The organism is Providencia rettgeri, from assembly GCF_023205015.1.
Taxonomy (GTDB): domain Bacteria; phylum Pseudomonadota; class Gammaproteobacteria; order Enterobacterales; family Enterobacteriaceae; genus Providencia; species Providencia rettgeri_E.
In genome coordinates, this window is the sequence record NZ_CP096258.1 from 4,210,020 (window position 1) to 4,266,743 (window position 56,724).

At 43.1% G+C, this 56,724-nt stretch carries 64 protein-coding genes, 3 tRNA genes and 3 rRNA genes (2 of these 70 running past the window's edge); 11 read left to right on the forward strand and 59 right to left on the reverse strand.

The window, feature by feature from the left end; translation table 11 throughout:
* The 6 genes from wecC to trxA form a co-directional block, all read right to left on the reverse strand.
* On the reverse strand, positions 1 to 703 hold the 5' portion of the coding sequence (gene wecC / locus M0M83_RS19275) for a UDP-N-acetyl-D-mannosamine dehydrogenase (protein WP_248467212.1). The gene continues 560 nt to the left of window position 1, outside the view; only the first 703 of its 1,263 coding nucleotides appear in the window; it begins with the start codon at positions 701 to 703; the stop codon falls past the left edge of the window.
* Positions 700 to 1,830: a non-hydrolyzing UDP-N-acetylglucosamine 2-epimerase gene (wecB, locus tag M0M83_RS19280; protein ID WP_125894351.1), complete on the reverse strand. Its 1,131-nt coding sequence runs from the start codon at positions 1,828 to 1,830 to the stop codon at positions 700 to 702. Before wecB ends, wecC begins: the two co-directional genes overlap by 4 nt.
* Before the next feature lie 98 nt (positions 1,831 to 1,928).
* A complete protein-coding gene (gene wzzE / locus M0M83_RS19285) occupies positions 1,929 to 2,987 on the reverse strand; it encodes an ECA polysaccharide chain length modulation protein (protein WP_213913408.1) in 1,059 nt (352 codons plus the stop codon).
* 29 nt (positions 2,988 to 3,016) lie between these two features.
* On the reverse strand, positions 3,017 to 4,102 hold the full coding sequence (gene wecA, locus M0M83_RS19290) for a UDP-N-acetylglucosamine--undecaprenyl-phosphate N-acetylglucosaminephosphotransferase (RefSeq protein ID WP_102139866.1): 1,086 nt from the start codon (positions 4,100 to 4,102) through the stop codon (positions 3,017 to 3,019).
* A gap of 631 nt (positions 4,103 to 4,733) precedes the next feature.
* Complete coding sequence (gene rho, locus M0M83_RS19295; RefSeq protein WP_004915469.1) at positions 4,734 to 5,993, reverse strand: transcription termination factor Rho; 1,260 nt, start codon at positions 5,991 to 5,993, stop codon at positions 4,734 to 4,736.
* Between the two features lie 701 nt (positions 5,994 to 6,694).
* A complete protein-coding gene (gene trxA, locus M0M83_RS19300) occupies positions 6,695 to 7,021 on the reverse strand; it encodes a thioredoxin TrxA (RefSeq protein WP_125894355.1) in 327 nt (108 codons plus the stop codon).
* Between the two features lie 117 nt (positions 7,022 to 7,138).
* On the opposite strand from trxA, the gene rhlB reads away from it, so the two are divergent.
* Positions 7,139 to 8,425 (forward strand): ATP-dependent RNA helicase RhlB, encoded by a 1,287-nt coding sequence (gene rhlB, locus M0M83_RS19305; RefSeq protein ID WP_125894357.1) that lies wholly within the window; start codon positions 7,139 to 7,141, stop codon positions 8,423 to 8,425.
* Positions 8,426 to 8,436: 11 nt separating this feature from the next.
* Positions 8,437 to 9,939 (forward strand): guanosine-5'-triphosphate,3'-diphosphate diphosphatase, encoded by a 1,503-nt coding sequence (gene gppA, locus M0M83_RS19310; protein WP_125894359.1) that lies wholly within the window; start codon positions 8,437 to 8,439, stop codon positions 9,937 to 9,939.
* 52 nt (positions 9,940 to 9,991) lie between these two features.
* On the opposite strand, the gene rep is transcribed toward gppA, so the two are convergent.
* The gene (gene rep, locus M0M83_RS19315; RefSeq protein WP_213913409.1) at positions 9,992 to 12,016 is read right to left on the reverse strand and encodes a DNA helicase Rep; all 2,025 of its coding nucleotides are present in this window, start codon (positions 12,014 to 12,016) and stop codon (positions 9,992 to 9,994) included.
* A 313-nt stretch (positions 12,017 to 12,329) separates the two neighbouring features.
* Positions 12,330 to 13,802 carry a ketol-acid reductoisomerase gene (gene ilvC / locus M0M83_RS19320; protein WP_125894363.1) on the reverse strand — a complete coding sequence of 491 codons (1,473 nt, stop codon included), beginning with the start codon at positions 13,800 to 13,802 and terminating at the stop codon, positions 12,330 to 12,332.
* 173 nt (positions 13,803 to 13,975) lie between these two features.
* Between ilvC and ilvY the strand changes: the two genes are divergently transcribed.
* On the forward strand, positions 13,976 to 14,872 hold the full coding sequence (ilvY, locus tag M0M83_RS19325) for an HTH-type transcriptional activator IlvY (protein ID WP_004906122.1): 897 nt from the start codon (positions 13,976 to 13,978) through the stop codon (positions 14,870 to 14,872).
* On the opposite strand, the gene ilvA is transcribed toward ilvY, so the two are convergent.
* The 6 genes from ilvA to ilvL all read right to left on the reverse strand — a co-directional run bounded on the left by ilvA (position 14,864) and on the right by ilvL (position 21,442).
* Entirely contained in the window at positions 14,864 to 16,438 is a 1,575-nt protein-coding gene (gene ilvA, locus M0M83_RS19330) for a threonine ammonia-lyase, biosynthetic (protein WP_248467214.1), read from the reverse strand. The two genes, ilvY and ilvA, sit on opposite strands and share 9 nt — an antisense overlap.
* 2 nt (positions 16,439 to 16,440) lie before the next feature.
* Entirely contained in the window at positions 16,441 to 18,291 is a 1,851-nt protein-coding gene (gene ilvD, locus M0M83_RS19335) for a dihydroxy-acid dehydratase (protein ID WP_213913412.1), read from the reverse strand.
* Between the two features lie 67 nt (positions 18,292 to 18,358).
* On the reverse strand, positions 18,359 to 19,285 hold the full coding sequence (locus M0M83_RS19340; protein ID WP_125894369.1) for a branched-chain amino acid transaminase: 927 nt from the start codon (positions 19,283 to 19,285) through the stop codon (positions 18,359 to 18,361).
* A gap of 11 nt (positions 19,286 to 19,296) precedes the next feature.
* Positions 19,297 to 19,566 carry an acetolactate synthase 2 small subunit gene (ilvM, locus tag M0M83_RS19345; RefSeq protein ID WP_102139856.1) on the reverse strand — a complete coding sequence of 90 codons (270 nt, stop codon included), beginning with the start codon at positions 19,564 to 19,566 and terminating at the stop codon, positions 19,297 to 19,299.
* On the reverse strand, positions 19,563 to 21,209 hold the full coding sequence (gene ilvG, locus M0M83_RS19350; RefSeq protein WP_248467215.1) for an acetolactate synthase 2 catalytic subunit: 1,647 nt from the start codon (positions 21,207 to 21,209) through the stop codon (positions 19,563 to 19,565). The genes ilvM and ilvG overlap by 4 nt, the downstream gene beginning before the upstream one ends.
* 131 nt (positions 21,210 to 21,340) lie before the next feature.
* Positions 21,341 to 21,442 carry an ilv operon leader peptide gene (gene ilvL / locus M0M83_RS19355; RefSeq protein WP_071524553.1) on the reverse strand — a complete coding sequence of 34 codons (102 nt, stop codon included), beginning with the start codon at positions 21,440 to 21,442 and terminating at the stop codon, positions 21,341 to 21,343.
* Between the two features lie 479 nt (positions 21,443 to 21,921).
* Between ilvL and M0M83_RS19360 the strand changes: the two genes are divergently transcribed.
* A complete protein-coding gene (locus M0M83_RS19360; protein ID WP_248467216.1) occupies positions 21,922 to 23,448 on the forward strand; it encodes a YifB family Mg chelatase-like AAA ATPase in 1,527 nt (508 codons plus the stop codon).
* A gap of 77 nt (positions 23,449 to 23,525) precedes the next feature.
* On the opposite strand, the gene M0M83_RS19365 is transcribed toward M0M83_RS19360, so the two are convergent.
* Complete coding sequence (locus M0M83_RS19365) at positions 23,526 to 23,864, reverse strand: DUF413 domain-containing protein (protein WP_213913415.1); 339 nt, start codon at positions 23,862 to 23,864, stop codon at positions 23,526 to 23,528.
* A 112-nt stretch (positions 23,865 to 23,976) separates the two neighbouring features.
* On the opposite strand from M0M83_RS19365, the gene hdfR reads away from it, so the two are divergent.
* The gene (hdfR, locus tag M0M83_RS19370) at positions 23,977 to 24,816 is read left to right on the forward strand and encodes an HTH-type transcriptional regulator HdfR (protein WP_125894378.1); all 840 of its coding nucleotides are present in this window, start codon (positions 23,977 to 23,979) and stop codon (positions 24,814 to 24,816) included.
* A gap of 614 nt (positions 24,817 to 25,430) precedes the next feature.
* On the opposite strand, the gene M0M83_RS19375 is transcribed toward hdfR, so the two are convergent.
* The 6 genes from M0M83_RS19375 to M0M83_RS19400 form a co-directional block, all read right to left on the reverse strand.
* Positions 25,431 to 25,506: transfer RNA gene (locus tag M0M83_RS19375), tRNA-Trp, on the reverse strand.
* 8 nt (positions 25,507 to 25,514) lie between these two features.
* A tRNA-Asp gene (locus M0M83_RS19380) sits at positions 25,515 to 25,591 on the reverse strand.
* A gap of 58 nt (positions 25,592 to 25,649) precedes the next feature.
* Positions 25,650 to 25,765, reverse strand: a 5S ribosomal RNA gene (gene rrf / locus M0M83_RS19385).
* Between the two features lie 140 nt (positions 25,766 to 25,905).
* Positions 25,906 to 28,814, reverse strand: a 23S ribosomal RNA gene (locus M0M83_RS19390).
* 337 nt (positions 28,815 to 29,151) lie between these two features.
* A tRNA-Glu gene (locus M0M83_RS19395) sits at positions 29,152 to 29,227 on the reverse strand.
* Between the two features lie 132 nt (positions 29,228 to 29,359).
* Positions 29,360 to 30,899: ribosomal RNA gene (locus M0M83_RS19400) — 16S ribosomal RNA — on the reverse strand.
* Together the 16S, 23S and 5S rRNA genes with 3 tRNA genes alongside form the textbook arrangement of a ribosomal RNA operon.
* 572 nt (positions 30,900 to 31,471) lie before the next feature.
* Between M0M83_RS19400 and M0M83_RS19405 the strand changes: the two genes are divergently transcribed.
* A complete protein-coding gene (locus tag M0M83_RS19405; protein ID WP_125895185.1) occupies positions 31,472 to 32,017 on the forward strand; it encodes a gamma carbonic anhydrase family protein in 546 nt (181 codons plus the stop codon).
* Here the strand turns inward: M0M83_RS19405 and M0M83_RS19410 are convergent.
* From M0M83_RS19410 to dprA, 5 genes are read right to left on the reverse strand one after another with little or no spacing between them, the layout of a single operon-like run.
* On the reverse strand, positions 31,993 to 32,253 hold the full coding sequence (locus M0M83_RS19410; RefSeq protein WP_213914595.1) for a DUF1488 domain-containing protein: 261 nt from the start codon (positions 32,251 to 32,253) through the stop codon (positions 31,993 to 31,995). The genes M0M83_RS19405 and M0M83_RS19410 overlap by 25 nt on opposite strands.
* The gene (aroE, locus tag M0M83_RS19415; RefSeq protein WP_248467217.1) at positions 32,250 to 33,068 is read right to left on the reverse strand and encodes a shikimate dehydrogenase; all 819 of its coding nucleotides are present in this window, start codon (positions 33,066 to 33,068) and stop codon (positions 32,250 to 32,252) included. The genes M0M83_RS19410 and aroE overlap by 4 nt, the downstream gene beginning before the upstream one ends.
* Positions 33,069 to 33,074: 6 nt before the next feature.
* A complete protein-coding gene (gene tsaC / locus M0M83_RS19420) occupies positions 33,075 to 33,644 on the reverse strand; it encodes an L-threonylcarbamoyladenylate synthase type 1 TsaC (protein WP_102140611.1) in 570 nt (189 codons plus the stop codon).
* A 12-nt stretch (positions 33,645 to 33,656) separates the two neighbouring features.
* Positions 33,657 to 34,196 (reverse strand): DNA topoisomerase family protein, encoded by a 540-nt coding sequence (locus M0M83_RS19425; RefSeq protein ID WP_125895191.1) that lies wholly within the window; start codon positions 34,194 to 34,196, stop codon positions 33,657 to 33,659.
* Positions 34,197 to 34,220: 24 nt separating this feature from the next.
* On the reverse strand, positions 34,221 to 35,297 hold the full coding sequence (gene dprA, locus M0M83_RS19430) for a DNA-processing protein DprA (protein ID WP_248467218.1): 1,077 nt from the start codon (positions 35,295 to 35,297) through the stop codon (positions 34,221 to 34,223).
* 133 nt (positions 35,298 to 35,430) lie between these two features.
* Between dprA and def the strand changes: the two genes are divergently transcribed.
* The 5 genes from def to mscL all read left to right on the forward strand — a co-directional run bounded on the left by def (position 35,431) and on the right by mscL (position 40,210).
* Complete coding sequence (gene def, locus M0M83_RS19435) at positions 35,431 to 35,952, forward strand: peptide deformylase (protein WP_125895195.1); 522 nt, start codon at positions 35,431 to 35,433, stop codon at positions 35,950 to 35,952.
* Positions 35,953 to 35,980: 28 nt separating this feature from the next.
* Positions 35,981 to 36,928, forward strand: coding sequence for a methionyl-tRNA formyltransferase (gene fmt, locus M0M83_RS19440; protein WP_213914592.1), 948 nt, complete (start codon positions 35,981 to 35,983; stop codon positions 36,926 to 36,928).
* A gap of 69 nt (positions 36,929 to 36,997) precedes the next feature.
* Positions 36,998 to 38,281, forward strand: coding sequence for a 16S rRNA (cytosine(967)-C(5))-methyltransferase RsmB (gene rsmB, locus M0M83_RS19445; protein WP_248467219.1), 1,284 nt, complete (start codon positions 36,998 to 37,000; stop codon positions 38,279 to 38,281).
* A gap of 36 nt (positions 38,282 to 38,317) precedes the next feature.
* The gene (gene trkA / locus M0M83_RS19450; protein ID WP_248467220.1) at positions 38,318 to 39,694 is read left to right on the forward strand and encodes a Trk system potassium transporter TrkA; all 1,377 of its coding nucleotides are present in this window, start codon (positions 38,318 to 38,320) and stop codon (positions 39,692 to 39,694) included.
* Positions 39,695 to 39,799: 105 nt separating this feature from the next.
* Entirely contained in the window at positions 39,800 to 40,210 is a 411-nt protein-coding gene (gene mscL, locus M0M83_RS19455; RefSeq protein WP_125895202.1) for a large-conductance mechanosensitive channel protein MscL, read from the forward strand.
* On the opposite strand, the gene M0M83_RS19460 is transcribed toward mscL, so the two are convergent.
* The 33 genes from M0M83_RS19460 to tuf form a co-directional block, all read right to left on the reverse strand.
* A complete protein-coding gene (locus M0M83_RS19460) occupies positions 40,211 to 40,411 on the reverse strand; it encodes an alternative ribosome-rescue factor A (RefSeq protein WP_185746965.1) in 201 nt (66 codons plus the stop codon).
* 33 nt (positions 40,412 to 40,444) lie between these two features.
* Positions 40,445 to 40,861: a Zn(2+)-responsive transcriptional regulator gene (zntR, locus tag M0M83_RS19465; protein ID WP_125895210.1), complete on the reverse strand. Its 417-nt coding sequence runs from the start codon at positions 40,859 to 40,861 to the stop codon at positions 40,445 to 40,447.
* A 131-nt stretch (positions 40,862 to 40,992) separates the two neighbouring features.
* Complete coding sequence (gene rplQ / locus M0M83_RS19470) at positions 40,993 to 41,379, reverse strand: 50S ribosomal protein L17 (RefSeq protein WP_004907152.1); 387 nt, start codon at positions 41,377 to 41,379, stop codon at positions 40,993 to 40,995.
* Positions 41,380 to 41,416: 37 nt separating this feature from the next.
* On the reverse strand, positions 41,417 to 42,406 hold the full coding sequence (locus M0M83_RS19475; RefSeq protein WP_004265491.1) for a DNA-directed RNA polymerase subunit alpha: 990 nt from the start codon (positions 42,404 to 42,406) through the stop codon (positions 41,417 to 41,419).
* 25 nt (positions 42,407 to 42,431) lie between these two features.
* Positions 42,432 to 43,052, reverse strand: a complete 621-nt coding sequence (gene rpsD / locus M0M83_RS19480) for a 30S ribosomal protein S4 (protein WP_004265487.1) — start codon at positions 43,050 to 43,052, stop codon at positions 42,432 to 42,434.
* Positions 43,053 to 43,089: 37 nt separating this feature from the next.
* A complete protein-coding gene (gene rpsK, locus M0M83_RS19485; protein ID WP_002919257.1) occupies positions 43,090 to 43,479 on the reverse strand; it encodes a 30S ribosomal protein S11 in 390 nt (129 codons plus the stop codon).
* Between the two features lie 16 nt (positions 43,480 to 43,495).
* Complete coding sequence (rpsM, locus tag M0M83_RS19490; protein WP_004907144.1) at positions 43,496 to 43,852, reverse strand: 30S ribosomal protein S13; 357 nt, start codon at positions 43,850 to 43,852, stop codon at positions 43,496 to 43,498.
* Between the two features lie 145 nt (positions 43,853 to 43,997).
* Positions 43,998 to 44,114, reverse strand: coding sequence for a 50S ribosomal protein L36 (rpmJ, locus tag M0M83_RS19495; protein WP_004265484.1), 117 nt, complete (start codon positions 44,112 to 44,114; stop codon positions 43,998 to 44,000).
* Between the two features lie 46 nt (positions 44,115 to 44,160).
* On the reverse strand, positions 44,161 to 45,486 hold the full coding sequence (secY, locus tag M0M83_RS19500; protein WP_004265481.1) for a preprotein translocase subunit SecY: 1,326 nt from the start codon (positions 45,484 to 45,486) through the stop codon (positions 44,161 to 44,163).
* A gap of 7 nt (positions 45,487 to 45,493) precedes the next feature.
* Positions 45,494 to 45,928: a 50S ribosomal protein L15 gene (gene rplO, locus M0M83_RS19505; RefSeq protein ID WP_004265478.1), complete on the reverse strand. Its 435-nt coding sequence runs from the start codon at positions 45,926 to 45,928 to the stop codon at positions 45,494 to 45,496.
* A 3-nt stretch (positions 45,929 to 45,931) separates the two neighbouring features.
* A complete protein-coding gene (gene rpmD / locus M0M83_RS19510) occupies positions 45,932 to 46,111 on the reverse strand; it encodes a 50S ribosomal protein L30 (RefSeq protein WP_004265475.1) in 180 nt (59 codons plus the stop codon).
* A 6-nt stretch (positions 46,112 to 46,117) separates the two neighbouring features.
* A complete protein-coding gene (gene rpsE, locus M0M83_RS19515; RefSeq protein WP_004265471.1) occupies positions 46,118 to 46,618 on the reverse strand; it encodes a 30S ribosomal protein S5 in 501 nt (166 codons plus the stop codon).
* Positions 46,619 to 46,632: 14 nt separating this feature from the next.
* Entirely contained in the window at positions 46,633 to 46,986 is a 354-nt protein-coding gene (gene rplR / locus M0M83_RS19520; protein ID WP_125895204.1) for a 50S ribosomal protein L18, read from the reverse strand.
* A 9-nt stretch (positions 46,987 to 46,995) separates the two neighbouring features.
* Entirely contained in the window at positions 46,996 to 47,529 is a 534-nt protein-coding gene (rplF, locus tag M0M83_RS19525) for a 50S ribosomal protein L6 (protein ID WP_125895206.1), read from the reverse strand.
* Positions 47,530 to 47,543: 14 nt separating this feature from the next.
* Entirely contained in the window at positions 47,544 to 47,936 is a 393-nt protein-coding gene (rpsH, locus tag M0M83_RS19530) for a 30S ribosomal protein S8 (protein WP_004907134.1), read from the reverse strand.
* Positions 47,937 to 47,965: 29 nt separating this feature from the next.
* A complete protein-coding gene (gene rpsN, locus M0M83_RS19535) occupies positions 47,966 to 48,271 on the reverse strand; it encodes a 30S ribosomal protein S14 (RefSeq protein WP_004265458.1) in 306 nt (101 codons plus the stop codon).
* A 12-nt stretch (positions 48,272 to 48,283) separates the two neighbouring features.
* Complete coding sequence (rplE, locus tag M0M83_RS19540) at positions 48,284 to 48,823, reverse strand: 50S ribosomal protein L5 (RefSeq protein ID WP_006816328.1); 540 nt, start codon at positions 48,821 to 48,823, stop codon at positions 48,284 to 48,286.
* A 15-nt stretch (positions 48,824 to 48,838) separates the two neighbouring features.
* Positions 48,839 to 49,153, reverse strand: a complete 315-nt coding sequence (gene rplX, locus M0M83_RS19545) for a 50S ribosomal protein L24 (protein WP_004265452.1) — start codon at positions 49,151 to 49,153, stop codon at positions 48,839 to 48,841.
* Positions 49,154 to 49,163: 10 nt separating this feature from the next.
* Positions 49,164 to 49,535, reverse strand: coding sequence for a 50S ribosomal protein L14 (rplN, locus tag M0M83_RS19550; protein WP_004265449.1), 372 nt, complete (start codon positions 49,533 to 49,535; stop codon positions 49,164 to 49,166).
* 176 nt (positions 49,536 to 49,711) lie between these two features.
* On the reverse strand, positions 49,712 to 49,966 hold the full coding sequence (gene rpsQ / locus M0M83_RS19555) for a 30S ribosomal protein S17 (RefSeq protein ID WP_004265446.1): 255 nt from the start codon (positions 49,964 to 49,966) through the stop codon (positions 49,712 to 49,714).
* Positions 49,966 to 50,157 carry a 50S ribosomal protein L29 gene (gene rpmC / locus M0M83_RS19560; protein WP_004265442.1) on the reverse strand — a complete coding sequence of 64 codons (192 nt, stop codon included), beginning with the start codon at positions 50,155 to 50,157 and terminating at the stop codon, positions 49,966 to 49,968. Before rpmC ends, rpsQ begins: the two co-directional genes overlap by 1 nt.
* Complete coding sequence (gene rplP / locus M0M83_RS19565; protein ID WP_004265436.1) at positions 50,157 to 50,567, reverse strand: 50S ribosomal protein L16; 411 nt, start codon at positions 50,565 to 50,567, stop codon at positions 50,157 to 50,159. Before rplP ends, rpmC begins: the two co-directional genes overlap by 1 nt.
* Before the next feature lie 12 nt (positions 50,568 to 50,579).
* Entirely contained in the window at positions 50,580 to 51,281 is a 702-nt protein-coding gene (gene rpsC / locus M0M83_RS19570) for a 30S ribosomal protein S3 (protein ID WP_004907131.1), read from the reverse strand.
* Positions 51,282 to 51,298: 17 nt separating this feature from the next.
* Positions 51,299 to 51,631, reverse strand: coding sequence for a 50S ribosomal protein L22 (gene rplV / locus M0M83_RS19575; protein WP_004265430.1), 333 nt, complete (start codon positions 51,629 to 51,631; stop codon positions 51,299 to 51,301).
* Positions 51,632 to 51,646: 15 nt separating this feature from the next.
* The gene (gene rpsS, locus M0M83_RS19580) at positions 51,647 to 51,925 is read right to left on the reverse strand and encodes a 30S ribosomal protein S19 (RefSeq protein WP_004265426.1); all 279 of its coding nucleotides are present in this window, start codon (positions 51,923 to 51,925) and stop codon (positions 51,647 to 51,649) included.
* Between the two features lie 14 nt (positions 51,926 to 51,939).
* Positions 51,940 to 52,764 carry a 50S ribosomal protein L2 gene (gene rplB / locus M0M83_RS19585; RefSeq protein WP_004265422.1) on the reverse strand — a complete coding sequence of 275 codons (825 nt, stop codon included), beginning with the start codon at positions 52,762 to 52,764 and terminating at the stop codon, positions 51,940 to 51,942.
* A 19-nt stretch (positions 52,765 to 52,783) separates the two neighbouring features.
* Positions 52,784 to 53,086 (reverse strand): 50S ribosomal protein L23, encoded by a 303-nt coding sequence (rplW, locus tag M0M83_RS19590; protein WP_004265420.1) that lies wholly within the window; start codon positions 53,084 to 53,086, stop codon positions 52,784 to 52,786.
* Entirely contained in the window at positions 53,083 to 53,688 is a 606-nt protein-coding gene (gene rplD, locus M0M83_RS19595; protein ID WP_004265418.1) for a 50S ribosomal protein L4, read from the reverse strand. The genes rplW and rplD overlap by 4 nt, the downstream gene beginning before the upstream one ends.
* A gap of 16 nt (positions 53,689 to 53,704) precedes the next feature.
* Complete coding sequence (gene rplC / locus M0M83_RS19600) at positions 53,705 to 54,334, reverse strand: 50S ribosomal protein L3 (RefSeq protein ID WP_004265414.1); 630 nt, start codon at positions 54,332 to 54,334, stop codon at positions 53,705 to 53,707.
* Positions 54,335 to 54,366: 32 nt separating this feature from the next.
* The gene (gene rpsJ, locus M0M83_RS19605; protein WP_001181005.1) at positions 54,367 to 54,678 is read right to left on the reverse strand and encodes a 30S ribosomal protein S10; all 312 of its coding nucleotides are present in this window, start codon (positions 54,676 to 54,678) and stop codon (positions 54,367 to 54,369) included.
* A 347-nt stretch (positions 54,679 to 55,025) separates the two neighbouring features.
* Complete coding sequence (gene bfr / locus M0M83_RS19610; RefSeq protein ID WP_102140604.1) at positions 55,026 to 55,499, reverse strand: bacterioferritin; 474 nt, start codon at positions 55,497 to 55,499, stop codon at positions 55,026 to 55,028.
* 152 nt (positions 55,500 to 55,651) lie between these two features.
* On the reverse strand, positions 55,652 to 55,852 hold the full coding sequence (gene bfd, locus M0M83_RS19615) for a bacterioferritin-associated ferredoxin (protein ID WP_112307800.1): 201 nt from the start codon (positions 55,850 to 55,852) through the stop codon (positions 55,652 to 55,654).
* A gap of 273 nt (positions 55,853 to 56,125) precedes the next feature.
* A protein-coding gene (tuf, locus tag M0M83_RS19620) for an elongation factor Tu (protein ID WP_217748398.1) crosses the window boundary here: on the reverse strand, positions 56,126 to 56,724 show its 3' portion. Its footprint extends 586 nt past the window's final position; 599 of the gene's 1,185 nt are visible here — the last part of the coding sequence; its start codon lies beyond the right edge, outside the window; its stop codon occupies positions 56,126 to 56,128.

Below are 56,724 nucleotides of genomic sequence, written 5' to 3' on the forward strand. Positions count from 1 at the left end.
CCGCACAAATTAATGATAATTCATTCGCAAAAGCAATATTCACATCACGGAAGCTATTTTCCGTTAGCTTACACATTTCTGCGGTTCTTGAGTTAGTAATTACACACTCACCTTCAAGGAAAATATTGTATAGCTCACTTGCGCGCAGAGAAGATTTTGGCGTCATACCACCAACAACACGGTCATTTTTAATTAATTCGACCATCACTTGGTCCGGTAACACACGCTCAGGGCAGTATGCCACATCGATATCTGCATCTTCCCCTGCTTGGTGGGGGAAAGTTAAATCAGGGCGAGCAGCTGCCATCCACTCTGCCATTTGCTCTGTTGTGCCTACTGGCGACGTCGACTCAAGGATGACTAAATCCCCTTTCTTCAACACCGGAGCAACAGACTCAGCTGCAGCACGTACATACGCGAGGTCAGGTTCGTGCTCACCTTTAAATGGGGTAGGCACAGCAATCAGATAAGCATCTGCAGGTTGCGGCTTAGTAAAGGCTTTCAGATGGCCTTCTTCAACCGCCTTTTTGACCACGATATCCAGTTCTGGCTCTACAATGTGGATTTTACCTTGGTTAATAGTCTCAACGGCATGTTGGTTAACATCGACACCAACCACTTGTTTTTGACGTGATGCAAAGGCGGCTGCTGTTGGTAAACCAATATAACCAAGGCCAATAACAGAAATAGTTTCAAAACTCATAATTTCACCTGATTACTTTTCAATGCTGCAAGAATACGCTGACATGCATGACCATCCCCATAAGGGTTATGTGCGCGGCTCATTTCGTGATACTCCGCGTCATCTGTCAGTAACCGATTAACTTCTTTCACAATTTTTTGTGTATCTGTTCCCACAAGACGAACTGTTCCTGCATCAACCGCTTCTGGTCGTTCTGTCGTATCTCTCATCACCAAAACAGGCTTACCGAGAGAAGGCGCTTCCTCTTGAATACCGCCAGAGTCTGTTAAAATCAAATAAGCATGGTTCATTAAATAAACAAACGGCAGGTAGTCTTGGGGACTAATTAAAATAATATTATCAATATCATGCAGTATACGTTTAACAGGCTCACTCACATTTGGATTTAAGTGAACAGGGTAAACAACTTGCACATCTGGATGTGCTTGTGCAATTTCTGCTAGCGCATGACAAATACGTTCAAAACCGCCACCAAAACTTTCACGGCGATGACCTGTGACTAAAATCATTTTTTTATTGGGGTCGATAAACGGATAATTTGCAGCCAGTTTTTCCATCATATGCTGGTCGCTCATAACTTTATCACGTACCCACAATAGCGCATCAATGACACTATTCCCGGTGACAAAAATATGGCTATCAGGAATAGACTCTTTTAACAGATTTTGGCGTGAATTTTCGGTTGGGGCGAAATGATACATCGCTAAATGCCCAGCAATCTTACGGTTTGCTTCCTCAGGCCATGGGGAATACAGGTCTCCTGTACGTAACCCAGCTTCCACGTGCCCTACAGGTATACGATGGTAAAATGCCGCAAGGCTAGTTGCCATCGTCGTTGCTGTGTCGCCATGAACAAGAACAACATCCGGTTGAAAATCAGCAAAAACGCTTTTCAACCCTTCAAGAATACGACATGTGATATCCGTTAAATCTTGCCCTGGCTTCATAATATTGAGATCGTAATCTGGAATGATCTCAAACAGTTTCAGTACTTGATCTAGCATTTCACGATGCTGTGCTGTAACACAAACTTTAGCTTCAAAATCTGCATCTTCAGCTAATGCATGAACCAGTGGTGCCATTTTAATGGCTTCAGGTCGTGTGCCGAATACAGTCAATACTTTCACAGTGACTCTCTTATATTTATCTTTCGCAGTGAGCTGCTTTGTATAATCTTAATAACTTTATATGCCACTGGTAAATTCACCAGTGGCTTATCCCAAAATCAAGATGGGCGGCGGCGAGCAAGTACCACACCGGCACCTACTAACATTCCTATGGCTCCCCATAGAACCATCATAAAGGCTCGACGAGGACTATCGCGTTTAACGGGCTCTTCAGGCGTTCGTAAATAGCGATATGCTTGAAAATTATCTTGGAGGGTAGGCCCGACGCTCAATGTTGATAACATGGCAATATTTTGATCGTAATCACTGTCGTGATCGGGCCCAGTTGCTTTCAATGTTTCAATCTGTGCTTGTAATAAAGGGGCACCTAACATAAACATTTTAGAATCTGGAATTTCATCCACAGGCGTTGCACTTTGATTACGTACAATACCTTGTTTTTCAGCAACTTTTAGTGCTTGTTCTAAAGCATTCAAACGTCGTTCATAAGCAGCTTTTGCCACCATATCTTCACGTTTAACCAATGCCTTCATGGATTGCATTTTCGTTGCCCATGTACCTTTAATTTCATCATTGAGATTAGCTGTGGCACGTTGGTTAGCGAACTGAATATATTGACGTAGTAACTGGTTCGCATCTGCGGAAGTTTCCGCTACTAACTTAATGCTATCTGTTAAATTTTTGACTTCATCTGCTGGCGTAAACTCAATATCATTGATGAGCTCATCCAATAATGCGGCATCTGCTTTAGGGTCATTCTCTAAACGCTGCTTATAGTAATCCGTATTTAGCCAAAACTGACGACGCGTATCATAAGAGCCGAGCTGCTTTGTGAATTCTTGATAAGCTTCTTTTGCGATTGTTGGTAATTGCCCTTCTTGCCCCGTAGTATTAATACGGGAATCGAGGTTGCGCAGAAATTGTTGCTGAGAATAATAACTTCCCAGATTATTGACGGTTGGTAAATCCGTAATTGCTGTCGCACTCCACTTTGGCTGCATAAAATAGGACGCTCCCAAAGCAATTGCTGCAAAAATAACAGCAAATGCAACGATCCAAATTTTACCTTGCCACAGTGAGCGACATAAACCACGGATATCCAATTCCGGCTCTATTGGCGATTGATACTGACTCGGTTGTGTTTCTGAGTTATTCACTGCACAGAACCTCTATTTTCGTTTTGTCGTTACCGTACTGCTCCTCTGCGTGCTCTACGTCTTACTCGTTTAATAAAACGGGCGACTTTCCAAGCTCGTTTGATGCAGTAACCATACATCATAAATACAAGCAAAAATAATGCCAACATTACCCATTCAGGTACAAATGTTAAGTGTTCACCAATAATACCAACACACGCTAAAGCAGCCGCTGATAAGGTAATCAGTACGAATGCTCCTTTTGGAGTAAAGCCAGAACGCATAATTAAATGGTGAATGTGCTGGCGATCTGGTGAGAATGGGCTCATGCCTTTGCGAATACGACGATACATAATGGCAACCATATCCATTAGTGGGATCGCAATAATCCACAAAGCGGTAACTGGGTTAATTGGATGTACTTCCTCTTGGGTCGAAGCGACAAGGATCCAAATAATAGTGAACCCAATCAATGTACTTCCCGCATCCCCCATGAAGACTTTAAAACGACGACCTAGCACACCTAAATTCAGAAGAATATAAGGAAGAATAGCGGCAATAAAGGCAAAACACCAAAATGCTAACGCGTAGTTACCGTTTTGATATAACAAAAAGCCAAGAGCGCCAAAGGAAACAGACGATAAACCACCAAGCAGTCCATCAATACCATCAACCATATTAAAAGCGTTAATTGCTGCCCATACAGCAAATAAGGTCACGATATAACCGAATGGACCCAGTACGAGTTCCCATGGACCAAAGGCATGACCAAGTGATTCGAGTTTCAACCCTGCCGCTGTCATCATCACAACAGCCACGATCGCTTGGATACCTGCCCTTAATTTCACACTAATGTCAAACCTATCATCTAATGCGCCGATAAAGACGAGTAATCCCGCACAAGCGATGTATAGCCACTTATGAGGAATGTATTCTCCTGTAATATAAAATGCGAAACAGATCCCAAAAAAAACAGAAATTCCCCCAACAAGAGGAACTAATCCTACGTGTTTCTTTCTGAAATTAGGTTTATCAACTAACCCGATTTTTATTGCAACAACTCGAGCCAAAAAAATAAAAACTAATGAAAACAAGAAAACGTAGAAGAGATTGGTTACAAAGTGTATGGTGTCCACTGTTCGACTCTCTTAATCTTTATATTTAACTTTCAAAACTAATTTTTTAGCGAATGCCGGTAAATAAGCATACGCCAATGCATTATCATCTTAGTACTCAAATCCGCTATAAGACGAATCTTCATTCATGAAGAAATCCCTGTCATTATTAGTTCATACACTTTATTAGTGTTTTTGATTTAATAATAGAGTATCCGTAATTTTATACTGAATAAGTGCAATATGCATGCCATAAAAGCAATACTCCAAAATTGAGTTAGCCGATTGATGCTTAAATAGGCATTTAATGATTAGATAATAAAGTGATGCAAATAAATTTAGCACTAATCACAAAATAAACATAAAAATAACATTCATCTTTTAGTTCAATACGTTACCGTATATGCGTTGGTGTTTTTATCATTTATGATTAGTGTTTTAATAAAAACATCGCCTATTTATTCAATGTTATTTATAAACAAAGCAATAAAACAGCATCTTAATCCATTGAAATTCAGCCAGCAAAATATTGAGCTTTACTTAATATGATATGTTTTAATTTTTATGTGCGACCGCCGCGTATAAAAACAAAAAAATAGGTGCCATAACAGACACCTATTTTATAAAATACGAAAAGTTTTAACGGTAACGGTTAGGCTCTTTTCATAAAGTCAAAGAACTCTTCGTTAGTTTTCGTCATCGCTAATTTACTGATGAGGAACTCCATGGCATCGATTTCGCCCATTGGGTGAATAATCTTACGCAGGATCCACATTTTTTGTAATTCATCTTGCGATGTCAGTAACTCTTCTTTACGCGTACCTGAACGGTTGTAGTCTATCGCAGGGAAAACACGTTTTTCTGCAATTTTACGAGATAGGTGCAGTTCCATGTTACCTGTACCTTTAAACTCTTCGTAAATAACTTCATCCATCTTAGAGCCTGTATCAACCAGTGCGGTTGCAATGATTGTCAGGCTTCCACCCTCTTCAACATTACGGGCAGCACCAAAGAAACGTTTTGGACGATGTAATGCATTCGCATCCACACCACCGGTTAATACTTTACCGGATGAAGGTACAACGGTGTTATATGCACGGGCTAGACGCGTAATAGAGTCGAGTAAAATGATAACGTCTTTTTTATGTTCAACTAGACGTTTCGCTTTCTCAATCACCATTTCAGCGACTTGAACGTGACGTGCTGCAGGCTCATCGAAAGTTGAAGCAATGACTTCACCTTTAACTAAACGCTGCATTTCTGTCACTTCCTCAGGACGTTCATCGATCAATAGAACCATCAGAACGCAATCAGGATAATTGTGAGCAATATTTGCTGCAATATTTTGCAGTAACATTGTTTTACCGGCTTTCGGTGGAGCAACAATCAGGCCACGTTGACCACGACCGATTGGAGCCGCAAGATCCAGCACACGTGCAGTTAAATCTTCAGTTGAACCATTACCACGTTCCATGCGCAGACGATTGTTAGCATGTAAAGGAGTTAAGTTTTCAAAAAGGATTTTACTACGTGCGTTTTCAGGTTTATCGAAGTTAACTTCGTTGACTTTCAGGAGGGCAAAATAACGTTCACCTTCTTTAGGGGGACGGATTTTTCCTGAAATTGTGTCACCTGTGCGTAGGTTAAATCGGCGGATTTGGCTAGGAGAAACGTAGATATCATCAGGGCCTGCGAGGTAAGAACTGTCTGCTGAACGGAGGAAACCAAATCCATCCTGCAATATTTCCAGTACGCCATCGCCGAAAATATCTTCGCCACTTTTCGCATGCTGCTTCAAAATAGAGAAAATAATATCCTGCTTTCTCATACGGGCTAAGTTCTCTAGCCCCATGTTTTCGCCTAACGTAATCAATTCTGATACTGGCGTATTTTTTAATTCGGTAAGATTCATAATGGTGGGTTCTTTAACTCGGGGTAATTCTCGAACTATGAACGTAAATTGACGGCAGCTTATTAATAAGTGCCAGTTTAACTTTATACTGCCCTGCTGATCGCTAATTTTCATTAGAAGCAAACAGCAATGCAAAAAAATCTTGTGCTAGCCATTACTAAGATTGCTCTAACATTTGGCTACAACTCATCTTGATGATGTGTGGCATATTATTAGAAACACACACAATATTAGCAATAGTTTTTTGTACATTTAGGACAACATACATCCCAATATCGCAAATTTAAGGTCAAATTAGCATTAAAAAACACATAATTGCTCAATGCCAACCTTCTCCCACTTCATTTTTATATCCAAAAGATATAAACACATTGAATTTCATGATGTTCGTTTATGCACTATCTTTAATTCATATGAAGAGTACATTGAAACAGAAGATATTGAATACTGCTATAACTCAACGTCTAAACTTTCAATTTCATATTTAAAATCATTATGTCATCAGTTTTTGAACAAAAAATATCACAATACTGAACTAACAAGCTAGATATATAAGATAAGAGCAATGGAATACAAGGTAATTCATATGGGTGCTATACGAGGAATAAAGATAACTTATCATGCTTAAGTGAAGACGTCTAGCGGCTCTCTAGATAAAATAGATATACCGCTAAACGTTTTAGCTTACATATAACGATAACTTACAGATTTTCGTCTAAAAATTCTTTCAGTTGCGTTTTTGATAATGCACCGACTTTCGTTGCCGCGACTTCACCATTTTTGAATAAAAGCAAGGTCGGGATGCCACGAATTCCATATTTTGGAGCGGTGGCTGGGTTTTCATCAATATTCAGTTTTGCGATAGTCAGTTTGCCTGTATATTCTTCAGCGACTTCATCAAGAATAGGCGCGATCATTTTACAAGGACCACACCATGCTGCCCAAAAATCGACGAGAACAGGTGAACTTGCGTTCAAAACTTCAGTTGCAAAACTTGCATCAGTTATCTTTATAATTTTATCGCTCATGTTGTACTCCAAGGGGTCATCTTTTGTAGACTTAGTGTAACATTATTGGCAGCAGTATGCTTTATTTCAAAAGATACACTTTCGTAAACCAACCGTTAACTGATATTCTAACATACTATGAGTAAAGCACACTTGACAGAAAAGAAGTTTTCCGACTTCGCATTGCACCCTAAAGTCATTGAAGCTCTAAATAAAAAAGGCTTCAATTTTTGCACGCCTATTCAGGCGTCCACCTTGCCTTTTACTGTCGAAGGCAAAGACGTGGCGGGTCAAGCGCAAACCGGTACAGGTAAAACGTTAGCTTTTTTAACGTCTACATTCCATTATTTATTAACTCACCCCGCAATTGAGGGTAAAAAAGCGAATCAGCCTCGTGCACTCATTATGGCACCGACACGCGAGCTCGCTGTACAAATCTATTCAGATGCTAAAGAGCTCGCTGAGTACACTGGCCTGAAAATGGGTTTAGCCTACGGTGGTGACGGCTATGATGAGCAACTGAAGGTTTTACAAAATGGTGTTGATATCCTTATTGGTACAACTGGCCGTTTAATCGACTACGCAAAACAAGGCCATGTCGATTTAAGTGCAATCCAAGTTGTGGTACTCGATGAAGCCGACCGTATGTATGACCTTGGTTTCATTAAAGATATCCGCTGGATTTTCCGTCGTATGCCAGGTGCGGCAGATAGGCTTAATTTGCTATTTTCTGCAACTTTATCTTATCGCGTAAGGGAATTAGCTTTCGAACAAATGAATAACCCTGAATATGTTGAGGTCGAACCTTTGCAAAAAACAGGTCACCGTATCAAAGAAGAGTTATTTTACCCTTCTAATGAAGAAAAAATGCGCTTGCTCCAAACGCTTCTTGAAGAAGAATGGCCAGAGCGTTGTATTATTTTCGCCAATACAAAACACCGTTGTGATGATATTTGGGCCCATTTAGCTGCCGATGGTCATCGTGTCGGTTTATTAACTGGCGATGTCGCACAGAAAAAACGGCTACGTATATTAGAGCAATTCACACAAGGCCATTTAGATATTTTAGTGGCAACTGATGTTGCAGCACGTGGTTTACATATTCCATCCGTCACTCATGTCTTTAACTACGATTTACCTGATGACTGTGAAGATTATGTTCACCGTATTGGCCGTACTGGTCGTGCCGGTGAAAGTGGAAACTCAATTAGCTTAGCCTGTGAAGAATATTCACTTAACTTGCCTGCTATTGAAGAATATATCCAACACTCAATCCCTGTTAGTAAATATAACAGTGATGCATTATTGAGCGATTTACCTGCACCAAAACGCCGTCATCGCCCACGTCCTGGAGGCCCGCGCCGTAATTCAAATTCGCAGCGTCGCCACAATGGCCCACGTAACAACCATAAACGTCCAGGCTGAGTAAAAACGATATGCTGAAATCTTCTTCTCTTTATGCCGCCATCGATTTAGGATCAAACAGTTTTCATATGCTCGTTGTACGTGAAACTGCTGGCAGCATTCAGGTCATCTCTAGGGTTAAACGCAAAGTTCGTCTTGCTGCAGGGTTAGATAACAACAACCTGCTTTCTGAGCAAGCAATGGCGCGAGGCTGGCAATGTTTACGCCTGTTTTCGGAACATTTACAAGATATTCCGAACACACAAATTCGTGTTGTCGCAACAGCGACTTTGCGTATAGCTAAAAATGCCGATATTTTCATCGAGAAAGCCAGCCAAATTTTAGGAAACCCTGTTAAAGTCATTCAAGGGGAAGAAGAAGCTCGCTTAATTTATCAAGGTGTCGCACATACAACTGGCGGGCCAGATCAACGCTTAGTGGTTGATATTGGTGGGGGAAGTACTGAGCTAGTTACGGGTACAGGCGCAAAAGCAGAGCAACTCTACAGCCTTGAAATGGGGTGTGTAACTTGGCTTGAGCGCTACTTTGGCGATAGAAGTTTAACAGAAGAAAACTTCGCTGCGGCTCAAACCGCTGCCCATCGTGTCATCGCCCCTATTGCTGATGCTCTCAAAACACATGGGTGGAAGATATGTGTTGGTGCATCCGGTACTGTACAAGCGATTCAGGAAATCATGATTGCCCAAGGCATGGATGAACTGATCACGCTTTCTAAATTACAACAGCTTAAGCGCAAAGCCATTCAATGCCAAAAACTTGAAGAGCTTGAAATTGACGGTTTAACCTTCGAACGCGCTCTTGTCTTTCCAAGCGGCTTATCTATTCTGATTGCTATCTTTGAAGCATTAGACATTGATAACATGACACTGGCAGGCGGTGCACTTCGTGAAGGTCTTGTCTATGGTATGCTACAGCTTCCTATTGAGCAGGATATTCGCGCTCGTACCGTCCGCAATATTCAACGACGCTTCCAAGTCGATATCGAACAAGCTAGCCGAGTTCGTCAACTTGCAGAATATTTTTATTTACAAGTCGCGAAAGATTGGGGCTTAGATGCACGCTGTCGTGATTTACTATCGAGTGCATGCGCCTTACATGAAATCGGCTTGAGTGTGGATTTCCGTAAAGGTCCCGAGCACGCGAGTTACCTCATAACACACCTTGATTTACCTGGTTTCACACCAGCTCAAAAACGGTTACTTGCCGCATTATTGATAAACCAACAAGGCCCTGTCGATTTAACGCCGTTGAGCCAACAAAATGCGCTCTCCATGCAGCATGCATATGATCTATGCCGTTTACTTCGCCTTGCCATTATTTTTGCGAGTCGGAGACGGGATGATACTTTGCCTGCATTAAGACTTAATGTGAATGCGCAAAGATTAACCATCACGCTGCCTTATCGTTGGTTATCTGATCACCCTTTACGAGCAGAAAATTTACAGCAAGAAGTTCAATGGCAGGGCTATGTAAATTGGGTTTTAGAACTGGAAGAACGTAATAGTTCAAATTGATAATATTTTCCACACTAGATCTACCCTAGTGTGGAAATTCAATTAGTTGTGGTTACTCACTTTTTTTATTTAACCCTAAACGTGCTTTAATATCCGCTAACGCTGATTGCCCTTTCTGCATACGTTCCTGCGCACTAACCACTTTACGCTGCTGCTCCCATTGCAAATCATCTTGTGGCAATTCAAGAAGAAAACGGCTTAATTCAGGACGGATTAATTCACCATATTGACGACGTTCACGACAATGAGAAAAAAATAGCTCTCTTTGTGCCCGCGTAATTCCTACATAGGCTAAACGGCGTTCTTCATCAATATTATTTTCATCAATACTACTTTGGTGTGGCAGCAGTCCCTCTTCCATGCCAACCAGGAAAACATAAGGAAATTCAAGACCTTTAGAGGCATGTAACGTCATAAGCTGAACTTGGTCTGATTCTTCATCATCTTCACCACGCTCCATCATATCGCGCAGCGTAAAACGTGTGACAACTTGGCTCAATGTCATTGGGTCATTGAGATCATCACCTTCCACCATTTCACTCATCCATGTGAACAATTGGTTGACGTTTTTCATTCGCATTTCAGCCGCTTTAGTACTGGTTGACGTTTCATATAACCAGCTTTCATAATCCATTTCGCGCAGTAAATCACGCACCGCAATTAAAGGTTCACGTTCCGACGTTCGCACAATACTATCCATCCAGTGAGTGAAACGCTGTAATGCTTCCAGCCCTTTGCCTTTTAAGCTTTGTTCAAGCCCTAGATCAAAACTGGCTTGATACAAGCTTTTGCCCCGCTGGTTTGCCCATTCCCCCAATTTTTGGATAGTTTTGGGGCCAATCTCTCGACGTGGAGTATTGACGATACGTAAAAAAGCACTGTCATCTTCAGGGTTCGTCAATACTCGCAAATAAGCTAATAAGTCTTTGATTTCAGGGCGAGAGAAAAACGAAGTCCCCCCCGAAATGCGATACGGAATGCGGTTTTGCATCAACATTTTTTCAAAAATACGCGATTGATGATTACCACGATACAAAATGGCGTAATCTTTATATTCCGTCTTATTAATAAAGTGATGAGCAATAAGCTCCCCAATCACCCTTTCAGCTTCGTGATCTTCATTATTTGCAGTAAGGACCCTCAGTGGCGCACCATATCCCAATTCTGAAAACAGTTTCTTTTCAAATACATGAGGGTTATTGGCAATTAAAATATTCGCAGCTTTTAAAATTCGTTCGGATGAACGGTAATTTTGCTCAAGCTTAATGACATTTAACTTAGGGAAGTCTTGATTCAATAAAACTAAATTTTGCGGCCTTGCGCCACGCCATGAATAGATTGACTGGTCGTCATCCCCCACAACCGTAAACCTTGCCCGCTGCCCCACAAGCAATTTAACCAACTGATATTGACTCGTATTGGTATCTTGGTACTCGTCCACCAGCAAGTAACGAATTTTTTGCTGCCAGCGTTCGCGCACTTCTTCATTCTGATATAACAACAGGGTAGGTTTGCTGATTAAGTCATCAAAATCCAGCACATTGCAGCTTTTCAGATGAAGTTCATAGCGGCGATAACACTCGGCAAAGTGATGCTCTTTCTCACTCCGTGCTTGGCCTATGACTTGTTGTGGGGAGATGAGATCATTTTTCCAATTTGAGATCGCCGAGATCAATTGTTTGAGTAAGTCTTTATCTTCTTCCAATAAATCAAAGGTAAGTTCTTTCAGCAACGCCATCTGGTCTTGGTCGTCAAATAGCGAGAAATTGGCTTTAATACCCAGCGCTTTATATTCACGCTTAATAATTTCTAACCCTAATGTATGGAAAGTAGAAATAATTAAACCGCGAGCTTCTTTTTTCCCCAATGTCTGCGCCACGCGCTCTTTCATTTCCCGCGCCGCTTTATTGGTAAAAGTCACCGCGGCAATTTGCCGAGGCTGATAGCCACATTGGCGAATTAAATGCGCAATTTTATTGGTAATAACACGTGTTTTGCCTGACCCCGCCCCCGCCAATACAAGGCACGGGCCATCGACAAATTCAACTGCCTGCTGTTGGCTTGGGTTTAATCGCATGGCTTCTCTACATCACTCAGTTATTCAAAATAGAATTCGCTACAGATTGTAGCAGAAACCGAACCAACTCTAGAGCAACGATCTTCTCTATTTATAAAAAACAAAAAACCACATCATTCCTAGAAACAATGTGGTTTATATCAAAATGTATTTTTCTAAACTATTGCAAGAGAAAACATGGTGATTATCCAAAGCATTTCGCGTTCTAGGTAGGAAGCAAATAAGATTATCCCAAGGAGCATACTGAAGTATGTGACTTGTGTAATCTTAAGAAGCTGACACCCCTAGAGCGTGAAAGGGGAAGGATAATGAGTTAGCCGACTGCAATCTTCTTCATATCCGTCATATATCCCCGTAAAGTCTTACCGATTTTCTCAATCGGATGATTACGGATAGCTTCATTGATATCACGTAACTGTGCGTTATCAGTGCCATTATCTGCAACTGGCTTCGCTAAATCCCCTGCTTGTAATTTCGTCATGAAATCTTTCAGCATTGGTACAACTGCAAATGAGAACAGATAGTTACCATATTCTGCAGTATCAGAGATAACCACGTTCATTTCATATAAACGTTTACGAGCAATAGTGTTCGCAATCAGTGGTAATTCATGCAGTGACTCATAGTAAGCCGATTCTTCTAAGATACCTGCTTCTAACATCGTATCGAACGCTAACTCAACGCCTGCTTTAACCATTGCAACTAACAGAACACCGTGGTCGAAGTACTCTTGTTCCGCAATTTTCCCATTATATTCAGGGTAATTTTCGAATGCCGTTTTGCCGGTCTCTTCACGCCATGTCAGCAAGTTTTTATCATCATTTGCCCAGTCTGCCATCATGGTTGCAGAAAATTCGCCTGAAATGATGTCATCCATATGTTTGTGGAACAATGGCGCCATGATGGTTTTCAGTTGCTCGGATAACGCATAAGCACGCACTTTCGCAGGGTTAGATAAGCGATCCATCATCAGCGTGATACCGCCTTGTTTCAGCGCTTCAGTGATAGTTTCCCAACCAAACTGAATTAATTTACCTGCGTAGCCTGGCTCAACACCGTCTGCGACCATTTTGTCGTAGCTCAGTAATGCACCCGCTTGCAACATACCACACAGAATCGTTTGCTCACCCATCAGGTCAGATTTAACTTCTGCAACAAATGAGGATTCCAGAACACCTGCACGATGGCCGCCGGTTGCTGCTGCCCATGCTTTAGCAATCGCCATACCCTCACCTTTCGGGTCATTTTCTGGGTGTACTGCAATTAACGTTGGAACACCAAAACCACGCTTGTATTCTTCACGAACTTCAGTACCTGGGCATTTTGGCGCTACCATCACAACAGTGATATCTTTACGAATTTCTTCGCCAACTTCAACAATGTTGAAGCCATGTGAATAACCCAGTGCTGCACCTTGTTTCATCATAGGCTGAACAGCGCGAACAACAGCTGAATGCTGTTTGTCCGGCGTTAAATTAATAACCAAATCAGCGGTAGGGATCAGCTCTTCATAAGTCCCAACTTTGAAACCATTTTCTGTCGCTTTGCGCCATGAAGCACGTTTCTCTGCAATTGCTTCATCACGTAATGCATAAGCAATATCTAAACCTGAGTCACGCATATTCAGGCCTTGGTTCAAACCTTGTGCTCCACAACCGACGATGACGATTTTTTTACCTTTCAGAAAACCTGCTTCATCTGCAAACTCTTCGCGCTGCATAAAACGGCACTTGCCTAACTGAGCTAACTGCTCACGCAAATTCAATGTGTTAAAATAATTCGCCATTGTCATACTCCATTGTTCTGTTGTGTTCGTTATGTCAGGCAGTCTGCCTGTCGCTCATTTTTGAGCGTTTATGGATTTACTATATGCGATGTTTCGCATTGCTTAAATTGATATATTAACAATACAATGTTGCAATATCTGCAACATCATTAATGATTTCATTAGAGGGCAAAATGGATATTCGCGATCTCAAGCTTTTTTTACATTTAGCACAAAGTTGCCACTTCGGGCGAACATCTAAAGCGATGCATGTCAGCCCTTCCACATTGTCTCGACAAATACAACGCCTCGAAGAACAGCTTGGTCACCCACTGTTTGTGCGTGATAACCGCTCCGTCAAGCTGACCCAAGCAGGAGAGCACCTTAAGCAATTTGCCCAACAAACATTATTGCAATATCAACAGCTGCAACATGCTCTCAATCAACAAAGTCCATCCCTCAGCGGAGAACTGCACCTTTTTTGCTCAGTTACGGCTGCTTATAGTCATTTACCCGAAGTTTTAGATAAATTCCGTGCGCTGCACCCATTAGTTGAAATTAAACTCACGACAGGGGACGCAGCTGATGCTGTTGAAAAAGTGGAAACGCATGAGGCTGACCTTGGTATTGCAGGCAAACCCGAGCGCTTACCTGATAACGTCCGTTTTGCAAAAATCGGCGAAATCCCTCTCGTTTTGATTGCTCCATCACTACCCTGTGCTGTACGAAGCATGGTGACAGAAGCGGAACCTGATTGGTCTACCGTCCCCTTCATCCTGCCTGAACACGGCCCATCTCGTAAACGTATCGAACTTTGGTTCCGTCGCCATAACATCAATAACCCTGTTATTTACGCGACGGTATCAGGCCATGAAGCTATTGTGTCAATGGTCGCTTTGGGATGTGGTATTGCCTTGATCCCCAGTGTGGTCGTTGATAACAGCCCAGAGCCCGTGCGTAGCCGTATTTCACAACTCGATAATATCTCAATGGTTGAACCCTTTGAACTCGGCGTTTGCCTATTAAGCAAACGCCTGAGTGAACCATTAATTAAAGCGTTTTGGGAATTGCTCCCAGACAACTCAATCTAAGCTTCTTTGGCTATCTTGCGGCGCTAAGAAAAAACGGAAAGATGGGTTTCCTGTTTCATCATGATATTCATAACCTAGCGCATCAAGATGCCTATCAAAACGCACTTCCGGCCCAGCTAATTCAAATGCCGCCAGCACTCGCCCATAGTCTGTACCATGGCTGCGATAATGAAATAATGTAATATTCCAATGAGTTCCAAGAGTCTCTAAGAATCGCAGTAATGCACCTGGAGACTCAGGAAACTCAAAGCTATACAGTCTTTCATCTAATGGCTTTGATGGACGACCACCAATCATATAACGCACATGAAGTTTGGCCATTTCATCATCAGATAAATCATCAACTTCATAGCCGTTACTTCTGAGTTCTTGGATAATCTCTGAACGTTCTCCATCACGACCACTTAAACGCACCCCAACAAAAATACATGCACGATCAGGGTCTGCATCCGTATAACGGTAGTTAAATTCAGTAATCGCTCGATGGCCTAATAACTGGCAAAAACGTAAAAAGCTCCCTTTTTGCTCAGGGATAGTCACTGCCAGTAACGCTTCTCGTTGTTCTCCAATTTCACAACGTTCAGAAACATAACGCAGCCCGTGAAAATTCATATTCGCACCGGACAAAATATGCGCTAAACGCTCACCTTTGAGGTTGTGCTGCTGTACATATTTTTTCAATCCAGCCAATGCCAACGCACCTGAAGGCTCTGCTATAGCACGAACATCTTCAAAAATATCTTTCAGTGCTGCACAAATAGAATCGCTATCAACCGTGATAACATCATCAACATATTGCTGGCACAACCTGAAGGTTTCATCACCAATGCGTTTTACCGCGACACCTTCGGCAAATAGCCCGACACGAGGTAGATCCACTGGATGCCCTGCTTCTAACGCTGCTTTCAGACAGGCTGCATCTTCGGATTCAACGCCAATGATTTTTATTTCAGGCATTAATTGCTTGATAATCACAGCGACGCCCGCGATTAACCCACCGCCACCCACAGGGATGAAAATACGGTCTAAGTGAGCATCTTGCTGTAATAATTCAAGTGCGATAGTGGCTTGGCCAGCTATGACAGCAGGATGGTCAAAAGGGGGAACAAAGGTATATCCTTCTTCCGCTGCCATCGCGATTGCTTTAGCTTTCGCTTCATCAAAGTTCGCACCGTGTAGAATAGCTTCACCGCCAAAACTGCGCACTGCATCCACTTTGATGTCTGCAGTTGCAATAGGCATAACAATTTTTGCCTTCACACCTACACGGCTCGCTGACAACGCGACACCTTGAGCATGATTGCCCGCAGAAGCGGTTACAACCCCCTTCGATTTTTGTTCATCCGTTAAGCCAGCAATCATCGCATATGCGCCACGAAGCTTAAAGCTATGAACAGGTTGCCTATCTTCGCGCTTGACTAAAATGGTGTTACCCAAGCGTGAAGATATTTTATCCATCTGCTGAAGAGGGGTTACTTGTGCAGCCTCATAAACCGGCGCACTCAGCGCCGCTTTTAAGTAATCTGCTCCGGTTGGGGCAACCGGTAATGGTTTTGCTGCCGCCACAATTAGCCCCCTAGTTTCGACTTGTCACGAACCGCACCTTTGTCTGCACTCGTTGCCAAAGAAGCATAAGCACGCAGAGCAAAAGAAACCTCACGCTGACGATTACGCGGTGTGTAAGCTTTATCGCCTCGAGCTAACTCAGTTTCACGACGTTGATTCAATTCGCTTTCACTAACATCCAGCACTATCGTTCTCTTTGGAATATCAATATCAATAATATCGCCATCTTGAACTAATGCTAATAAGCCACCACTCGCTGCTTCTGGGGAAATATGACCAATCGAAAGACCTGAACTACCACCAGAGAAGCGACCATCTGTGATCAATGCACAGCTTTTGCCTAATCCCATTGATTTCAGGTATGAGGTTGGGTATAGCATCTCTTGCATGCCCGGCCCACCCTTAGGCCCCTCATAACGAATAACCACGACATCGCCTTCAACAACTTTTCCACCGAGGATCGACTCGACGGCATCATCTTGGCTTTCAAACACTTTGGCTGGGCCACGGAATGTTAAGCTGCCTTCATCAACCCCTGCTGTTTTAACAATACAGCCATCTTCTGCAATATTTCCAGACAGGACGGCAAGGCCACCATCCAAACTATACGCATGCTCAATACTACGGATACACCCATTTTCACGATCAGTATCCAATGACGGCCAACGGCAATTCTGTGAAAAGGCTTTTGTCGTGCGGATCCCTGCAGGACCTGCGGAAAACATCGATTTGACAGACTCGTCCTTTGTTAACATCACATCATATTGCGCTAATGTTTCTTGGAAGCTGAGCCCTAAAATATTAGTCACATTTTCTTGTAACAAACCTGCACGGCTCAGCTCACCTAAAATACCGATAACACCACCAGCACGGTGAACATCTTCCATATGGTATTTTTGAGTACTCGGTGCAACCTTACACAGATGCGGGACTTTACGTGATAAGCGGTCGATATCATCCATGGTGAAATCGATCTCTGCTTCCTGAGCGGCTGCAAGTAAGTGCAAAACGGTGTTAGTTGAACCCCCCATAGCAATATCCAACGTCATCGCATTTTCAAATGCGGATTTATTAGCAATATTGCGTGGTAACGCACTTTCATCATCTTGTTCGTAATAGCGTTTGGTTAATTCAACAATGCGCTTACCTGCATTAATAAATAACGTTTCGCGATCTGCATGAGTTGCTAATAATGAACCATTTCCTGGTTGGGATAACCCCAGCGCCTCAGTTAAACAGTTCATTGAGTTTGCAGTAAACATACCAGAGCATGAACCGCAAGTAGGACAAGCGGAGCGCTCAATTTGCTCGCTATCTGCATCGCTCACATTTGGGTTTGCCCCTTGGATCATCGCATCAACCAAATCGAGCTTGATAATTTGGTCTGAAAGCTTGGTTTTACCCGCTTCCATCGGGCCACCCGAAACGAAGATCACCGGAATATTCAAACGTAATGACGCCATCAACATACCCGGCGTGATTTTATCGCAGTTTGAAATACACACCATGGCATCCGCACAGTGGGCGTTCACCATATATTCTACGGAGTCTGCAATTAATTCACGGGAAGGTAAGGAATACAACATTCCGCCATGTCCCATGGCAATCCCATCGTCAACAGCAATCGTATTGAACTCTTTCGCAACACCACCTGCATTTTCAATTTGCTCTGCAACTAATTTGCCTAAATCACGGAGATGTACGTGACCTGGAACAAACTGTGTGAATGAGTTAACAACCGCAATAATGGGCTTTCCAAAATCAGCATCGGTCATGCCTGTTGCACGCCATAATGCACGAGCCCCAGCCATATTACGACCATGAGTTGTTGTTGCTGAACGGTACTTAGGCATATCTTTAACTCCCGTGTTTAAAACAGGCGGGGAACGTCCGCCTGTAACATCTATTTCAATTTAATTATTAAGGGTTTACTGGATCTAACCAGCCCCATTTATCTTCTGTCGTACCATCAAATAAGCCAAAGAACGCCTGCTGAATTTGCTTGGTTACTGGACCACAACGACCAATGCCGACTTGGATACCATCAACACTACGTACTGGGGTAATTTCGGCAGCAGTACCTGTCATAAAGACTTCATCAGCAAGATAGAGAGATTCGCGTGATAGCGTTTGCTCACGAACTTCGATACCCATATCTTTTGCTAAGGTTAAAATTGCATCGCGTGTAATACCCGGTAATGCAGATGATGTGAACGGAGGCGTATACAGGATGCCATCTTTCACCTCAAAAATATTTTCCCCCGCACCTTCTGAAAGATACCCATGAACATCGAGTGCAATACCTTCTTGGTAACCATGACGACGTGCTTCACTACCAACCAGCAATGAAGACAGGTAGTTACCACCCGCTTTTGCCCCCGTAGGGATAGTATTTGGTGCAACACGATTCCAAGAAGACACCATAGCATCAATGCCTTGGTCTAACGCTTCTTCACCTAAATAAGCACCCCATGGGAACGCAGCTAAAATCACATCAGTGTTATAACCGTCTGGTGGGTTAACACCCATACCAACATCACCAATAAATACCAATGGGCGAATATATGCACTGACTAAGTTATTTTTACGCAGAGTTGCACGACATGCTTCCATTAACTCTTCCACGCTGTAGCTGACAGGCATACGGTAAATTTTCGCTGAATCATGCAAACGTTGCATATGCTCACGGTGGCGGAAGACCACGGGACCTTTGTGTGAGTCATAACAACGGACGCCTTCAAACACTGATGTACCATAGTGCAGAGCATGAGACATAACATGAACCTTTGCATCAGCCCATGGCGTCATTTCACCGTTAAACCAAATAAAGTCAGCTTTCTTAGTCATTTGTATATTCCTTACATTGCACTTTGTGTGCGTAATAGTCGTGATTCTTGTTGTCGTACTTCAACTTCTGTAATGTCTGAAAGCTTAGTTAACTGTGCACAAAGCTGGGTTAATGGCCTTTGACTACTTACAGTAAGTTCAATATTAACATTGTCGCCGTCTGTCGATTGTCCCATATTCATGGCATTAATACGAAATCCACGATGGCGAGTGACCCTTAATATACGCTCTAAAACCTCAGGACGGAAACGGGCCAATATCGAGATTTGATGTTGCATCATAATGGTTTCTCCATCATTTTTTCATTACTAGCCCCGGGCGGAACCAACGGCCAGACATTTTCTAGTTCATTAATTGATACCTGTAATAAATAGGCACCTTCGCTATTAAGTAATTCATCTAATGCCGCATTAACTTCCGACTTATCTGTGATCCGTTGGCCTTTAATACCAAACGCGCTGGCTAATGCCACAAAATCTGGGTTATCCGTCAAAATCGTTTCACTATAACGCTGCTCAAAAAACAGTTCCTGCCACTGGCGAACCATGCCTAAGCGCTGGTTATCGATTAAAAGAATTTTTACAGGAAGTTGCTTACGTTTGATCGTTCCTAGCTCTTGGACATTCATCATGAATGAACCATCTCCTGATACACAGACAACCGTATCTTCAGGCCTAGCAACCTGTGCACCAATTGCAGCAGGGATACCAAATCCCATGGTTCCAAGCCCACTTGAGGTTAAGAAATTTTCAGGGCCGTCAACGGTGATATGTTGTGCCGACCACATTTGGTGTTGCCCTACATCGGTAGTAACAACCGTATTCGGCTTCATTTTATCCGACAGTTGTTTAAGTAACAGTGGTGCATAAATAGGCTCGCCAGGATGGTCATAACGCCAACCGAATTCTTTTTTAAGCTGTTGAACTTCCTGCTGCCAAGGTGCAATTGATTTTTTAAGCATTAATTCAGGCAGTAATACTTTTGCATCACCATGCAACGCAACATGAGTTTGACGCAATTTATCCAGTTCTACGTGATCAATATCGATATGAATCACTTTGGCGTTCGGTGCAAACGTATTTAACTTACCTGTTACCCTATCATCGAAACGAGCACCAACAGCGATGAGTAAGTCACAATGTTGTACAGAGATATTGGCAGCCTTAGTACCATGCATGCCTAACATACCTAAATAGTTTTCATCTAAAGGGCTTACAGCACCAAGCCCCTTTAATGTTGCAACTGAAGGAATACCTGTAAACTCAATAAATTCACGTAATTCTTTAACGGCACCAGACATTCCAACACCGCCACCAACGTATAGCATAGGCTTTTCTGATTGTTCTAATAACATTCTTGCCTGTTGTATTTCCGATAAAGGCGAGGTGACTTCCTGCTCTACTGGCATTAAAAACGGAGACAACTCAGCTTGTTGTAGCTGAATATCTTTCGGAATATCAATCAGTACAGGACCAGGACGCCCACTATTTGCGATTGCGAAAGCCTCAGAAAGAATACGAGGTAAATCCTCGATATCTTCAACCAAAAAACTGTGCTTAGTACAAGCTAAGGACAACCCTAAAACATCGATTTCTTGGAAGGCATCAGTGCCAATAAACTCAGAAGCGACTTGCCCAGTAATCGCAACAACAGGTACGGAGTCTAATAATGCATCAGCTAATCCCGTGATAACATTTGTTGCGCCAGGGCCAGATGTTGCGATACATACCCCTGTTTTTCCTGTTGATCGTGCATAGCCAATCGCAGCAATTACAGCACCTTGCTCATGTCGGCACAACAAATGCTCAACGCCACCATCATACAATGCATCATAAACTGGCATTATTGCGCCACCAGGATAACCAAATACGGTATCAACCCCCTGTGCTCGCAATGCTTGAACTAACCATTGTGCTCCGTTCATGCTTTATCTCCTGTCCGTCACTTTATCTATTTGTATTTGTTATGTTTTATTTTTTGTGTTTGCATTAATCAACATTCATATCAAAAAAAACCCCGCGCCTTTCGGTGCGGGGTTCTCGTAAGATCTGGCTGTTATTTTAGCCTTCGTCGTCCAAGTGCAGCCCCGCACGGTGGGATAATAATCACCACCACGCTAATAATAATTAGGCTAACTGCTTGGATAAATGCGTTCATGTATTTTACTTTTTCAATATTCTTAATTATCTATTATTTAGAGTTATCATTTTAAAATTGCTTTGACAACTTTTATTTAGTTTATTTATTCACAAAACATTAAATCACTTCAAAATCAAATATATATAATTAAATTAGAATTATAAACTACCTAAATACCAATTACTCAGTAATATTCAATAGAATACACAGCATAATCAGCTACATCATCCATGCCAATCATCTAACACAATTAAAATTAACATAGAGAAATTAATTATTTTTTCTTATTAATTTTCAAGATCAGTATAGTTTTAATTCTTTATAGCATATTAACAACCCTAGTTATAACAAGGCCTAGAAGCTGTTCGCAGTAAATTGAAACGGCCCTGTAACTAAGTAATTAAATTGTCGAGCAGCTTCGCAAACATATTATTCACCCAAGATAAATAAACTTACTTCCAGCAGAATATTGCTCTGTAAATGATATTGGAGAGCTTATGACATTAGCGATTGTTTACACTAGAGCCTCAATTGGGTTAGAAGCACCTCTTGTTACTGTTGAAGCACATATTAGTAATGGGCTTCCAGGTTTGACACTTGTTGGGCTACCAGAAACCGCGGTAAAAGAAGCAAGAGATAGAGTTCGAAGTGCGCTACTCAATAGTGGATTTGAATATCCTGCTAAAAAAATGACGGTTAATTTAGCGCCAGCGGATTTACCAAAAGAAAGTGGTCGGTATGACCTCGCAATCGCGATTGCCATACTCGCATCATCAGGCCAACTCCCCCACGAACCATTAAGGCAGTATGAATTTTTAGGCGAACTTGCTTTGTCTGGTGATGTTCGCTATGTAAATAGCGCTATTCCTGCAGCCCAATCAGCATTAAAACAACAACGTTCTTTGATACTATCCATGGAGAATCAACACCAATTAGGTTTACTCCCAGATAACAGCGTTTATTTCGCGACATCCTTATTAGAACTTTGCCATTTTTTACATAACAAACATACATTACTTTGTAATCAACAAATTCATCAACCGCCTATCTCAACCAAACAAGAGAATGATATTAACGACATCATCGGCCAAGAGCATGGGAAACGGGCATTAGAAATCTGTGCTGCAGGTGGGCATAATTTACTCTTGTTAGGTCCTCCAGGAACAGGAAAAACGATGTTAGCAAGCAGGCTAATGACTTTACTTCCCCCGTTAACCCCTCAGGAAGCATTAGAAGTGGCTTCATTGCATAGCTTGAGTGAAAACATAAAGGAAGATATGAACTGGCCAATAAGGCCTTTTAGAGCGCCTCATCATAGTGCATCAATTGCGGCTTTAATTGGCGGAGGATCACTTCCCAAACCTGGCGAAATTTCACTTGCGCATCATGGTGTTTTATTTTTAGATGAATTACCAGAATTTAGCCGCTCAGTACTTGATTCTCTACGAGAACCATTAGAATCTAGAAAAATTAGCATTTCTCGAGCAAAAGCAAAAGTTTGCTATCCTGCAAGCTTTCAGCTAATCGCTGCACTAAATCTTAGTCCAACAGGGCATTACCAAGGAGAAATGAGTCGTTCAGCACCTTCTCATATCCTACGTTACCTTTCACGTATATCAGGGCCTTTTATTGATCGATTTGATCTCTCAATAGAAATCCCATTGCTGCCTCTCGGCTCATTGAGTAACCAAGCAAATCAAGGTGAAACAAGTGAACATGTTAGGCAAAGAGTCATCGAAGCTAGAAATAGACAACTAAGGCGAGCTGGAAAAATTAATAGTTTACTGACGCCAAGAGAAACCACACAATTTTGCCTACTCACAACAAAAGATGCGTTATTCTTAGAACATGCATTAAATAAGTTAGGCCTTTCTATCCGAGCCTGGCACAGGATTTTAAGGGTTGCTAGAACAATAGCTGATCTTAACGCCGCAGAAACGATTGAACGTTCCGATTTATTAGAAGCTCTGGGGTATCGAGCAATGGATAAGTTATTGCTTCATTTGCAAAAACAAGTAAGCTGAGAAGGGTGGATAGATAAGTAGTTATTATCTCGTAAAAATAAAGGGACCGGAGTCCCTCTTATCATACGATGACGATATTAATCATCTGTATCAGTGTAGTCTTCCGATGGATCTATCTGCGGTTTACCGCCAGATAAGGTATGGAAGCGTTTAGGGCGATTAATACGGCTAGAATATTTTACCCAAACTTTTTCTTCTGGGGTGGTTGGTTCACGTTCACCACGGCATACAGCGACGAAAAGTTTTTCTTCTTCTGTCTGAGGTGCTCGTTTACCTGTATCAAGCTCATTAAAAGCTTGGCCGAGACGTTCTAGCAACTGAGCTTCTTTAATGGTGAAATCACCATGACGAGAAAAGCCACGTGGGTAATGTTTATTATCAAAAAAACGATTAGTCGTGATGAAGCTATCTGCCATCTGACACACTCCTAACTTATTACAGTCAAACTCTATATGGCGCGGAGTATTAGACAGCATTGACAATCTGTAAAACAAAACATTTAAATCATCACGACAAAAATAATTGGAGATGCATGTGGACAGCGAGTTATTGAGAACTTTTTTAGAGGTTAGTAAAACTAGGCACTTTGGTAGAGCCGCAGAATCACTCTATTTAACGCAATCAGCGGTTAGCTTTCGTATTAGGCAGTTAGAAACACAATTAGGTACAAGCCTATTTACGAGGCATAGAAATAATATCCGGTTAACTGCTGCCGGTGAAAGGCTTGTTCCCTACGCTGAATCGCTAATGAATACCTGGTTGCAAGCTAAAAAAGAGATATCTCATGCCTCACAACATACAGAACTTTCTATTGGAGCAACCGCTTCACTTTGGGAAGGCTATCTAACTGACTGGGCAGAAGAACTTTATAATCAACATGATGAACTACGACTCGAAGCAAGAGTTTCAACGCGCCAGTCCCTTGTTAAGCAACTACATTCTAGAGAATTAGATTTATTAATTGCAACTGAGCCACCCAAAATGGATGAATTTGAAAGCACAATTATTGGTACTATTGACTTACAACTTATGGCTTCCCAAAAAAATATTGCACTCACAAAATATAATTTTATAAAGCTTGAATGGGGGGCTGACTTTCAGCCAAAAAATGAACCAGCACTAACTCAAGATGATACACCCGTAATGATCACTACCTCGGCCCATATTACCCGTCAATTACTTCCTGTATCGCTTTCAGCGGCATTTTTGCCTGCGCATTGGGCATATCAATACCCAGGCTTAAAAACGCTCTCAGAAACCTCAATAAACAAACCTTTGTATGCAGTCTGGCTCCAAAAAAATGATCAGCAAGCTCTTATCAATCAATTGATTAAGACACCCATAAAAAATGCACCGTTGAGTGAATAATCATAGCCACCCTCATAATGGGTGGTTTAATACTTATAAAAGTCTTATAACGTCTTACAGATAATTAAAAAATATTTTTTAAAATTATTTTCTATTTGGATGTTAGCAAAAGGGCGAAACGGTATTTATAGAGCCACTTGGTATACACTGAGTTTTTTAATTTCCATAAATCCCCTTCCTTACTTAGCTCACAATTATTAACCTAAACATCCATATCGCAATGAGAAACCAAACCAACTTAACACTTTGATTTTAAACCAAAAGTTAATCAATTTACATTTAAAATACTAACTCACCTTAATATTGTTTTATAAATAAGTTAGATATCACGATTAAATAATTTTAATTAATAGTTTCTTTTATGTACCAATAAGGATATCAATCACGAATAACTCATCTTCATTATAATAATACAATGATATATTAATTTTTTAGCAAAGTGATTTTTTGAAATTAGTAGAAGCTAATATAGTATGAGGAAAAAAGTAAATTAAAGATTAACTGAGAGGGATAAGAAAATAACGCTATATTTAGAATATGTGGATAAAGAAAAACCCGATTAAGCTAATCGGGTTATCAATAGATACTTCTTTTATTATTACTTAATTGGTAACTGGCAGGGGCGGAGAGGCTCGAACTCCCAACACCCGGTTTTGGAGACCGGTGCTCTACCAATTGAACTACGCCCCTAAATTAAGTGGCGGAACGGACGGGACTCGAACCCGCGACCCCCTGCGTGACAGGCAGGTATTCTAACCAACTGAACTACCGCTCCACTTATTCTTTTGCCTTTCGGCAGCTTACTGCTATTGAGCAATAAACTTTTAATTAATGTCTGGCAGTTCCCTACTCTCACATGGGGAGACCCCACACTACCATCGGCGCTACGGCGTTTCACTACTGAGTTCGGCATGGGGTCAGGTGGGACCACCGCGCTATTGCCGCCAGACAAATTCTGTTTGTTTCCGTTTAGTTTTTTATTCACTAAACCAAAACATCAATCTCAAACAAGCTGTGTGTCCTTCACCTCTCGGCTTCTCACTCGCTATCAAAAACAACCCAATCTCTCTAAAACACCTTCGGTGTTGTCAGGTTAAGCCTCACGGTTCATTAGTATTGGTTAGCTCAACATATCGCTATGCTTACACACCCAACCTATCAACGTCTTAGTCTTAAACGTTCCTTTAGGACCCTTAAAGGGTCAGGGAAGACTCATCTCAAGGCAAGTTTCCCGCTTAGATGCTTTCAGCGGTTATCTCTTCCGCACTTAGCTACCGGGCAATGCCATTGGCATGACAACCCGAACACCAGTGGTGCGTCCACTCCGGTCCTCTCGTACTAGGAGCAGCCCCTTTCAATCTTCCAACGCCCACGGCAGATAGGGACCGAACTGTCTCACGACGTTCTAAACCCAGCTCGCGTACCACTTTAAACGGCGAACAGCCGTACCCTTGGGACCTACTTCAGCCCCAGGATGTGATGAGCCGACATCGAGGTGCCAAACACCGCCGTCGATATGAACTCTTGGGCGGTATCAGCCTGTTATCCCCGGAGTACCTTTTATCCGTTGAGCGATGGCCCTTCCATTCAGAACCACCGGATCACTAAGACCTACTTTCGTACCTGCTCGAGCCGTCACTCTCGCAGTCAAGCTGGCTTATGCCTTTGCACTAACCGCATGATGTCCGACCATGCTTAGCCAACCTTCGTGCTCCTCCGTTACTCTTTGGGAGGAGACCGCCCCAGTCAAACTACCCACCAGACACTGTCCGCACCCCGGATAACGGGGCAACGTTAGAACATCAAACATTAAAGGGTGGTATTTCAAGGTTGGCTCCACGCAGACTGGCGTCCACGCTTCGAAGCCTCCCACCTATCCTACACATCAAGGCTCAATGTTCAGTGTCAAGCTATAGTAAAGGTTCACGGGGTCTTTCCGTCTTGCCGCGGGTACACTGCATCTTCACAGCGAGTTCAATTTCACTGAGTCTCGGGTGGAGACAGCCTGGCCATCATTACGCCATTCGTGCAGGTCGGAACTTACCCGACAAGGAATTTCGCTACCTTAGGACCGTTATAGTTACGGCCGCCGTTTACTGGGGCTTCGATCAAGAGCTTCTCCTTACGGATAACCCCATCAATTAACCTTCCAGCACCGGGCAGGCGTCACACCGTATACGTCCACTTTCGTGTTTGCACAGTGCTGTGTTTTTAATAAACAGTTGCAGCCAGCTGGTATCTGCGACTGGCTTCAGCTCCATCCGCGAGGGACTTCACCTAGCGCCAGCGTGCCTTCTCCCGAAGTTACGGCACCATTTTGCCTAGTTCCTTCACCCGAGTTCTCTCAAGCGCCTGAGTATTCTCTACCTGACCACCTGTGTCGGTTTGGGGTACGATTAATGATAATCTAGAGCTTAGAGGCTTTTCCTGGAAGCGGGGCATGAGCTACTTCATCACCGTAGTGACTCGTCATCGAACCTCAGCATGTAGTGAACCGGATTTGCCTAATTCACCTGCCTACATTCTTAAACCGGGACAACCGTCGCCCGGATAGCCTAGCCTTCTCCGTCCCCCCATCGCAATTATCACCAGTACGGGAATATTAACCCGTTTCCCATCGACTACGCATTTCTGCCTCGCCTTAGGGGTCGACTCACCCTGCCCCGATTAACGTTGGACAGGAACCCTTGGTCTTCCGGCGTGCGGGTTTTTCACCCGCATTATCGTTACTTATGTCAGCATTCGCACTTCTGATACCTCCAGCATACCTCACAGTACACCTTCACAGGCTTACAGAACGCTCCCCTACCCAACAATATTTACATATCGCTGCCGCAGCTTCGGTGCATAGTTTAGCCCCGTTACATCTTCCGCGCAGGCCGACTCGACCAGTGAGCTATTACGCTTTCTTTAAATGATGGCTGCTTCTAAGCCAACATCCTGGCTGTCTGAGCCTTCCCACTTCGTTTCCCACTTAACTATGACTTTGGGACCTTAGCTGGCGGTCTGGGTTGTTTCCCTCTTCACGACGAACGTTAGCACCCGCCGTGTGTCTCCCGTGATAACATTCTTCGGTATTCGTAGTTTGCATCGAGTTGGTAAGTCGGGATGACCCCCTAGTCGAAACAGTGCTCTACCCCCGAAGATGAGTTCACGAGGCGCTACCTAAATAGCTTTCGGGGAGAACCAGCTATCTCCCGGTTTGATTGGCCTTTCACCCCCAGCCACAAGTCATCCGCTAATTTTTCAACATTAGTCGGTTCGGTCCTCCAGTTAGTGTTACCCAACCTTCAACCTGCCCATGGCTAGATCACCGGGTTTCGGGTCTATACCCTGCAACTCATTCGCCCAGTTAAGACTCGGTTTCCCTACGGCTCCCCTATACGGTTAACCTTGCTACAGAATATAAGTCGCTGACCCATTATACAAAAGGTACGCAGTCACCCTGATAAATCAAGGCTCCCACTGCTTGTACGTACACGGTTTCAGGTTCTATTTCACTCCCCTCGCCGGGGTTCTTTTCGCCTTTCCCTCACGGTACTGGTTCACTATCGGTCAATCAGGAGTATTTAGCCTTGGAGGATGGTCCCCCCATATTCAGACAGGATAACACGTGTCCCGCCCTACTCGTCGAGTTCACAACACTAACACCTTCGGATACGGGGCTATCACCCTTTACTGCCGGACTTTCCAGACCGTTCTCCTGATGCTAATGCTGATTAAGACTCTGGGCTGCTCCCCGTTCGCTCGCCGCTACTAGGGGAATCTCGGTTGATTTCTTTTCCTCGGGGTACTGAGATGTTTCAGTTCCCCCGGTTCGCTTCGTTTGACTATGTATTCATCAAACGATAGTGCAACGAATTGCACTGGGTTTCCCCATTCGGAAATCGTCGGTTGTAACGGTTCATATCACCTTACCGACGCTTATCGCAGATTAGCACGTCCTTCATCGCCTCTGATTGCCTAGGCATCCACCGTGTACGCTTAGTCGCTTAACCTCACAACCCGAAGGCGTCTTCTTACAACGAGTGACTGTGCTTCATGATTTCGGCGTTAGTCCGTGCGCGCAATGCTCACGTACTTAAAGTACGCTGCGCTTGCTGTGCGCGGGCTGCCTTGAACTCATTTCGCTCGTCGACTCGATAGTTCAAAGTACACTATTCAAGTTGAGATTTTTGAGAGACTCTCACATTGTTTAAGCGATAAACAATGTGCGTTGTTTTCAATTTTCAGCTTGTTCCAGATTGTTAAAGAGCATAATTGTTAAACCAACTATTAAAATAATTGGCTTAATCATTATTGGGGACATCGTCTTTCACTCGATATCGGCGCAATTGGCGTCCCCTAGGGGATTCGAACCCCTGTTACCGCCGTGAAAGGGCGGTGTCCTAGGCCTCTAGACGAAGGGGACACAAGATATTGCACTTACTGCGCGGTATCTCATGTAAGCCCTATTCTTTCGAATAAGTCTCCCACGTATAGCCTATTGCTCTACTTTCTATCAGACAATCTGTGTGAGCACTTCACAAAAACACTTCAATGGTAAGGAGGTGATCCAACCGCAGGTTCCCCTACGGTTACCTTGTTACGACTTCACCCCAGTCATGAATCACAAAGTGGTAAGCGCCCTCCCGAAGGTTAAGCTACCTACTTCTTTTGCAACCCACTCCCATGGTGTGACGGGCGGTGTGTACAAGGCCCGGGAACGTATTCACCGTAGCATTCTGATCTACGATTACTAGCGATTCCGACTTCATGGAGTCGAGTTGCAGACTCCAATCCGGACTACGACGTACTTTATGAGTTCCGCTTGCTCTCGCGAGGTCGCTTCTCTTTGTATACGCCATTGTAGCACGTGTGTAGCCCTACTCGTAAGGGCCATGATGACTTGACGTCATCCCCACCTTCCTCCGGTTTATCACCGGCAGTCTCCTTTGAGTTCCCGACCGAATCGCTGGCAACAAAGGATAAGGGTTGCGCTCGTTGCGGGACTTAACCCAACATTTCACAACACGAGCTGACGACAGCCATGCAGCACCTGTCTCAGAGTTCCCGAAGGCACCAAAGCATCTCTGCTAAGTTCTCTGGATGTCAAGAGTAGGTAAGGTTCTTCGCGTTGCATCGAATTAAACCACATGCTCCACCGCTTGTGCGGGCCCCCGTCAATTCATTTGAGTTTTAACCTTGCGGCCGTACTCCCCAGGCGGTCGATTTAACGCGTTAGCTCCGAAAGCCACTCCTCAAGGGAACAACCTTCAAATCGACATCGTTTACAGCGTGGACTACCAGGGTATCTAATCCTGTTTGCTCCCCACGCTTTCGCACCTGAGCGTCAGTCTTTGTCCAGGGGGCCGCCTTCGCCACCGGTATTCCTCCACATCTCTACGCATTTCACCGCTACACATGGAATTCTACCCCCCTCTACAAGACTCTAGCTGACCAGTCTTAGATGCCATTCCCAGGTTAAGCCCGGGGATTTCACATCTAACTTAATCAACCGCCTGCGTGCGCTTTACGCCCAGTAATTCCGATTAACGCTTGCACCCTCCGTATTACCGCGGCTGCTGGCACGGAGTTAGCCGGTGCTTCTTCTGTCGGTAACGTCAATCGTTGTTGATATTAGCAACAACGCCTTCCTCCCGACTGAAAGTACTTTACAACCCTAGGGCCTTCTTCATACACGCGGCATGGCTGCATCAGGCTTGCGCCCATTGTGCAATATTCCCCACTGCTGCCTCCCGTAGGAGTCTGGGCCGTGTCTCAGTCCCAGTGTGGCTGATCATCCTCTCAGACCAGCTAGGGATCGTCGCCTAGGTGAGCCATTACCCCACCTACTAGCTAATCCCATATGGGTTCATCCGATAGCGCAAGGACCGAAGTTCCCCTGCTTTGCTCCTAAGAGATTATGCGGTATTAGCCACCGTTTCCAGTGGTTATCCCCCTCTATCGGGCAGATCCCCATACATTACTCACCCGTCCGCCGCTCGTCAGCGAGAAGCAAGCTTCCCCTGTTACCGCTCGACTTGCATGTGTTAGGCCTGCCGCCAGCGTTCAATCTGAGCCATGATCAAACTCTTCAATTAAAAGTGTTTGATGCTCAAAGAATTTTTACTGTCGTTTGATTTCCGAAGAAACCAAATTACCTATTAGTTCATATATATGAATTAACGTGTTAGTCACTCTTCAAGACTTAAAATCAAATATTTTTTTGATAGTGTCCTGTGAGTGCCCACACAGATTGTCTGATAAATTGTTAAAGAGCGTTGCGACTAAATCTTTCGATTTTCGACTTCGAGGTCGTTGTCGCGAGGTGTCGTATATTACGTTTTTTATTTAGAAAGTCAAGTGTTTATTTTCAAACTTTTTCTTTCTCACCTCTGTTATCACTGGGTTTTGAAGTTTTCTTCTAACCGGTTTGTCGTGACAACGGATGCGCATTATAGGGAGCCTTCAGAATTACACAACCTTTTTTTTAAAAAAAAACTCCGTTTGCGGATAAAATAGCCATCTTGTGCTTTTTCACCGCAGAACGATTATAAAAAGAACGACTTCATGCCTATAATTCTAGCTTTAGCAACCTACTTGGCTCATAAATTCATAATGAACTAACGAGTTATTTAACGGCTATCCTTTATTTCTTTTTACGGTTATCACTATGAATACACTTTTACGTCCTTATTTAGGTATTTACCCTTCGATTAATGCACGCGTTTTCATTGACCCATCTTCAGTTGTAATTGGGGATGTTCGCGTAGCTGATGATGTCAGTATTTGGCCTCTCAGTGTTTTGCGTGGAGATGTTAACTATATTTCTATTGGCGCGCGCACTAATATTCAAGATGGCTCAGTTCTACATGTCACACATAAGTCGGCAAGTAATCCAGAGGGAAACCCGTTAATTATTGGAGAAGATGTCACCATTGGTCATAAAGTTATGTTACATGGTTGCACTATAGGAAATAGAGTGCTGGTTGGAATGGGATCAATTGTCATTGATGGGGCTATAGTGGAAGATGACGTTATTATTGGAGCTAACAGTTTAGTAACTCAGGGCAAAAGGCTCGAATCTGGTTACTTATATACAGGGAGCCCAGCAAAAGCCATCCGAAAATTGACTGATGCTGAGTTAGGTCATTTACGTTATTCAGCGAATAACTATGTTGAATGGAAAAATAACTATTTAGCTTCTGATAATATGTAAAGCCCATCTTCACTATCGAGGCCTTGTTCAATCAAGGCTTCAAAATCTTCTTCTATATCCCATCGATATTGCTGAAATAATCTCAGAGGTGTTTCTTCGTTGCCATAACGTTGAAATAACAGTGACTGAGGAATTGCACATTCAGCAAGCATTCCGCTAATCAATACAGGAAAACGTACTTGTTTAGATAGCTCATCCCACGCTTCTCTATCAGGAAATTGAATTTGCTGATTCATCCTTTCAATTCCTTATATAAGGTAGATAGAACAGGTGTGATTTCGGGAAGAATGCCATGCCATAGTTTAAAAGAAAACGCGGCTTGCCCTACTAGCATACCTAGGCCATCGGCTATTTTAGTCACTTTATATTGAGTAGCAAACTCAAGGAAGGGCGTTAATGATGATTGATAAAACATGTCATAGCATGCAACTTGATCGCTAAACACATTTGGATTGATTGCAGGAACCTCTCCACTTACACCAGATGAAGTCGCATTGATGATCAGATCAAAATCAGCAGATACGATCTGTGAGATCTCTTTCCCGCTCATTTTACCTAGTACTGAAAATTCATTAACTAATAATTCAACCTTAGAAAAGGTTCTATTCGTCAAAGTGATATCACAACCATATTCTAAAAGTGGCAATAATGCTCCACGTGTTGCACCACCAGCACCAATCATTAATATTCGGCTATTTGGATGAATAAACTTTAAACGTTGCAAATCTAACAAAAGCCCCATTCCATCGGTGTTATCCCCCAGCAATCGATTATCATCAAGCTTCATGACCGTATTAACTGCACCGCAAGTTTGGGCTCTTGTCGTTAATTCAGAAACAACCTGAAAAGCACGCTCTTTAAATGGCAATGTAATGTTTGCGCCCTTTCCACCTTGCGAAAAAAAACCTATTAGGCTTTGTTCGAATCCCTCTACAGGCGCTAGAATTTTTTCATATTCAAGGGCAATCCCTGTTTGCTCTGCAAACATTTTATGTATAACAGGTGATTTACTGTGTTGAATTGGATTACCAAAAACCGCAAACATTTCCATAATATATTATCCTTTACGATATAACTGCCCGGTTTTGGCATCTCTTATTTCAGATGGATTTTGACGGCCACCAACTATTCCATCAAGGACAGGAATACTTCCATCAAACTGCTCCATAACTTCTTCCGTTGTTCTACATGGCTCTAATCCACTTAAATTAGCACTTGTAGATACCAGAGGCTTGCCATAATGACGACACAAATTTTTTACTAATTCATGGTCTGTAACTCGCACTGCGATGGTATCAAACTGACCAGTCAACCATTTTGGCGTCGTTACTTTTGCGGGGATCACCCATGTTACTGGCCCCGGCCATGTTGCAAACATCGCTTGTTTTTGATCTTCCGTTAACTGCTCATCATCTATATAGTTTTTTAATTGTTCGTAACTATCAGCGATAAGGATTAACCCTTTTTCCCAAGGGCGTTGCTTCAATTCCAATAACTTACGTACTGCCGTTTCGCTATCAGGGTCACAGCCTAGTCCAAATACTGCTTCTGTTGGGTAGGCTATAACCTCCTCGTGCTGTAATGAACTTATGATACTTTCAATTGCAGGTGTAGATATATTTGACATAGTTTTTACTCATTATTCTTCTTGTTGCTTACCGCAGCGTTTGCTGGCACAAAATAATCTTACTCCCTGTCCCCCTCTTTTTTCCATAAGTAATGGATACTCACAATACTCACATTTACCAGTAATAGGCTTATTATTTAATATAAACTGACAGTTAGGATAATTATCGCAAGCATAAAAAGTCTTACCGAAACGTGATTTTCTCTGTAATAAATTCCCTTTTTGGCATTGCGGGCACGAAATTTTCGTTTCATCCGGTTTATCAATTAACTCAATGTGTTCACATACAGGATAATTACTACAACCAATAAACATGCCAAATCGCCCCTGTTTCAACACTAAGTCATAACTACATTTCGGACAATGTTGGCCTTCTAATACTTTTACAATATGACTTTCTACTGTAGGTCTTAGCGGCCTCATATAATGGCATTGTGGATAACTTGAACAGCCTAAAAACGGCCCATGTGAACTATTGCGAATAACAAGCAAAGAATCGCATTCTGGACAATATTCATTTTTTTCTGTATCGAAGGGCAGTTGTTTAGACATGTTTTTCTCTACTGTTGCTTTTAACTAAGTCACTCTGGTATATCCACCAGCCCCCGAGCTAACTATCCCATTGATTTCCATCTCAGTTAATATGGTAATAATTTGAGTAACTGGAATTTGGGTTTGCTCTGCAATAACATCGACGGGTGTCGCTTGGTACCCCACCATACCTAAAATTTTATTTTCTACCACATTAAACTCAAGGGGTGTCTCTTCTATAGGTAATTCTGTTTGTATCCAATTTAACCCATCACCGATATGCTGCAAAACATCTTCGGGTTCAGCTAATAAATAAGCTCCTTGCTGTAATAGCCAATGGTTACCATGAAATGCTGGATTACCCAATGGAGCAGGTAATGTAAACAAATCACGGTTTTGCTCTAGTGCGTATCTAGCAGTTATCAGTGAGCCACTTTTCATACCTGCTTCAATTACAATAACTGCTTTACTTAACCCGCTAATAATACGGTTTCTTTTGGGAAATTGCTTAGGTAATGGTGGTGCATCTGGCCAATATTCTGAAATCAAAGCGCCACAACTTTTAATCTTTTCAGCTAATTCAGCATGTTGTCGCGGATAAATATTCGCTAATCCGCTACCTAAAACCGCAATTGTCTCACCACGGTTATCGAGAGCTGCTTTATGGCTTATACCGTCAATACCTAACGCAAGTCCACTTGTGATGGTGATACTATGGTGCACGAAACTCTTTACAAATAAGTTAGTCCATATTCTGCCGTATTCACTTGCTCTCCGGCTTCCAACTATAGCAATTTGTGGTGTTAGTAATAATTCACTTTTGCCCATAACAAAAAATAAAAGAGGGGGGCGATAGATCTGCTTTAATAAAAAAGGGTACTGAGGGTCGCAGAAAGTAATCATTTGATGATACTCATTTGAAAGCCATCTCTGAACTTTCTCAAGCCGGTACATAGATACATTCATAAATTGCAATTGTTGTACTTCATTCAAGCCATGATGGTGTAAGGCCTGATAGCTAATTTTATTTAACTGTTTTAACTCATTAATTATTCTTACTGCATGCAAAGGTAATAGCCTTTTAACCTGCGACATTCTTAACCAAATCTCTTGGGTATTCATTATTGTCATCCTGACTTATTAACAGATAGGTTCTTCAGTGAACAAATCGTAACCAATACTGTTAATATGAAGGAGAAATGTCTAGAATAGTCATTAATTCCCTTTCACATTTTGGAAACCGCTCGAAAAATTTATGTCAGTCTTAAACGTATTACATTATCCAGACGAACGCTTACGCACAATTGCTAAGCCAGTAGACAAAGTTGATGCTTCTATACAGAGTATCGTTGATGATATGTTCGATACCATGTATGAAGAAGAAGGTATTGGTCTTGCAGCAACACAAGTCGATATCCATCAAAGAATCATCGTCATTGATGTGTCCGAAACGCGTGATGAGCGTTTGGTTCTTATTAACCCTGAATTACTGGATAAATCTGGGGAAACGGGTATCGAAGAAGGTTGTTTGTCTATTCCAGAACAACATGGTTTCGTCCCTCGCGCGGAGCAAGTAAAAGTTCGCGCACTAAACTATGATGGTGAGTCTTTTGAACTGGAGGCTGATGGTTTATTAGCTATCTGTATTCAACATGAGATGGACCACCTTGTTGGTAAGCTATTTGTCGACTACTTATCACCTTTAAAACGTCAGCGCATCCGCCAGAAAGTTGAAAAATTAGACAGACTAAGAGCAAAAGAAGCCAAAAATAGCTAATTCGCTACATATAAATAGGGAAATTAACGTGTCAGAGCCATTGAAAATTATTTTTGCGGGTACACCAGATTTTGCGGCCAAACACTTAGCTGCTCTCTTAAATACCAGACACAAAATCGTTGGCGTCCTCACTCGCCATGACAAACCAGCAGGAAGAGGCAAAAAGTTAACACCAAGTCCTGTCAAGGTTCTCGCTGAAGAGCATCAACTACCTATTTTTCAACCAGTCTCACTTAAGGATAGCGAAAACCAGCAGTGGATAAAGAACCAAAATGCTGACCTAATGATTGTTGTTGCCTATGGTTTGATTTTACCACAAGCCGTTCTTGATATCCCTCGCTTAGGTTGCTTGAATGTTCACGGCTCTTTATTACCTCGCTGGAGAGGAGCTGCGCCGATTCAACGTTCTATTTGGGCTGGTGATACTGAAACGGGTGTGACTATTATGCAAATGGACGCAGGTTTAGATACTGGTGACATGCTTTACAAAGCAATTTGCCCAATTACCCCTAGTGATACTAGCGCCTCGTTATATGATAAATTAGCAATAACAGGCCCTAAAGCATTAATCCATACTGTTGAGATGTTATCTTCAGGCCAATGCATTGCTGAAAAGCAAGACGGAACATTGGCAAATTATGCTGAAAAATTATCGAAAGAAGAAGCTCGCATTAATTGGCAAGATGATGCTGTACATATTGAACGTTGCATTCGTGCTTTCAATCCTTGGCCAATGAGCTATTTCATGGTTGAAGAACAACTCATTAAAGTTTGGCAAGCTGAAGTACTCACAGAAACCCATGATAAGCAACCAGGAACAATTATTAGCGCTGATAAAAAAGGTATATCCATTGCCACAGGAAATGGCATACTAAATATTACTCAGCTACAACCGCCTGGCAAAAAAGCAATGAGTGCACAAGATATCCTAAACTCTCGTCGCGAATGGTTTATCCCAGAGCAAATTCTAGCATAACGAACTTGTAAACAGCCTGATGCCTTCGGGCTGTTTTATTTCAGTCACTAATGAATCCATCTTCTCTATATGAAAAATACATATAATTTGCGTAGTATCGCGGCAACAGCAATTAACCAAGTCCTTGATAATGGGCAATCATTAAGTACTGTACTACCTGACTTACAGCGTAATATCAATGATAAAGATAAAGCATTATTACAAGAAATTTGCTTTGGTGTTTTACGTTATTTACCTAAGCTTGAATGGTTTATTAGCCAGCTAATGGAAAAACCATTAACGGGTAAACAAAGAACTCTACATTACTTAATTATGGTTGGTATCTACCAGCTCCTTTACACTCGCATTCCTCCTCATGCCGCATTAGCAGAAACAGTCGATGGAGCGGTTGCACTGAAAAAGCCCCAATTAAAAGGGCTTATTAATGGTGTGTTACGTTCATTTCAGCGCCAGCAAGCACAGCTAGAAGAGAGAATAGCTAACAACACTAGCCAATATTTACATCCGAGCTGGTTATTAAAACGCCTACAAACAGCCTATCCAGATGATTGGCAATCTATTATTGAGGCAAATAACCAACGACCACCTATGTGGTTAAGAGTAAATTCTCAACATCACACTGCTGCACAGTATCTCAACTTATTAGAACAGTCTGAGATAACCGCACATTTGCACCCCTCACATCCAAATGCTATTCGGTTAGATGAACCCACTGCAGTATCGCGTCTCCCGGGCTTTGTAGATGGCTGGTCTACAGTACAAGATGTCTCAGCTCAAGGTTGTGCTGAATTGCTAGAACCTCAAAATGGGGAAAATATTTTAGATTTATGTGCTGCCCCCGGTGGGAAAACTACCCATATTTTGGAACTAGCTCCTAAAGCAAATGTTATTGCTGTAGATATCGATGAACATCGCCTTAAAAGAGTAAAAGAAAATCTGATTCGCCTTAAGCAACACGCTATTGTTATACAAGGAGATGGCACACAACCTGAGAAATGGGCTAAAGATCAGCAATTTGACCGTATTTTACTTGATGCTCCTTGTTCTGCTACAGGCGTTATTAGGCGTCATCCTGACATCAAATGGCTGCGTCGTGACTCAGACATCAATGAATTATCGCAACTACAAGCGCAAATTCTCGAAGCTATCTGGCCGTATTTAAAGCCGGGCGGCACGCTAGTCTATGCTACGTGCTCAATTATGCCCGAAGAAAATGGAAAGCAAATACAAAACTTCCTATCTAAACATAATGATGCCAGCCTAAATGATGGAACCGATGCTGGTTTACAAGTATTACCGAGCACTAATGGTGGTGACGGTTTCTTTTATGCGCGCTTAATCAAAACTGTGTAGTTTATTGTAGACAGTTCTCTGATATAGGAATATGTAATGAAGATCATTATTCTAGGTGCTGGGCAAGTTGGCGGCACACTTGCTGAAAATTTAGTTGATGAGAACAATGACATTACCGTCGTTGATACCGATCCTGATCGCTTACGTCAATTGCAGGATCAGTTCGACCTACGAGTAGTCAATGGTCATGGATCTCACCCTAGAGTACTTCGAGATGCAGGCGCAGAAGATGCGGATATGTTGGTAGCAGTCACCAATTCAGATGAAACAAACATGATTGCTTGCCAAATTGCGTATAGCCTATTTAATACCCCAAATAAGATAGCGCGTATCAGGGCGACTGAATATATCCGTGAAGCCGACAAACTGTTTCTGCCAGAACAAATTCCGATTGACTATTTAATATCACCAGAACAATTAGTTATCGACTATATCTATAAATTAATTCAATACCCTGGCGCGCTTCAGGTTGTAAACTTTGCAGAAGGTAAAGTCAGCATAGTTGCTGTAAAAGCTTATTACGGCGGCTCACTCGTTGGTAATGCACTATCGAGCTTGCGCGAACACATGCCACATATTGATACTCGTGTTGTTGCTATTTTCCGACAAGATAAGCCTATTCGCCCACAAGGCTCAACAATCATTGAAGCGGGCGATGAGGTTTTTTTTGTTGCTTCAACACAACATATCCGAGCCGTAATGAGCGAGCTGCAAAGACTAGAAAAGCCATACAAACGTTTGATGATAGTGGGCGGTGGTAATGTTGGAGCCGGCCTAGCAAGGCGACTAGAAAAAGATTACAGCGTGAAACTTATTGAGCGCAACCAGAAGCGCGCAACAGAACTTGCAGAGTTACTGCATGATACCATTGTATTTTATGGCGATGCATCCGACCAAGAGCTACTTACGGAAGAACACATCGAGCAAATGGATGTATTTATTGCCCTAACAAATGATGATGAAGCTAATATTATGTCTGCTATGTTAGCAAAAAAAATGGGCGCTAAAAAAGCTATGGTGCTTATACAACGCTCCGCATACGTTGAGCTCGTTCAAGGTGGGGTGATTGATATTGCAATTTCGCCTCAACAGGCCACTATTTCTGCTCTATTAAGCCATGTTAGAAAAGCAGATATAGTCAATGTTTCATCTTTAAGAAGAGGTGTTGCAGAAGCTATTGAGGCAATTGCACACGGTGATGAAAATACGTCAAAAGTTGTCGGCAAAAAAATATCTGAGATTAAACTTCCACCAGGAACTATTATTGGCGCAATTGTTCGTGAAGAAGAAGTCATTATAGCTAGTGATTACCATATAATTGAACAAGGTGACCATGTCATTATGTTTATTACAGATAAAAAATATGTACCCGAAGTAGAAAAATTATTCCAACCAAGTCCATTCTTCTTATAAAAATAAACATAGTAAATATTTGTAGCTTAATAATTTTAGCGACTATAATTTGTTAACCTAATACATGTTTTGTTTCAATTGAGTTATTTATTAAGGGGTCGTCTAATGAGCTTTTTAAAAGATTTCCGCGAATTTGCTATGAAGGGCAATGTAGTGGATATGGCAGTTGGTATTATTATTGGTGCTGCATTTGGTAAAATTGTATCTTCATTAGTTGCTGATATCATCATGCCTCCGTTAGGTTTACTGATCGGAGGTGTTGATTTCAAATCATTCAGCGTGGTATTAAAAGAAGCACAAGGGGATTTACCTGCAGTAGTACTAAATTATGGCATGTTTATACAAACCGTTTTTGACTTCGTTATTGTCGCGTTCGCTATCTTTATGGCAATTAAGGTTATGAATAAAGTTCGCCGTGAAAAAGAAGCAGCACCAGCAGAGCCAGCTCCACCATCTAAAGAAGAAGTTCTGTTATCAGAAATACGTGATCTTTTAAAAGAACAAAATAAAAATTAACTAAAAGGCCAGTGGTAATAAGTAAATAAACTTATTACCACTGGCCTCCCAGTTAACTGATTTCTTATTTTTCCCTTTTCTTGTATAACTGCCTTTTCCTTTTTTATTTTTTTCAACTCTTTGACGAAATAGTGGGTCATGGAGTAATGCTTCAATCGCATTATCTTTAATCTCACCACGTTTATGTTGATATTTGCTCATAACATACCTTCATATAGTTAACAAATTATAGAATTAATAAACTTTAGACGCCCCTTTTTCTAATATTTCCATAATAGAGCAATAGGTTGTCGCATGTTCTTCACCACAGCATGCTGAACTTAACATCTTCAGTGAATCACGCATAATAATAAGCTCTTGTATCTTTTTTTCAACTTCGAGTAATCTGAGATCAACAATCTGTTTAGATTCTTGACAGGTATGATGTTCTGGATCCACTCGAATTGAAAGCAATTCAGTGATGGCTTCTAAAGTAAAGCCTAGCTGCTTTGCATAACGAATAAAACGTAATCGCTGGAGGTCTTGCTCAGTAAATAACCTATACCCACCTTCAGTTCTCTCTTTATGCCCCATCAAACCTTGTTTCTCATAAAAGCGGATCGTATCAGGCGTCACATCTGCGAGCCTGGCAATTTCACCTATCTTATACATGCTCATCGTACTCACCTGTAAATAAGGATTAATCACGAAAAATTCAAGGGAAAATTTATTTGGAAAGATAAGAATAGCAGGTACAAAAAAACCGGGCAAATATACCCGGTTTTCTTGAAAGCGACGGCAGATTACTCTGCTGCTGCTTCTTGAGACTCAACAGCACGGTCAACAAGCTCGATGTAAGCCATCGGAGCGTTGTCACCTGTACGGTAGCCACACTTAAGAATACGAGTGTAACCACCTGCACGAGCTGCGAAACGAGGTCCCAGTTCATTAAATAATTTTGCAACGATCTCGTTATCACGAGTACGTGCGAATGCCAGACGACGATTAGCTACGCTGTCGGTCTTGGCAAGAGTAATCAGCGGCTCAACGACGCGACGCAGTTCTTTCGCTTTAGGCAGAGTCGTCTTGATGATCTCATGACGAACTAAAGAACCTGCCATGTTACGGAACATAGCTTGGCGGTGGCTGCTGTTGCGGTTCAATTGACGACCACTCTTACGATGGCGCATGACCTTATCCTTCTCAGTAAAACCTTAACCTGTGATCTTAATCATCAGCAATACTTGCTGGTGGCCAATTTTCTAGACGCATGCCCAGAGAAAGACCACGAGATGCCAAGACGTCCTTAATTTCAGTAAGAGATTTCTTACCAAGATTCGGAGTTTTGAGCAACTCAACTTCTGTACGCTGTACCAGATCACCGATGTAGTGGATAGCTTCTGCTTTGAGGCAGTTAGCAGAGCGGACAGTCAATTCCAGATCGTCAACTGGGCGCAATAAGATAGGATCGAATTCTGGTTTTTCTTCTTTAACTTCAGGCTGACGAACATCACGTAAGTCAACAAAAGCTTCAAGTTGTTCAGCCAGAATGGTTGCCGCACGGCGAATCGCCTCTTCAGGATCGATTGTACCGTTAGTTTCCATTTCAATAACTAACTTATCCAAGTCTGTACGTTGCTCAACACGAGCTGCTTCAACATTGTAGGCAATACGCTCTACTGGGCTGTAGCAAGCATCGACTAACAAACGACCGATTGGGCGCTCATCTTCTTCCGAATGAACTCGGGCAGAAGCCGGCACATAACCACGACCACGCTGTACTTTAATTCGCATATTAATAGATGCGCTTTCGTCAGTCAGGTGGCAGATGATGTGCTGTGGCTTGACGATTTCGACATCACCATCATGGATGATGTCGGCTGCAGTCACAGGGCCAATGCCAGATTTATTCAAGGTTAAAATAACTTCATCTTTCCCCTGAACTTTTACCGCCAGCCCTTTCAGGTTGAGGAGAATCTCCAGGATATCTTCCTGTACACCTTCTTTGGTGCTGTACTCATGCAGTACACCATCAATCTCAACCTCTGTCACCGCACAACCCGGCATAGACGAAAGCAGAATACGGCGCAGTGCGTTACCAAGAGTATGGCCAAAGCCACGCTCTAAAGGCTCAAGGGTCACCTTAGCGTGCGTCGAACTCACTTGCTCGATATCTACCAGGCGCGGTTTTAGAAACTCTGTCACAGAACCCTGCATTGTGTCCTCTCTTTGGTGCTAAGCTTTACTTGGAGTAAAGCTCGACGATCAGGTGTTCGTTAATGTCCGCAGACAAGTCAGTACGTTCAGGAATACGTTTGAACACACCTTCCATTTTAGCAGCATCAACTTCCAGCCAAGTTGGCTTCTCACGCTGTTCAGCCAGCTCTAAAGCAGCCTTAATACGAGACTGTTTTTTAGCTTTCTCACGAACGCTGATAACGTCATTCGGGGAAACCTGATAAGAAGCGATATTAACTACACGGCCATTTACCATGATAGCTTTATGGCTAACCATTTGACGTGCTTCTGCGCGAGTTGCGCCAAAGCCCATACGGTAAACGACGTTATCAAGACGACCTTCCAGCAAAGTCAGCAGGTTTTCACCTGTGTTGCCTTTCAGACGTGTTGCTTCTTTGTAATAGTTACGGAATTGACGTTCCAGAACACCGTAGATACGACGAACTTTTTGTTTTTCACGTAACTGGACGCCATAGTCAGACAGACGCGGTTTACGCGCTCCGTGCTGGCCTGGAGCCTGTTCTAATTTACACTTGGTGTCAATCGCGCGAACACCAGACTTCAGAAAGAGGTCTGTTCCTTCGCGACGGCTCAGCTTGAGCTTAGGACCCAAATATCTAGCCATTTTCTTTCTCCAACAGTCCTAAAAAAAACGAAACGTATTAAACGCGACGTTTTTTCGGTGGGCGACAACCGTTATGAGGGATAGGAGTCACATCAGTAATATTAGTGATGCGGAAACCAGCGGCGTTCAGAGCACGAATTGTTGATTCGCGACCCGGACCCGGTCCCTTAACCATAACTTCCAGGTTTTTGATTCCGTATTCTTTCACAGCTTCTGCGCAACGCTCTGCTGCAACCTGAGCTGCGAACGGAGTAGATTTGCGAGAACCACGGAAACCGGAACCACCGGCAGTTGCCCAACCTAATGCGTTACCTTGACGGTCAGTAATAGTAACGATTGTGTTGTTGAAAGAAGCATGGATATGAGCCACACCGTCTGAGACTTGTTTTCTTACACGCTTACGTGCACGAATTGGTGCTTTTGCCATTATTCAATACCCCGACTTATTTCTTGATCGGCTTACGCGGACCCTTACGGGTACGAGCGTTAGTCTTAGTACGCTGTCCGCGCACAGGAAGACCACGACGATGACGTAAACCACGGTAACATCCAAGGTCCATCAGACGCTTGATGCTCAGGGTAATTTCACGACGTAAGTCACCTTCTACAACGTATTTAGCAACTTCGTCACGCAGCTTGTCGATTTGTTCTTCAGACAGCTCACTGATCTTAACATTTTCAGCAATACCAGTTGCTTCACAGATAGCCTGTGAACGGGTTTTGCCGATACCGAAAATCGATGTTAAAGCGATTACGGTATGTTTATGATCAGGAATGTTAATGCCTGCTATACGGGCCACTATGCACTCCTAAGTTAAAATATACATTACTGTGCTGAAAAGCCCGTTTTCAGGATACTCAAACAATAATGTATCTTAGATAAAAAAGATTGGCTGGCTAATTTAGCCAGCTCAACCCAACTTTGCAAGAAAAAAATGCTTTTTCTTAACCTTGACGTTGTTTATGTCTTGGTTCAACACTACAAATTACACGAACGCTACCATTGCGACGAATAATTTTGCAGTTACGGCATAATTTCTTGACGGAAGCACGAACTTTCATTTTTACTCTCCGTAACTTCTAAGCAAACCATAATCACACTAAGTGATTACTTACCTTTCAGGTTTGCTTTCTTCAATGCAGACTCATATTGACTTGACATCATTAGAGTTTGCACTTGAGCCATAAAGTCCATGATAACGACAACCACGATTAAGAGGGAAGTACCACCAAAATAGAAAGGTACTTTCATTGCGTCACGCATGAACTCCGGGATTAGGCAGATGAAGGTAATATATAATGCGCCAACTAATGTTAAGCGAGTCATTACCTTATCAATGTACTTGGCCGTTTGCTCTCCCGGACGAATTCCTGGTACAAATGCACCGGACTTCTTCAGGTTATCTGCCGTTTCTCTTGGGTTGAAAACCAACGCCGTATAGAAGAAACAGAAGAAGATGATCGCAGATGCATAAAGTAGCACATATAACGGTTGACCAGGCTGCAAATACATAGAAATAGTCGTCAGCCAGTCCCAGCCAGTTCCATCACCAAACCAAGATGCTATTGTACCCGGGAATAGTATGATACTGGAAGCAAAAATTGCAGGAATTACACCCGCCATATTCACTTTTAACGGTAAATGTGTACTTTGTGCTGCATAAACACGGCGACCTTGCTGACGTTTAGCGTAGTTAACGACAATTCGACGTTGACCACGTTCCATAAACACAACAAAGAAAGTAACCGCGAATACTAACACCGCAACCAACAGCAACAGGAGGAAGTGCAGATCGCCCTGCCGAGCTTGCTCGATGGTATGGCCAATGGCCGGCGGTAATCCCGCAACAATACCAGCGAAGATAATGATAGAAATACCGTTACCGATACCTCTTTCAGTTATCTGTTCACCCAACCACATCAGGAACATTGTTCCTGTGACTAAGCTAACAACTGCCGTAAAGTAGAACGGGAGGCCTGGATCAATAACTAGCCCTTGCATCCCTGGCATATTCGGTAGACCCATAGCAATACCAATAGATTGGAATATTGCTAATACCAGAGTACCCCAGCGAGTATATTGGCTTATCTTCCGACGACCTGCTTCTCCTTCCTTCTTAATCTCTGCTAATCGTGGATTAACCACTGATAATAATTGGATAATGATCGATGCTGAAATATACGGCATGATACCCAAAGCAAAGATAGAAGCTCGGCTAAGAGCACCACCAGAGAACATGTTAAACATTTCAATGATGGTGCCTTGTTGCTGTTCGAGCAATTTGGCAAGCACAGTGGCATCAATACCAGGGATTGGAATAAAAGAACCAATTCGGAAAACAATTAGCGCACCAATTACAAACAAAAGTCTGCGTTTAAGTTCGCCAGCTCCACCCTTGGCACTTTGAAAATCTAATCCTGGTTGTTTAGCCATCTGTCACTTATTCCTCAATTTTACCGCCGGCAGCTTCGATTGCAGCGCGAGCACCTTTAGTAACACGAAGGCCACGTACAGTAACTGCACGGTTCACTTCGCCAGACAGAATAACTTTAGCGTATTCAATCTGGATGCCAACAACGTTCGCGGCTTTCAGTGCGTTCAGATCAATAACATCGCCTTCAACAGCAGCAAAATCAGACAGACGAATCTCTGCAGTGATCATTGCTTTACGTGAAGTGAAGCCGAATTTCGGCAGACGACGGTATAAAGGCATCTGGCCACCTTCGAAACCACGACGTACGCCACCGCCAGAACGAGATTTCTGACCTTTGTGACCACGGCCGCCGGTTTTACCCAGACCAGAACCGATACCACGACCTACGCGTTTAGGCGCGTGCTTGGCACCTTCAGCCGGAGACAGAGTATTTAAACGCATCTCTTACTCCTCAACTTTAACCATGTAGGAAACCAAGTTGACCATACCACGTACAGCAGGAGTATCCTCGCGCTCTACTGTATGACCAATGCGACGCAGACCTAAACCGACCAGTGTTGCCTTATGCTTAGGCAGACGACCGATTGAACTGCGAACTTGTGTAATTTTAATAGTCTTAGCCATAGCCGATTACCCCAGAATTTCTTCGACGGATTTTCCACGCTTAGCTGCGACCATTTCTGGAGACTTCATGCTGTCTAAAGCATCCAGTGTTGCACGAACCACGTTGATTGGGTTTGTGGAACCGTAGGTTTTAGCCAGTACGTTGCGAACTCCAGCTACTTCTAAAACAGCACGCATTGCACCGCCGGCAATGATACCGGTACCTTCGTGAGCAGGTTGCATAAACACACGAGAACCAGTGTGTGTACCTTTCACAGGGTGGAACAATGTGCCGTTGTTTAGAGCAACGGTTTTCATACTGCGACGGGCTTTTTCCATCGCTTTCTGGATTGCTGCCGGAACTTCGCGCGCTTTGCCGTAGCCAAAACCAACGCGACCGTTACCATCACCAACTACTGTCAGTGCGGTAAAGCTGAAAATACGGCCACCTTTAACGGTTTTTGCTACGCGGTTTACCGCGATCAGCTTTTCCTGCAGTTCGCCAGCTTGTTTTTCGATGTGAGCCATCTTACACCTCTACCTTAGAACTGAAGGCCAGCTTCACGGGCAGCATCTGCCAGTGCCTGGACTCTACCATGATATTGGAAACCAGAACGGTCAAAAGCAACAACAGTGATGCCTTTTTCCAGTGCGCGTTCAGCAATTAATTTACCAACTATTGCTGCTGCGTCTTTGTTCCCAGTGAATTTCACTTGTTCATTGATAGCTTTTTCTGTAGTAGAAGCTGCAACCAATGTTTCAGAACCGTTTGGTGCGATAACCTGCGCATAAATATGGCGTGGAGTACGATGTACCACCAGGCGAGTCGCACCCAACTCTTGGATCTTACGGCGTGCGCGGGTCGCACGACGGATACGAGCTGCTTTCTTATCCATAGTGTTACCTTACTTCTTCTTAGCCTCTTTGGTACGCACGATTTCATCGGCGTAACGAACACCTTTACCTTTATAAGGTTCAGGACGACGGTAAGCACGCAGTTCTGCTGCAACTTGACCAATCACTTGCTTATCCGCACCTTTCAGTACGATTTCAGTTTGTGTTGGACATTCAGCAGTAATGCCTGCTGGCAGTGCGTGTTCAACCGGATGCGAGAAACCTAAAGACAAGCTTACAGCGTTGCCTTTGATTGCTGCACGGTAACCAACACCGACCAGTTGAAGCTTTTTAGTGAAGCCTTCGGTAACACCAACAACCATTGCATTACACAATGAACGAGTAGTTCCCGCTTGTGCCCATGCATCTTCAAAACCTTCACGAGGTTCGAAAGTCAGTTGGTTGTCTTCGTTTTTAACTTCAACTGCATTATGGATAGTACGAGTAAGCTCGCCGTTTTTACCCTTAATCGAAATAACCTGACCGTTGAGTTTTACCTCTACGCCGGCAGGAATGACGACGGGTGCTTTTGCCACACGAGACATTCTTTCCTCCCGAATTAAGCTACGTAGCAGAGAATCTCGCCACCAAGACCAGCTTGGCGAGCTGCACGATCAGTCATGACACCTTTAGAGGTAGAAACAACAGCGATACCTAAACCAGCCATAACTTGTGGCAGCTCATCTTTTTTCTTATAGATGCGCAGACTTGGGCGGCTTACACGCTGAATGCTTTCTACAACAGCCTTACCTTGGAAATAACGTAAAGTTAGTTCCAGTTCTGGCTTGATGTCGCCTTCAATTTTAAAATCTTCAATATAACCTTCTTCCTTCAGCACTTTGGCAATTGCCACTTTCAGCTTGGAGGAAGGCATGGTGACCGCAACTTTGTTCGCGGCCTGACCGTTACGGATACGGGTCAGCATATCCGCGATGGGATCTTGCATGCTCATCTGTCTTTACTCCCGTGATTCAAATGGAATTACCAACTTGCCTTTTTAAGGCCCGGGATTTCACCGCGCATAGCGGCTTCACGGACTTTAATACGGCTCAGACCAAACTTCCGCAGGAAACCGTGCGGACGCCCTGTTTGACGGCAGCGATTACGCTGACGAGAAGGACTTGAATCACGTGGCAGTGTTTGCAGCTTGAGAACAGCGTCCCAGCGATCTTCATCAGATGCTTTAACATCAGAGATGATAGCTTTCAGTTCTACGCGTTTTGCGAAGAACTTCTCAGCTAATTTAGCACGTTTTACATCACGCGCTTTCATAGATTTCTTAGCCATGAGTACCCTGCCTTACTTGCGGAACGGGAAGTTGAACGCTGCTAACAGTGCGCGACCTTCGTCATCTGATTTCGCAGTAGTGGTGATAGTAATATCTAAACCACGTACGCGATCCACTTTATCGTAATCGATTTCAGGGAAGATGATTTGTTCACGAACACCCATGCTGTAGTTACCGCGACCATCGAAAGACTTAGCGGGCAAGCCACGGAAGTCACGAATACGTGGTACAGCAATAGAAATCAGACGCTCAAGGAACTCCCACATGCGTTCGCCACGCAGGGTTACTTTACAGCCGATTGGATAGCCCTGACGGATTTTGAAGCCTGCAACAGATTTGCGTGCTTTGGTGATCAAAGGTTTTTGACCTGAGATCGCTGTTAAATCAGCTGCTGCGTTATCCAGCAGTTTTTTATCAGCAATCGCTTCACCAACACCCATATTCAGGGTGATCTTCTCGACCCGAGGGACTTGCATGACAGAAGTATAATTAAACTCGGTCATGAGTTTATTAACTACTTCGTCTTTATAGTAATCATGCAGTTTCGCCATCGTATACTCCAAAAATTACTTGATAGTTTCACTGTTAGACTTGAAGAAACGGACTTTTTTGCCGTCTTCGAATCTAAAGCCTACACGGTCAGCCTTACCAGTTGCCGCGTTAAAGATTGCAACGTTAGAAACTTGAATAGCCGCTTCTTTTTCAACGATGCCACCTGGTTGGTTCAGAGCCGGTACAGGCTTCTGATGTTTTTTAACCAGATTGATACCTTCAACGATAACTTTACTAGAAGAAATAACCTGCTTTACTTTACCGCGCTTACCTTTGTCTTTCCCAGTTAGCACGATAACTTCGTCATCACGACGGATTTTCGCTGCCATAGTTCGCTCCTTAGAGTACTTCAGGTGCCAGAGAGATAATTTTCATAAACTTCTCATTACGAAGTTCACGAGTTACCGGCCCAAAAATACGCGTACCGATTACTTGCTCGCTGTTGTTATTTAATAACACACAAGCATTACCATCGAAGCGAATGACAGAACCGTCAGGGCGACGTACACCCTTCTTGGTGCGCACCACTACCGCTTTCAGGACATCACCCTTTTTAACTTTACCGCGTGGAATTGCTTCTTTAACAGTAATTTTAATGATGTCGCCTACATGTGCATAGCGACGGTGCGAGCCACCTAGAACCTTGATACACATTACGCGACGTGCACCGGAGTTGTCGGCCACGTTCAGCATAGTCTGTTCTTGGATCATTTTAGTGCTCCGCTAAATGTCAACTACTACTGAGCCACCTCATTATGAAGAGGCCGTTCAAATATACCCATACTACGAGGGCGCGGCATTATAACACCACATCATCGTGTTGGACAGAAAAAAATAAACGGCTCAGTCAAAAAAGAGCCGTTTATTCATCAGGAAAAGTTATTCTATTACAGAACAGCTTTTTCTACAACGCGAACTAGAGCCCAAGACTTAGTCTTAGACAGTGGACGAGTTTGGCGGATTTCTACCACGTCACCGATACCACATTCATTGTTCTCGTCGTGTACGTGCAATTTAGTCGTACGACGGATGAATTTACCATACAGAGGGTGTTTCACCATACGTTCGATAGCAACAACAATAGATTTCTCCATTTTATCGCTAACTACACGACCTTGCAGAGTACGGATTTTATCGCTCATTACGCACCTGCCTTCTCAGTCAGTAAAGTCTTCACACGTGCGATATCGCGACGCACTTGTTTCAACAGATGAGACTGTTGCAGCTGACCACTTGCAGCCTGCATACGTAAATTAAATTGTTCACGCAGCAAGTTCAAAAGTTCAGCATTCAGCTCTTCAACGCTTTTTTCGCGCAGCTCTTGTGCTTTCATTACATCACCGTCTTAGTTACAAAGGTGGTTTTGATAGGCAGTTTCGCTGCTGCCAGAGAGAATGCCTCACGAGCCAGCTCTTCAGGCACACCGTCCATTTCGTACAGAACTTTACCAGGCTGAATTAAGGCAACCCAATATTCTACGTTACCTTTACCTTTACCCATACGAACTTCGAGTGGTTTCTCAGTGATTGGTTTGTCTGGGAACACACGGATCCAGATTTTACCTTGACGCTTAATAGCACGGGTCATAGCACGACGTGCCGCTTCGATCTGACGTGCAGTCAGACGACCACGGCCAACAGCTTTAAGACCGAAAGTGCCGAAGCTAACATCCGTACCTTGCGCTAGACCACGGTTGCGGCCTTTGTGCACCTTACGGAATTTTGTACGCTTTGGTTGTAACATCAGCGACTCTCCTTACTTGCGGCCTTTACGCTGCTGCTTTTTAGGTTGAGCAGCTGGTTTCTCAGCTTGTTCAACAGCAGCCATACCACCCAGAATCTCACCTTTGAAGATCCATACCTTAACGCCGAGAACACCGTAAGTGGTGTGCGCTTCTGAAGTGTTGTAATCGATATCAGCACGTAATGTGTGCAGTGGCACACGGCCTTCACGATACCACTCGGTACGAGCGATTTCAGCACCGCCTAAACGGCCACTGACTTCAACTTTAATACCTTTAGCGCCCAGACGCATTGCGTTCTGTACTGCACGCTTCATAGCACGACGGAACATAACACGACGTTCCAGCTGTGAAGAAATGCTGTCAGCAACTAATTTAGCGTCTAGTTCTGGTTTACGAACTTCGGCGATATTGATTTGCGCAGGAACACCAGCGATATCCGCTACTGTTTTACGCAGTTTTTCAACGTCTTCACCTTTCTTACCGATAACGATACCTGGGCGAGCAGTGTGAATAGTCACACGGATGCTTTTCGCAGGACGTTCGATAACGATGCGAGAGATTGACGCTTTTGCCAGTTCTTTATTCAAGTACTGGCGTACTTTAAAATCGCTGTCTAGGTTGTCAGCGAATTCATTGGTGTTCGCATACCAGGTAGAGTTCCAAGGTTTGACAATACCCAGGCGAATACCATTAGGATGTACTTTCTGACCCATTGCTAGTCTCCAGAGTCTCAGCGATCGGACACAACCACAGTAATGTGGCTGGTGCGCTTAAGAATACGATCTGCACGGCCTTTCGCACGCGGCATGATGCGTTTCATGGTTGGACCTTCGTCTACGAAAATTTTCGCAACTTTCAGGTCATCAATGTCAGCGCCATCGTTTTGCTCTGCGTTAGCAATAGCAGACTCAAGTACTTTCTTCACTAAACCAGCAGCTTTCTTGTTGGTGTAGGTCAGAATTTCCAGAGCTTGCGACACTTTCTTACCGCGAATCAGGTCGGCAACTAAGCGAACCTTCTGGGCAGAAGAACGAGCGTGGCGATGCATAGCTAAAGTTTCCATCTCTTCCTCCTATCCTTAACGTTTCTTAGCTTTCTTATCTGCCGCGTGGCCGCGATAAGTGCGAGTCGGTGCGAATTCACCCAGTTTGTGACCAACCATTTCGTCGGTTACGAAAACAGGAACATGCTGACGACCATTATGGACAGCGATGGTCAATCCGATCATATTAGGAAAGATCGTTGAACGACGGGACCAAGTCTTAAGAGGCTTCTTGTCTCCGCTTTCCACCGCTTTCTCTACCTTCTTCAGCAAGTGCAGGTCAATAAAAGGACCTTTCTTGAGAGAACGTGGCATGGTTTATCCTCTAATTATTTTTTAGAACGATGACGTACGATGAATTGATCAGTACGCTTGTTGCTACGAGTTTTCTTACCTTTGGTTTGAACGCCCCATGGTGTTACTGGGTGTTTACCAAAGTTACGGCCTTCACCACCACCATGTGGATGGTCTACTGGGTTCATCGCAGTACCGCGAACGGTAGGACGAACACCACGCCAGCGGCTAGCACCAGCTTTACCGAGAACACGTAACATATGTTCAGCGTTACCAACTTCACCAAGAGTTGCACGGCAATCAGCTAAAACTTTACGCATTTCACCAGAACGCAGACGTAATGTGACATAAGCACCATCACGAGCAACGATTTGAGCGTAAGTACCTGCTGAACGCGCTAACTGTCCACCTTTACCTGGTTTCAGTTCGATGTTATGAACTGTAGAACCAACAGGGATGTTGCGCATCGGCAGTGCGTTACCAGCTTTGATTGCTGAATCGACACCAGATTGAATCTGATCGCCAGCTTTCAGGCCTTTTGGTGCAAGAATATAACGACGTTCACCGTCTTTATATAGAACCAGTGCAATGTTCGCAGAACGATTTGGATCATACTCCAAACGCTCAACAACTGCAGGAACACCGTCTTTGTTACGTTTGAAGTCAACTAAACGATAATGCTGCTTATGGCCACCACCGATATGACGGGTAGTGATACGGCCATTGTTGTTACGACCACCGGATTTGCTGTTTTTTTCTAACAGCGGAGCATAAGGTTTACCCTTATGCAGCTCAGGGTTAACCACTTTAACTACGTGGCGACGGCCCGGAGACGTAGGTTTACATTTAACAACTGCCATTGTTCTTTACTCCTCCGACTTACTCAGCACCGCTAATGAAGTCCAAATTTTGGCCTTCCTTCAGCGTGACGTAAGCTTTTTTCCAGTCGCTACGACGACCGAAACGCTGACCGTGGCGTTTAGTTTTGCCTTTAACCAGCAAAGTGTTAACACCTTCAACTTCAACTTCAAACAGTTTCTGTACAGCAGCTTTGATTTCTGCTTTAGTCGCGTCTTTCGCAACTTTGAGAACGATGGTATTGCTTTTTTCCATCGCTGTAGAAGCTTTTTCAGATACATGCGGCGCGCGCAGTACTTTTAGCAGACGTTCTTCACGGATCATGCCAGCATCTCCTCAACTTGCTTCACAGCATCAGCAGTCATAACCACTTTGTCGAAGGCGATCAGGCTAACTGGGTCAATACCTGCTGCATCACGAACGTCAACCTTATACAGGTTACGTGCTGCTAAAAACAGATTTTCATCTAATTCAGCAGTGATGATCAGAACATCTTCCAGAGCCATATCTTTCAGTTTCTGTGCCAGCAACTTAGTTTTAGGTGCTTCAACAGAGAACTTCTCGACAACGATCAGACGATCTTGACGTACCAACTCAGAGAGAATGCTTTTTAAAGCACCACGGTACATCTTCTTATTAACTTTTTGACTGTGGTCCTGCGGTTTAGCTGCGAAGCTAACACCACCAGAGCGCCAAATTGGGCTCTTTACTGAACCAGAACGTGCACGGCCAGTACCTTTTTGACGCCATGGTTTTTTACCAGAACCAGAAACTTCAGCACGAGTTTTCTGAGCACGAGTACCTTGACGAGCACCAGCTGCATACGCAACAACTACTTGGTGAACAAGCGCTTCATTGAAATCACGCCCGAAGGTAGTTTCGGAAACAGTCAGCGCGCTTTGCGCGTCTTTCATTACCAATTCCATTCCTATCTCCTCGACGTTAAGCCTTGACAGCCGGTTTTACGATCAGGTTGCTACCAGTTGCTCCTGGAACAGCACCTTTGACCAGCAGCAGGTTGCGCTCAGCGTCAACACGTACTACATCTAAGCTTTGAACGGTTACACGCTCATTACCCAGTTGGCCTGCCATTTTCTTGCCTTTAAACACTTTGCCCGGAGTCTGGTTTTGACCGATAGAACCCGGAACACGGTGAGACAAGGAGTTACCGTGAGTAGCATCTTGTGTACGGAAATTCCAGCGCTTAACTGTGCCGGCAAAACCTTTACCTTTAGATGTACCAGTAACGTCGACTTTTTTAACGTCAGCGAAAATTTCAACGCTAATGCTTTGACCTACTGTGTATTCTGCACTATCTTCAATGCGGAATTCACGCAGGATACGGCCAGCTTCGACGCCAGCTTTAGCGAAATGACCTGCTTCAGGCTTAGTTACACGATTAGCTTTTTTGCTACCAGTAGTAACCTGAATTGCATTATAACCGTCAGTTTCTGCAGTTTTAACCTGAGTAACACGGTTATTTTCAATTTCGATAACAGTTACAGGTATAGAAACGCCATCTTCAGTGAAGATACGAGTCATACCGACTTTCTTACCGACTAAACCTTTCATTGTTTCAACCTCTCAATCGTTCGACGACCTGATTAACCCAGGCTGATCTGCACGTCAACGCCGGCAGCCAGGTCCAGACGCATCAGAGCATCAACGGTCTTTTCGGTTGGCTCAACGATGTCAACCAGACGCTTGTGAGTGCGAATTTCGTACTGATCACGCGCATCTTTGTTAACGTGCGGAGAAATCAGAACGGTAAAACGCTCTTTACGTGTCGGCAGCGGGATAGGACCGCGAACTTGCGCACCAGTGCGCTTAGCAGTCTCTACGATTTCCGCAGTTGATTGATCGATTAAACGATGATCAAAAGCTTTCAGGCGGATACGGATTCTTTGGTTCTGCATGAGACCAGAGCTCCAACTATTTATAAACGTAAAATGATTACTCCTCGTACCCATTTCGATTGATGGGAGAGTGTAATCGTTCTTGATGTAACTTCCAAATCGGAAGTATTGTCTAAATGAGCAACAAATCGTTGACTCAATACTGATATTTCAGTCCTAAAATATAGGGCTTACTCATCAGTAAGCCCGCGCATTATACGTAAATTAGAGGGAAACACAAGTAATAGAGGAAAATATGTGCGTTTTTTTTGAAGAGAATTATTGAAAAGCCCCCTCAATCTTGAAAAAAGAGATAACTGGGGGCTTTTTATACAAATTTACTTAGTCAATCCCCATAGGATACTATGTTATTCTTCTTTAACCTGCGCTTGCAGGTAATTTTGAAGTCCCAAACGGCTAATTAACCCCAATTGAGTTTCTATCCAATCAATATGGTTTTCTTCATCAGCTAAAATTTCAATCATCAGATCTCGACTGACATAATCATGAACCGAGTCCGCATATTTAATAGCTTCTTTTAGATTCTTTGCTCCATCGATTTCAAGCTGCAAATCTGATTTCAACATTTCTTCAACATCTTCACCGATATTTAACTTGCCAAGGTCTTGTAAGTTAGGAATACCGTCGAGAAACAGAATTCGCTCTATATATTTATCTGCGTGTTTCATTTCATCGATTGATTCGTGATATTCCATCTCATTGAGACGAGTAAGTCCCCAATTTTTAAACATACGTGCATGCAGAAAATATTGGTTGATTGCAACTAGCTCATTGCCCAGTAGTTTATTTAGGTGGGCTATCATTTTTTTATCACCTTTCATTTCTACCTCCATCGCTTCCAGTCTTTTAAGTGTAGTACTGAAATTGATGTTAGTATAATTTTCACACAATTCATTTAAACAAAAATGTCGTTAAACAAAAGATGAGAAGTTTCGAGGGAGTTCGAGGGAATAAATTTGAATGGTATTAAAGGCTATGCAACCTCAGTGGCACACGCATCCTCAAAAATCATTTGTTCTTCATATAAAATTGCCTTTGTCTGCCTAATACACTTCCCACATTCTAAGCCTATAGGCAAAATCTGCCGTAGGCCCTTCAACGAGGTCACTTGATATTTTCTTGCGGCATTTCTGATTTGTTTATCAGTAATGGCTTCACAAAGACAGATGTACATGATACTTACCTGTATAAATCACATACAGATAGTTTAAATGAAAATGATTTGTATTTCAATTATCATTGTTGATGGTTTACAAAGATCATTTGCCAGTGATCGATTAATTATACAACCAGCTGAAATTAAAAGAGCAAATAACTTTTAATATGAATAATACGGCTAATATATAGCAACGTAATACGGTAATTTTATGTAGTCAAATTTTGCTTATAACAACAAAAGGGCACCTAAAATAAGGTGCCCTTTTTTAAAACTAGATGAAGCTATATATTATGCAATGATTTTTGCAACAACACCCGCACCTACAGTACGGCCACCTTCACGGATTGCGAAACGTAAACCGTCGTCCATCGCGATTGGGTGGATCAGGGTAACGATCATGTTGATGTTATCACCTGGCATTACCATCTCTACGCCTTCTGGCAGTTCGATAGTACCTGTTACGTCAGTTGTACGGAAGTAGAACTGTGGACGGTAACCTTTGAAGAATGGAGTGTGACGACCACCTTCATCTTTGCTCAGAATATAAACTTCTGATTCGAATTTAGTGTGTGGCTTGATTGAACCTGGTTTTGCCAGTACTTGACCACGTTGAATTTCTTCACGTTTAGTACCACGCAGCAGAACACCAACGTTCTCACCCGCACGACCTTCGTCCAGCAGTTTACGGAACATTTCAACGCCAGTACAAGTTGTTTTAACCGTGTCTTGAATACCAACGATTTCAACTTCTTCACCAACTTTGATGATACCACGCTCAACACGGCCTGTTACTACTGTACCACGACCTGAGATTGAGAATACGTCTTCGATTGGCAGCAGGAATGGCTTGTCAATTGCACGCTCTGGCTCTGGGATGTAGCTGTCCA

Excerpts from the sequence above, each read along its gene's own strand:
- zntR (WP_125895210.1), bottom strand. The coding sequence starts at position 40,861 with ATGTATAAGATAGGTGAAATTGCCAGGCTCGCAGATGTGACGCCTGAT.
- tsaC (WP_102140611.1), bottom strand. The coding sequence starts at position 33,644 with ATGTCAAATATATCTACACCTGCAATTGAAAGTATCATAAGTTCATTA.
- rpsD (WP_004265487.1), bottom strand. The coding sequence starts at position 43,052 with ATGGCTAGATATTTGGGTCCTAAGCTCAAGCTGAGCCGTCGCGAAGGA.
- rho (WP_004915469.1), bottom strand. The coding sequence starts at position 5,993 with ATGAATCTTACCGAATTAAAAAATACGCCAGTATCAGAATTGATTACG.
- rep (WP_213913409.1), bottom strand. The coding sequence starts at position 12,016 with ATGCGATTAAACCCAAGCCAACAGCAGGCAGTTGAATTTGTCGATGGC.
- M0M83_RS19340 (WP_125894369.1), bottom strand. The coding sequence starts at position 19,285 with ATGACTAAGAAAGCTGACTTTATTTGGTTTAACGGTGAAATGACGCCA.
- rplN (WP_004265449.1), bottom strand. The coding sequence starts at position 49,535 with ATGATCCAAGAACAGACTATGCTGAACGTGGCCGACAACTCCGGTGCA.
- M0M83_RS19360 (WP_248467216.1), top strand. The coding sequence starts at position 21,922 with ATGACATTAGCGATTGTTTACACTAGAGCCTCAATTGGGTTAGAAGCA.
- ilvG (WP_248467215.1), bottom strand. The coding sequence starts at position 21,209 with ATGAACGGAGCACAATGGTTAGTTCAAGCATTGCGAGCACAGGGGGTT.
- rplQ (WP_004907152.1), bottom strand. The coding sequence starts at position 41,379 with ATGCGCCATCGTAAGAGTGGTCGTCAATTGAACCGCAACAGCAGCCAC.
- mscL (WP_125895202.1), top strand. The coding sequence starts at position 39,800 with ATGAGCTTTTTAAAAGATTTCCGCGAATTTGCTATGAAGGGCAATGTA.
- ilvC (WP_125894363.1), bottom strand. The coding sequence starts at position 13,802 with ATGGCGAATTATTTTAACACATTGAATTTGCGTGAGCAGTTAGCTCAG.
- secY (WP_004265481.1), bottom strand. The coding sequence starts at position 45,486 with ATGGCTAAACAACCAGGATTAGATTTTCAAAGTGCCAAGGGTGGAGCT.
- bfr (WP_102140604.1), bottom strand. The coding sequence starts at position 55,499 with ATGAAAGGTGATAAAAAAATGATAGCCCACCTAAATAAACTACTGGGC.
- ilvL (WP_071524553.1), bottom strand. The coding sequence starts at position 21,442 with ATGAACGCATTTATCCAAGCAGTTAGCCTAATTATTATTAGCGTGGTG.
- rpsH (WP_004907134.1), bottom strand. The coding sequence starts at position 47,936 with ATGAGCATGCAAGATCCCATCGCGGATATGCTGACCCGTATCCGTAAC.
- hdfR (WP_125894378.1), top strand. The coding sequence starts at position 23,977 with ATGCATGTGGACAGCGAGTTATTGAGAACTTTTTTAGAGGTTAGTAAA.
- M0M83_RS19365 (WP_213913415.1), bottom strand. The coding sequence starts at position 23,864 with ATGGCAGATAGCTTCATCACGACTAATCGTTTTTTTGATAATAAACAT.
- rplC (WP_004265414.1), bottom strand. The coding sequence starts at position 54,334 with ATGAAAGGTTTAGTCGGTAAGAAAGTCGGTATGACTCGTATCTTCACT.
- M0M83_RS19475 (WP_004265491.1), bottom strand. The coding sequence starts at position 42,406 with ATGCAGGGTTCTGTGACAGAGTTTCTAAAACCGCGCCTGGTAGATATC.
- rplX (WP_004265452.1), bottom strand. The coding sequence starts at position 49,153 with ATGGCAGCGAAAATCCGTCGTGATGACGAAGTTATCGTGCTAACTGGG.
- bfd (WP_112307800.1), bottom strand. The coding sequence starts at position 55,852 with ATGTACATCTGTCTTTGTGAAGCCATTACTGATAAACAAATCAGAAAT.
- rplD (WP_004265418.1), bottom strand. The coding sequence starts at position 53,688 with ATGGAATTGGTAATGAAAGACGCGCAAAGCGCGCTGACTGTTTCCGAA.
- aroE (WP_248467217.1), bottom strand. The coding sequence starts at position 33,068 with ATGGAAATGTTTGCGGTTTTTGGTAATCCAATTCAACACAGTAAATCA.
- rplP (WP_004265436.1), bottom strand. The coding sequence starts at position 50,567 with ATGTTACAACCAAAGCGTACAAAATTCCGTAAGGTGCACAAAGGCCGC.
- rplR (WP_125895204.1), bottom strand. The coding sequence starts at position 46,986 with ATGGATAAGAAAGCAGCTCGTATCCGTCGTGCGACCCGCGCACGCCGT.
- ilvM (WP_102139856.1), bottom strand. The coding sequence starts at position 19,566 with ATGATGCAACATCAAATCTCGATATTGGCCCGTTTCCGTCCTGAGGTT.
- rpsJ (WP_001181005.1), bottom strand. The coding sequence starts at position 54,678 with ATGCAGAACCAAAGAATCCGTATCCGCCTGAAAGCTTTTGATCATCGT.
- gppA (WP_125894359.1), top strand. The coding sequence starts at position 8,437 with ATGCTGAAATCTTCTTCTCTTTATGCCGCCATCGATTTAGGATCAAAC.
- M0M83_RS19460 (WP_185746965.1), bottom strand. The coding sequence starts at position 40,411 with ATGAGCAAATATCAACATAAACGTGGTGAGATTAAAGATAATGCGATT.
- rplB (WP_004265422.1), bottom strand. The coding sequence starts at position 52,764 with ATGGCAGTTGTTAAATGTAAACCTACGTCTCCGGGCCGTCGCCACGTA.
- rpmD (WP_004265475.1), bottom strand. The coding sequence starts at position 46,111 with ATGGCTAAGACTATTAAAATTACACAAGTTCGCAGTTCAATCGGTCGT.
- rpsS (WP_004265426.1), bottom strand. The coding sequence starts at position 51,925 with ATGCCACGTTCTCTCAAGAAAGGTCCTTTTATTGACCTGCACTTGCTG.
- rpmJ (WP_004265484.1), bottom strand. The coding sequence starts at position 44,114 with ATGAAAGTTCGTGCTTCCGTCAAGAAATTATGCCGTAACTGCAAAATT.
- M0M83_RS19425 (WP_125895191.1), bottom strand. The coding sequence starts at position 34,196 with ATGTCTAAACAACTGCCCTTCGATACAGAAAAAAATGAATATTGTCCA.
- rplO (WP_004265478.1), bottom strand. The coding sequence starts at position 45,928 with ATGCGTTTAAATACTCTGTCTCCGGCTGAAGGTGCCAAGCACGCGCCT.
- rsmB (WP_248467219.1), top strand. The coding sequence starts at position 36,998 with ATGAAAAATACATATAATTTGCGTAGTATCGCGGCAACAGCAATTAAC.
- ilvY (WP_004906122.1), top strand. The coding sequence starts at position 13,976 with ATGGATATTCGCGATCTCAAGCTTTTTTTACATTTAGCACAAAGTTGC.
- rpsK (WP_002919257.1), bottom strand. The coding sequence starts at position 43,479 with ATGGCAAAAGCACCAATTCGTGCACGTAAGCGTGTAAGAAAACAAGTC.
- def (WP_125895195.1), top strand. The coding sequence starts at position 35,431 with ATGTCAGTCTTAAACGTATTACATTATCCAGACGAACGCTTACGCACA.
- rplV (WP_004265430.1), bottom strand. The coding sequence starts at position 51,631 with ATGGAAACTTTAGCTATGCATCGCCACGCTCGTTCTTCTGCCCAGAAG.
- M0M83_RS19410 (WP_213914595.1), bottom strand. The coding sequence starts at position 32,253 with ATGAATCAGCAAATTCAATTTCCTGATAGAGAAGCGTGGGATGAGCTA.
- rplW (WP_004265420.1), bottom strand. The coding sequence starts at position 53,086 with ATGATCCGTGAAGAACGTCTGCTAAAAGTACTGCGCGCGCCGCATGTA.
- rpsE (WP_004265471.1), bottom strand. The coding sequence starts at position 46,618 with ATGGCTCACATCGAAAAACAAGCTGGCGAACTGCAGGAAAAGCTGATC.
- M0M83_RS19405 (WP_125895185.1), top strand. The coding sequence starts at position 31,472 with ATGAATACACTTTTACGTCCTTATTTAGGTATTTACCCTTCGATTAAT.
- rpsC (WP_004907131.1), bottom strand. The coding sequence starts at position 51,281 with ATGGGTCAGAAAGTACATCCTAATGGTATTCGCCTGGGTATTGTCAAA.
- trxA (WP_125894355.1), bottom strand. The coding sequence starts at position 7,021 with ATGAGCGATAAAATTATAAAGATAACTGATGCAAGTTTTGCAACTGAA.
- ilvD (WP_213913412.1), bottom strand. The coding sequence starts at position 18,291 with ATGCCTAAGTACCGTTCAGCAACAACAACTCATGGTCGTAATATGGCT.
- rpmC (WP_004265442.1), bottom strand. The coding sequence starts at position 50,157 with ATGAAAGCACAAGAGCTGCGCGAAAAAAGCGTTGAAGAGCTGAATGCT.
- rplE (WP_006816328.1), bottom strand. The coding sequence starts at position 48,823 with ATGGCGAAACTGCATGATTACTATAAAGACGAAGTAGTTAATAAACTC.
- trkA (WP_248467220.1), top strand. The coding sequence starts at position 38,318 with ATGAAGATCATTATTCTAGGTGCTGGGCAAGTTGGCGGCACACTTGCT.
- rplF (WP_125895206.1), bottom strand. The coding sequence starts at position 47,529 with ATGTCTCGTGTGGCAAAAGCACCCGTCGTCATTCCTGCCGGCGTAGAG.
- rpsQ (WP_004265446.1), bottom strand. The coding sequence starts at position 49,966 with ATGAGCGATAAAATCCGTACTCTGCAAGGTCGTGTAGTTAGCGATAAA.
- rpsN (WP_004265458.1), bottom strand. The coding sequence starts at position 48,271 with ATGGCTAAGAAATCTATGAAAGCGCGTGATGTAAAACGTGCTAAATTA.
- rhlB (WP_125894357.1), top strand. The coding sequence starts at position 7,139 with ATGAGTAAAGCACACTTGACAGAAAAGAAGTTTTCCGACTTCGCATTG.
- dprA (WP_248467218.1), bottom strand. The coding sequence starts at position 35,297 with ATGAATACCCAAGAGATTTGGTTAAGAATGTCGCAGGTTAAAAGGCTA.